This window comes from Achromobacter sp. CSND-B12 (assembly GCF_052906545.1).
Map to the genome: position 1 here is coordinate 505,813 of NZ_JBREGJ010000001.1, position 56,692 is coordinate 562,504.

The following is a 56,692-nucleotide window of genomic DNA, read 5'->3' on the forward strand; positions in this document are numbered from 1 at the left end:
CAGTTGCGGAAACCCCGCCGCCAGCACCGCCGCGCCGCAGCCGCCCAGCACCAGCCAGAAGGTGCCGAAGAATTCCGCGCCGCAGCGCTTGGATAGTGGGTACATGTTTCGCCCTCCGCGATTGAAAACGCGAAGGTAGCGCGGCGCGGGCGTTACGATTTCAAAGCAGTGCAAATTCCACGCGATTCTTGACATTGCTTGACGATGTCGGCCGGTATCGGGCCGGCCGGCATCGCGCGAGCCCCGCTCATCGCGGCGTCCTGGGGTCCACGCTCCACAACGCGACGTCGCTGGTCGACACCGCCACCGCGCCGTGGCGCAATGCGGCCGCCACGTCGGCCTGGTTGCAGACGAAGCCCGACGCCACGATCGGCGGCAGTGCCTTCAGGTCCTGCGGCGCCATGTGGGCCAGCATCGGCGCCGGCATGATCTGCACCAGGTTGGGGTCGCTCTGCTCCAGCGCCTTGACGCTGCGCGGCCAAGTGGAGCGGTCGGTCACGAACACCTTCTGCATCGTCACCATGCCGGCGCGGTTGGCGCGCTGGATGGTGGCCACACGGGTCGACACCAGGCTCGCCACGCCGATGTCCGCCAGGTATTCGACGCCGCCCTTGTCCTGCGACAGGCCTTCGCAGCTGTCGATGTTGACGATGACGTACTTGCCCGCCCGGTTCAGGGCGGAGATCACCGGCGCAAGCCGGCGCAGCTCGACGTTGGCGACGATGCCGATCTCGGCCACGCTGCCGACGAAGGCGTTGACCTGCTCCGGTCCGTAGAGCGTGGCAATGACCGGATGCCGCGCCAGGCATGCGCCGAGTGACCTGTCCATGTTATCGCCTGCCTTGATCGTAGGGGCCTTCGTCCGTCAGGCCGAGCTTGCCGGGGTTGAGGATATTGTGCGGATCCAGCGCCTGCTTGACGGCATGCAGCACGGCGAAGGCCGGCCCGAGCGATTCGCGCATGTAGGGCGAGCGCAGCAGGCCCACGCCATGGTGGTGGCTGAGCGCGGCATTGTATTTGATCAACACCGCGTTGGCCGCGTCCCAGGCGCGCCGATACCACTGTGCCCGCTCGTCGACCGCGACCTCGCCGCGCAGCGAAAAATACAGGCAGGCGCCATCGACGTAGGCATGCGACTGGTGCGCCGAACCGGCCAGCGTGCCGGGCACGGCATTGACCGCGGCAACCACCTCGTCGTAGATGGCGGACAGGTCGCTCCAGCGCCCCGCCATCTCCAGCGTGTCCGCCACGAAGCCGGGGCTGCGCTTGAAGCCTTCGGCGCTCTTGCCGGTCAGGTAGCGCGTATCCAGCCAGCGCTCGAACACCTCATTGCCATCCAGCGCCACGCCGGATTCGCGGCAGACCTCTTCGCTGATGCCCATGACCGCGTCGACGATCGGGCGCGGCCCCTCGTCGGCCACCAGCAGCACGTTCAGGTCGGGCCGGTTGAACTGCACCCCGCTTTCCAGCGCGTCGTACAGTCGCAAGGCGGCGGGGTTGGCGCCGCGCTGCATGATCTGGCGGCAGGCTTCCAGGCCGGCCGCGAAGGTCTCGAAGCCGTAGGCGATGGCGCGGCCGTAGTCGGGCAGGCGATGCAGCTTCAGGCGGACCCGCACCACCACCCCCAGCGTGCCCTCGGAGCCGATGAACAGCTGCAGCAGGTCGGGGCCCAGCGCCGCGCGCGAATAACCGCCCACCGTGATCAGGCTGCCATCGGCCAGCACCACGTCCATGCCGAACACCATGTCCTCGATCTTGCCGTAGCGCGTGGACAGTTGTCCCGCGCCGCGGCATGCGACCCAGCCGCCGACGGTGCTGATGCCGAACGAGGACGGCCAATGGCCCATGGTCAAGCCATGCTCGCGCTGGATGGCCTGCTCGAACACGTCGCCGAACATGCCCGCCTCGACCTCGACGATCTGGCTTTCGCGGTCAATCCCGATGAAGCGGTTCAACTGGCAGACGTCCAGCACGATGCCGCCGCGCAGCGGCAGCGCCGCCCCGGTGACGTTGCTGCGCCCCGCCGACACGGTGACGGGAATGGCGGCCGCGTGCGCGATGCGCATCACGGCCTGCACCTGCTCCACCGTCGACACCTTGACGATCACCGCGTGCGGCGTGGCCGGGCGGCCGGCGGTCTCGGTCATCATCGAGCCGGCCCACCAATCGCGCGTCCAGGCCACGGCGTCGGCGGTGGTGGTCAACACCTCGTCGGCGGCCGCTCGCAGCGCCTCGACCTGCGCGGCCGATACGGACACGGGATCGCGTTGCAGGCCCGGCTCGGTGCCAGCCTGCGTCAGGCCCGCCGCGTAGGCCGGCGGCGTGTGCGCGCCCACTACGTAGTTGCCGCGGTTGTAGCCGCGCTTGATAGCTTCTTTACTGATCACGAGTCGTCTCCCATTAGTACGGACTTTTCATGCTCGATGGCGGCGCGGTAGCTGCGCACCTGTTGCGCCACCGCGGCGTCGGACAGGCCCAGTTCGGCCTGCAGTATCTTGCCCACGCGTTCGGCGGCCTTGGCGGAGGCGTCGCGCGCCATCAGCCTTGCCCGCATGCGGCGCGAGAGCACGTCTTCGACCGTGGCCGCCAGCTCGTGGCGCACGGCGTACAGCGCCTCGGCCTCGGTGTACGGCAACCCCGGCACCAGCGGCGCCGCCAGCGCCGGCGTCTGCTGCATCAGGTCGCTGACGAAGCGCGCCTCGGTGCCATAGCGTTCGCCCAGGTGCGCGGACAGGCCGCCCGAGGCCACGATGGCCTGCGGGTCGTAGCCGGCCGCGCCCAGCAGGAAGGCGCTGGCCGTGACACAGCGCGCCTTGCGCCCCAGCACCTTCTGCGCGGCGTCGATGGTCTGCTCGGCCATGTGGCGCGAGGTCGTCAGCTTGCCGCCGACGATGGTGACCAGGCCATCGGCCGCGATCCGGATTTCGTGGTTGCGCTTGATCTCCAGCGTCTTGCCGCCCGGCGGCGCGACCAGCGGCCGGCAGCCGGCGATGCTGCCCACCACATCCTCGGCGCGCAGGTCGGTCTTGAGCGCCGAACGCGCCCCTTCCAGCAGGAAATCGAGTTCGCGGCGGGTGCAATGGACATCGTCCAGGTCACCCGCGTAGTCTTCGTCGGTGGTGCCCAGGTACGAGACATTGCCCCAGCGCGTGATGGTGGCGCGGCGGCTGCGGCCCGGCACCGGGATCGTCACCGTGCAGTCGTTGCGCACCTTCAACCAGGGCACGGCCACGTGCACGCCCTTGGCGGGGCGGATGTGCAAGGCCTGGGGATCGCCCTTGCGGCTGCCGTTCCAGTCGCGCAGCCAGACGCCGGTGGCCATGATCACCACGTTGGCGCGCACCCGGATCTCGGCCTGCCCGGCCTGCACGATGGCGCCGTCGACCTTGCCATGCGTGTCGCGCGTGACTTCAATGGCCCGGGCGTGGTTCAGCACCGCCGCGCCGTGGAACGCCGCGGTGCGCGCCACCGCCAGCGTCAGGCGCGCGTCATCGACCCGCGCGTCGAAGTACAGGAAGCCGCCAAGCAGGCCGTCCTGCTTGAAGGTGGGGCAATGCGACAACACTTCCTCGGGGGTCAGCTTCTGGTGCAGGATGCCTTCGCGCCAGCCGCCAGCCAGGTCGTAGGTCCAGAGCAGGCTCTCGAACGCCTTGGCCAGCCGCTTGTCGAAGACGCCGTCGCGTTCCAGCAACGGAAACAGGAACGGCAGGCGCTGCACCAGGTGGCGGGCGTTGCGCCGCAGCCGCTGGCGTTCGTGCAGGGAATGGCGCACCAGGCCCAGGTTGCCCTGCTCGATGTAGCGCAGTCCGCCATGCACCATCTTGGACGACTTGGACGAGGTCCCCGAGGCGAAGTCGTCCTTTTCGACCAGCGCCACGCGGTAGCCGCGCAGGCTGGCGTCCAGCGCCGCGTAGGCGCCCGTGATGCCGCCGCCGACGATGAGCATGTCGAAGTGTTCGCCGCCCAGCCGGTCCGCCTGTTCCTGCCGCGCCAGCCGCAACGGTTCGCCGCGGGTCATGCCGGCCCGATCCTTCCTGGGCTTTCTCGATGGCAACCCGATCATGTCCGCAATGCCTCCTGCTTGTCCTGGGAATACAGGCCCGCGTGGGCCAGTTCGGATTCGACGCGCGAATGCCACAGCGCGCGGCGGCGGGCGCGGGCCTCGGCCGCCAGGGTGGGTTGGAATACCGCATCGGTGGCGGCGGTCTGGCGCGCGGCCTGCAACGATGGCCACAGCAGGCCCGACGCCCCCGCCAGGAACGCCGCGCCGCGCAGGCTGGCGCGATCGGCCTCCTGCATGCGGCGGATCGGTATCCCCAGCAGGTCCGCCTGGATGCGCAGCAACGGATCGCTGCTGGACAGGCCTCCGCCCACCACCAGTTCCGACACCTGCACGCCCGATACTTCCTCGTCCGCCTCGATGCAACTGGCCACCGAATGGGCGATGCCTTCCAGGATCGCGTAGGCCACTTCGGCCTGCGTGGTAGCCATGGAGATGCCGGTGAGCGAGGCGCGCGCGCCGGCCGCCATGCGCGGCACGCGCAACCCGGTCAAGGCCGGGATGAATGTCACGCCGCCCGCCGATTGCGCGGTGGCGGCCAGTTCGCTGATCTCCTGCGCGTTCCTGAACCACTTCAGCTTGTCGCAGACCCAGTTCAAGGCCGAACCGGTGGTGGCGACGAAGGTCTCGACCGCGAAGTGCGACACCTGGTCCTGGCGCCGCGCCGTCATCGTCAGCGAGCCTTCGTAGCGGCCGCTGTTGACGGGCGCCTCGGGGCCGATGATCAGGTCGACGAAACTGCCCGTGCCATGCACGCACATCGCCTGCCCGCGATCCAGGCAGCCCAGGCCCACCGCGCCCGCGTGCTGGTCGCCGGCCGACGCCCGTATCGGCACGGCAAGGCCCAGGAGGTCCGCGCGCGTCTGGCCGAAATCGTCGGCTTCCTGGCGCAAGGCCGGCAGCAGCTCGCGCGGAAACTCCAGCGCGTCGATCCAGTCCAGGTAGTAGCGGTGCCCGGACAAAACATAGGCGCCGGCCGAGGTGGCATTGGTGGGCGTCGTCACGCATTCGCGGCGGTCCGACATATGCCATAGCAGCCAGGTGTCGACGGTGCCGAACGCCAGCCGGCGCTCGCGCCAGGCCTGCGCCACGGCCGGTGAATCGCGCAGGTGGCGCGCCGCCCACAGATACGGCGAACGCACACCGGCCGGGCGGCCCACCTGCTCCAGCAGGCGCGGGTTCCAGGCGGGCGCCAGGCGATCGAGTTCATCGACATAGCGCGTGTCCTGCCACACCATGGCCGGCACCAGCGCGCGGCCCGTGGCGGTATCCCACAGCACCGCGGTGGCGCGCTGCGTGGCCAATGCCAACGCCACGATGGCCTGGCCGTCGCGACGCGCCTGCGCGATCACCTTGCGGCACACCTGCAGCGTTCTTTCGAGAATCGCATCGGCATCCTGCTCGACCACGCCGGGGCGCGGCGTATCGACCTGCAGGGCCAGGTATTCCTGGCCCGACACGTGGCCGTCGCCCGACACCAGGGCGGCGCGTGTCCCCGAGGTGCCGGCGTCGATGGCCAGGATCACGTTGTTCGACATGTTGTCTCCGTGCGTCATCTTGCGGTTTTCCCCAGCGCCGGGTCGAGCGCGGGCAGGTTCTCGTCCCCCTTGAACTGCGGCGCGCCGGCTTCGTTGTCCGGATTGATGCCGCTGCGGGTGGGATCCCATTTGATGGCAAAGCAGATGATGCTGGCCGCCAGCGGGACGGCAGACAGGATCAGGAAGGTCTTCTCCAGGCCATAGCTTTCGCGGAACAGCGGGAACACCAGCAGGCCGACCGCCGCGCCGATCGAGCCGAGCGCGCCGATGACCCCGTTGGCGCCGGCCCGCAATTCACCGCGGAACGACAGCGACGACAGGCTCTTGCCGTTGGCGCCCGGACCGCCTGAATGGAACAGGATGAACAGCGACGGCACCGCCACCGCCAGCCACAACGGCATCTTGCCGTGGAAGGTGCCCAGGATCAGCAGCATCAGGAAGACGGCCGCAAAGCCGAACGCCGAGGCGCGCCGCAAGCCCAGCTTGCGACCGATGTAGGGCGACATGAAGCCGCCGAAGATGCCGAAGATGTTGAACACCAGCGCGCCCACCGTGGCGTAGACGAAGTCCTTGCCGAACAGTGCCGCGCTGATGAGCGGCAGGTACCAGCCCACCGCGAAATACTGGATGGACTGGCCGATCTGTACAGTGGCCGCCAGTATCGTGCGCGGCAGGTACACGCCGCGGAAGATCAGCAGCACATTGGCCAGGCCGCGCCGCGCCTGGTTGACCACCGGCACGCGCTCATGCGGCGGCGCCGCCGTGAACGGCTGGCCGTAGATGCGGGTCATCGCCACGGCCGCCTCGTCGACGCGCTCCTTGCGCGCCAGCCAGATCGGGCTTTCGACCATGTAGCGCAGTTGCAGCACCAGGATGGCCAGCGCGAACACCGCGGTGGCCGCGACCGAATAGCGCCAGATCGCGTCGCCCACTTCCCATGAATGGAACAGCAGCGCCAGCAGCAGATTGGAGCAGACCGCCGTGTACCACATGCCCTGCCAGGTGTTCAGGCGGCTCTTGAGCCTGACGGGCGTGAATTCCGCCAGCACCGCCATCGCGATGGCGAAGTCGATGCCGTAGGCCGCGCCCACGAAGAAACGGCCCGCCAGGATGACGTCGAACGACGGCGCGAACACCACCAGCAGCGCGCCGATCAGCGCCAGCAGCTTGGCCGTGATGAGAGGCCGCATGCGGCCCCAGCGATCCGCCATCCAGCCGCCGATGGGATTGAAGGCGATGGCCACCCAGGACGCGAAGGACGTCATCAACGCGACCTGGCCCGCGCTCAGGCCAAGGTCGCGCGTCATGGGGCCCAGGCCCGCGCTGAGCGCGGAATTGGCGAATGCGTCCAGGAACAATCCGCCCAGGGCGAGCCACCATATCAGACCGGCCCGGCCGACGATGCCCGGACATGAATCGATATACGCGATGACATCGTCGATGCCACGCAGCTTGACGGGTAATGATTGCACGGCGGTCTCCTCTTGGAATTATTTCTGTAAGAGGTCGACGCAGCGAGCGCGCGATAAAAGACCATCTTACAGATGGTCTTTTATCTAGATCTGTGCGAGTGACTTTATGGACTATCCAGCATAGTGTCAACCGGGAAAACACCAAGCCGGGACTGGCGGTATGCTTGCGCTGCGCGCCGCTTCCAGCGCACCCGATCCGTTCACTTTCACCTTCGCGCCACCATGATCCGACACGCCCTCGCGCTTTCCCTGATGCTGTCTCCCGCCCTGGTCCTGGGCGCCTCCACGCCGGACTACATGGGCCAGTACGACCGCTGCCTGCGCGATGCCGGCGTCACCAACAACGGCACCGTCGGCGCCTGCGCGGAAGGCGTCTCGGCGGCGGCCAAACGTGAAATCAACACGCTCTACGCCAGGGTCCAGGCACGCCTGGCCACCGACTACCCGGACGACGCCGCCAAGCTGGAACAGACCCAGAAGGCCTGGCTGGCGTACCGCAACGGCCATTGCGCGCTGGCCGGGGCGCATGTCGGTTCACCCATGTACGAGTATTGCCCGATGCTGCTGAACATCAACCGCGCCGACGAACTACGGGAATTGGCGGGCGACTGAGCGCGCGGCGCAACGCGCCGGCGCTTGCCGTGCCACGGCCACGTTAGTAACTTTGCCGTGCTCGGCCTCGCGTTCCCAACTTTTCGCATAGGACAGCGCCCACCATGACCATCGTCGTATACGCCGCCAACGCCCGCGCCCTTTGGGAAACCATCCAGGCGGACATCGCCCCCATCGGCGCCCGCGCCACGACCAGCGGCAACAGTTGGCGCAAGGACGACAGCGGCCGAGCCACCAAGATCTATCGCGCCACGCCCACGGGCCAGCATGACGAACGCGCCTATTTCGTCGGCACCGTGCGCACCGGCCAGCTGATGCTGCTGGACCTGCTGCCCGGCAGCGAGGCGCTGAGCTGGCCGCTGTTCGGCGCCTTGCACGGCCACCTGTCGGGGATGCTGCTGGCGACCTATCCCGATGCCATCCTGTCATTGAACCTGTTCCCCAACCGACCCACCGACACTTGAAAGGCACGCCGTGCTGTTGTTATCCGTATGTGTGCTGGCCGCCGCGTCGCTGGGCGTGCTGACGTGGCGCATCGTGCGCCGGCCCGAAGGCAAGACGCGCGGTGACATTGCCCGCGCAGGCGCCGCTGGCGCCGCCCTGTTCGCCGCGCTGGGTCCCCCCGTAGGCACCCTGGTGTTCGCGCTGTTTCTGGCCGCCGCCGCGATGAGCCTGGAATCGCTGTTCACGTCGGTCTTCCTGGTGCCCTGGTCGTACCTGTACGGCGGCGTGCCCGCGCTGCTGTGCGGCCTGGTGACGGGCGCCTGCCGGCCCGCCGTCGTGACATGGCGCTCGTATTGCTGGCCGGGGTTGCTGGGCGGTCTCTATGCCTTCGTTTTCCTCGCGGGCTTCGCCGTGCGCGAGAACACCCCGCCCGAGCTGGGCTTTCCGCTGTTCCTGGGCGGCGTGCCCGGACTGATAAGCGGCGTGGTCTGCGCTCGGGTGCTCTATGGAAAACCGCAAGCCACCACCCCAGCGGCCGCGTGAGCGCTGGCCCCGCCTTCGACCCCTCCGAAGGCGCCGCATTCGGCGCGCCGCCGATGGTGGCGTCAACGCCCGCCAGCCGGCGGGCATTTCCCCCCCGGCTCAACCGCCGAAAGCGCGGCGCAACCGTTCCATTTCGGCCCGATTCAAGCGCTTGGCCTCGTCTTCGGCATAGTCACGCTCGCCCGCCTCGTATTTGCCTTCATAGATGCAGCTGCTGCGGCTGACCCGGCATTCCAGGCTGACCCGTGACGAGTCGGAGCCGGAACCGGGGGCGGCGGGCGAAGACCAGGGATTGATGGACGAGGAGGAACAGCCGGACATGAGCGCGACAAGCAACAACAGGCCGCCGCGGCTAAGCATTTGAATCGACAACATTTACCCTCGCTCGACAAGAAAAGCTTCAGGGCTCTTTATAACAAGCAGGGAATCGGCGGTACAGGCGTGGGGTCCGGCGGGGGGGGCCGGTGTGGGGCCGGTATGGGGCTCCGGCCCTCAATCCGGGGATTCAAGAGCGGCAGATGGCCCGCCAAATGAAAAACCCCGGGACACAGGGATGTCTCGGGGTTTGGAGGACACTGCCGCCGACGTATCGCCAGATCAGTGCCTGAATGGGGTTGGTGCGAAGGAGGGGACTCGAACCCCTACACCTGTTACGGCGTCAGGACCTAAACCTGGTGCGTCTACCAATTTCGCCACCTTCGCGTTAAGCCAAGCCCGCTATTGTAGCTTGCTTGTTAAAATCTTGCGTCATGAATCCGCGCCTCGATGCCCTGCACCCCTACCCGTTCGAAAAATTGCGCGCCCTGCTGGCCTCGGCCAGCGCGCAGCCGGACGGCCTGACGCCCATCAACCTGTCGATCGGCGAGCCCAAGCACGCCGCGCCCGAGCGCGTGGGACAGGCCATTCGCGATCATCTTGGCGGCTTGTCGGTGTATCCGTCAACCAAGGGCGATCCCGCACTGCGCCGGGCCATCGCCGACTGGCTGGCGCGGCGCTACAGCATCCCGGCGCCCGATGCCGAGACCCAGGTGCTGCCGGCGCTGGGCTCGCGCGAGGCCCTGTTCGCCTTCACCCAGACGGTGATCGATCCGTCGGCCGGATCGGTGGTGATCTGCCCCAACCCGTTCTACCAGATCTACGAAGGCGCCACCCTGCTGGCCGGCGCCACGCCCTACTACGTCAACGCCGACGCGCTGCGCAATTTCGCCTGCGACTGGAACCAGGTGCCGCAAGACATCTGGAAAAAGACCCGCCTGGTATTCGTCTGCTCGCCGGGCAACCCGGCCGGCAACGTCATGTCGCTGGACGAATGGAAGGACCTGTTCGCCCTGTCCGACCGCTACGGCTTCGTGATCGCCTCCGACGAGTGCTATTCCGAGATCTACCTGGACGAAGGCAATCCGCCGCTGGGCGGCCTGCAGGCGGCGCGCCGCCTGGGCCGCGACGACTACCGCAACCTGGTGGCGTTCTCCAGCCTGTCCAAGCGTTCCAACGTGCCGGGGCTGCGCTCGGGCTTCGTGGCGGGGGATGCCGCGCTGATCGGCCGCTTCCTGCTGTACCGCACGTATCATGGCAGCGCCATGAGCCCGCTGGTGTCGGCCGCCAGCATCGCCGCCTGGACCGACGAGGCCCACGTCAAGGACAACCGCCGCCTGTACCGCGAGAAGTTCGAGGCCGTGCTGCCGATCCTGCAGAACGTGCTGGACGTCTCGCGGCCGCAAGCCTCGTTCTACCTGTGGGCGGCCACGCCGGGCTCGGATACCGCCTTCGTGCGCGACCTGTACGGCCGTACAGGTGTTACCGTGCTGCCGGGCAGCTTCCTGGCGCGCGAAGCGCATGGCGTGAATCCGGGACAGGGGCGCATCCGCCTGGCCCTGGTGGCGCCGTTGGCCGACTGCGTGCAGGCGGCCGAACGCATCGCCCATTTCGTACATACTTCTGTTTGATCAACCTTTTTGAAAAGCTGAGCCGCTATGACTCTCGACCTGCAGACCACCATCGAAAAAGCCTGGGACGACCGGGCCAACCTGTCGCCCGTCGACGCCAGCGCCGAAGTGCGCGAAGCCGTCGAACACACCATCGACGGGCTGGACCTGGGCCGCCTGCGCGTGGCCGAGAAAATCAACGACGACTGGGTCGTGCACCAGTGGATCAAGAAGGCCGTGCTGCTGTCGTTCCGCCTGTACGACAACGCCATCATGGGCCAGGCCCCGCTGCAGTTCTACGACAAGGTGCCGCTCAAGTTCTCGGAATACGGCGACAACGCCTTCAAGCAAGGCGGCTACCGCGTGGTGCCGCCCGCCGTCGCCCGCCGCGGCGCCTTCATCGGCCGCAACGTGGTGCTGATGCCCTCCTACGTCAACATCGGCGCCTACGTCGATGAAGGCACCATGGTCGACACCTGGGCCACCGTCGGTTCGTGCGCCCAGATCGGCAAGAACGTCCACCTGTCCGGCGGCGTCGGCATCGGCGGCGTGCTCGAGCCGCTGCAGGCCAACCCCACCATCATCGAAGACAACTGCTTCATCGGCGCCCGCTCGGAAGTCGTGGAAGGCGTGATCGTCGAAGAGAACTCGGTGCTGGCCATGGGCGTGTACCTGTCGCAAAGCACCAAGATCTATGACCGCGCCACGGGCAAGGTCACCTACGGCCGCGTGCCGTCGGGCTCGGTGGTGGTGCCGGGCTCGCTGCCCTCGGCCGACGGCTCGCACAGCCTGGCCTGCGCCGTCATCGTCAAGCGTGTCGACGCGCAGACCCGCGCCAAGACCAGCATCAACGATCTGCTGAGGGCGTAATGCGCACGACCGCACGGCCGCCCGAAGGGCGTGCACCCTCCCTTGGGGAGGCAGCCGCGCAGCGGCAGGAGGGCCAACCTCCCTCGGTTGTTCTGGATCTGGTCAAGGACCTGATCGCCCGTCCGTCGGTCACCCCGGCGGACGCCGATTGCCAGGCGACGCTGGCCGCGCGCCTGACGCGCATCGGCTTCACCTGCGAGACCATCGCCCAGGGCGGTGTCACCAACCTGTGGGCGCGCCGTGGCGACACTGCGCCGCTGGCGGTCTTCGCCGGCCACACCGACGTGGTGCCGCCGGGCCCGCGCGAGAAGTGGGAAAGCGATCCGTTCGTGCCCACCGAGCGCGATGGCTACCTTTATGGCCGCGGCGCCGCTGACATGAAAAGCTCGATCGCCGCCTTCGTGGTGGCGGCCGAGGAATTCGTGGCGGCCAACCCGCGGCACGGCGGCTCGATCGCCCTGTTGATCACGTCCGACGAGGAAGGCCCGTCGATCGACGGCACTGCCATCGTCTGTGACGCGCTCAAGGCGCGCGGCGAGCAGATGGACTATTGCATCGTCGGCGAACCCACCTCGGGCGACGTGCTCGGCGACACCTGCAAGAACGGCCGCCGCGGCTCGCTGTCGGGCAAGCTCACGGTCAAGGGCATCCAAGGCCACGTGGCCTACCCGCACCTGGCGCGCAACCCGGTGCACCAGCTGGCGCCGGCGCTGGCCGAGATCGTCGCGATCGAATGGGACCAGGGCAACGAATACTTCCCGCCGACCACGTTCCAGGTCTCGAACCTGAACTCGGGCACGGGCGCCACCAACGTGGTGCCGGGCGAGGCGGTGGCGCTGTTCAACTTCCGCTTCTCCACCGCCAGCACGCCGGAAAGCCTGAAGGCGCGGGTGCATGAAGTGCTGGACCGCCATGGCCTGGAATACACGCTGGACTGGGAACTGGGCGGCGAGCCCTTCCTGACCCCGCGCGGTTCGCTGACCGATGCGCTGGTCAAGGCCATCCGCGACGAGACCGGCGTGACGGCCGAGTTGTCGACCACCGGCGGCACGTCCGACGGCCGCTTCATCGCCAAGATCTGCCCGCAGGTCATCGAGTTCGGCCCGTGCAACGCCACGATCCACAAGGTCAACGAGCGTATCGAGCTGGCCTCGCTGGACCCGCTCAAGAACATCTATCGGCGCACGCTGGAAAACCTCCTCCTGCCCGCCAAGTAAAAAGCCTCTCATGCCTCAAAACGCCCGCCAAGAACTGCTGACCCTGCGCGACCTGATCCGCTACGGCGTATCGCGCCTGAACGCCGCCCAGGTGGCGCTGGGACACGGCAGCGACAACGCCTGGGACGAGACGGTCTACCTGGTCCTGCACGCGCTGCACCTGCCGCTGGACACGCTGGAACCCTTCCTGGATGCCCGCGTGCTCGACGAAGAACGCAACCGCGTGCTGGACCTGATCAACCGCCGCGTCACCGAGCGCGTGCCGGCCGCCTATCTCACCAACGAGGCCTGGCTGCGCGGGCATCGCTTCTACGTGGACGCGCGCGTCATCGTGCCGCGCTCGCCCATCGCGGAACTGCTGGATGAAGGCCTGTCGCCCTGGGTGCAGGACGCGCAGGCCGTCGACAGCGTGCTGGACATGTGCACCGGCTCGGGCTGCCTGGCGATCCTGTCGGCGCTGGCCTTCCCGTACGCGCAGGTGGACGCCGTCGACGTGTCGCCCGACGCGCTCGAAGTCGCCCGCCGCAACGTCGATGACTACGGCCTGGGCGACCGGCTGGCGCTGCACCAGAGCGATCTCTTCGACAGCCTGCCAGAACGCCAGTACGACGTGATCGTCTGCAACCCGCCCTACGTCAACAGCGGCTCGATGGACGTGCTGCCGCAGGAGTACCGCCACGAGCCGCAGCTGGCCCTGGCCGGCGGCGCCGACGGCATGGACCTGGTGCGCCGCATCCTGCAGGCGGCCCCGCGCTACCTGTCGGAGAACGGCGTGCTGGTGCTGGAGATCGGCCACGAGCGCGATTTCTTCGAAGCCGCCTTCCCTGAACTGTCGCCGGTGTGGCTGGATACGGAGCAAGCCTCCGACCAGTTGCTGTTGCTGACCCGCGAGCAGTTGACGACGTGATCCGCGCCTCTGGATTGACCCTGCGTCGCGGCACCAAGGTGCTGCTGGACGACGCCGAATTCGTGGTGCACCCCGGCGAACGCGTCGGCATCGTCGGCAAGAACGGCGCCGGCAAGTCGTCGCTGTTCGCGCTGCTGACCGGCGCGCTGGACCTGGACGCCGGCAACCTGGCGCTGCCGGCCGGCTGGCGCATCGCCAGCGTCGAACAGGAACTGCATGCCGACGACCGCCCCGCGCGGGAATTCGTCATCGACGGCGACACGCCGCTGCGCGCCCTGCAGGCACGCCGCGCCGAGCTGACCGACGACCAGGGCACGCAGATCGCCGAGGTCGAGGCGGCGCTGGTGGAGGCCGGCGCCTGGAGCGCGGCCTCGCGCGCCGAGCAACTGCTGGCCGGCCTGGGCTTCAAGCCGGCCGAATGGACCCAGCCGGTGGCGAGTTTCTCCGGCGGCTGGCGCATGCGCCTGGCGCTGGCGCGCGCGCTGATGGCGCCGTCCGAACTGCTGCTGCTGGACGAACCCACCAACCACCTGGACCTGGACGCCATGCTGTGGCTGGAGAAATGGCTGGCCGCCTATCCCGGCACCGTCATGCTGATCTCCCACGACACCGAGTTCCTGGACGCGGTGGCCAAGTCCATCCTGCATTTCGACCACGCCAAGCTGGTGCGTTACCGCGGCGGCTACGGCGATTTCCTGACGCAACGCGCCGAGCGCCTGCGCCAGACCAACATCGCCTACGAACGCCAGACCCGCGAAGCGGCGCGCCTGCAAGGCTTCATCGACCGCTTCAAGGCCAAGGCCTCCAAGGCCAAGCAGGCCCAGAGCCGGGTCAAGGCCCTGGCGCGCATGCAGGTGCTGGCGCCGCTGCACGCCGAGGCCGGCATCGACATCCGCATCCCCTCGCCCGAGCAGGTGCCGGATCCGCTGCTGACGCTGGAGCACCTGTCGGCCGGCTACACCGACGCGGCCGGCAACGAGGTGCCGATCCTGCGCGACGTGACGCTGATGGTGCGCGCCGGCAGCCGCGTCGGCGTGCTGGGCGCCAACGGCGCCGGCAAGAGCACGCTGATCAAGACCCTGGCCGAGGAACTGCCGGTGCAGGCCGGCGAACGCCGCGCCTCGCGCGGGCTGGCGATCGGCTACTTCCACCAGCACCAGCTCGACATGCTGGACGTGGACAGCACGCCGCTGGCCCACCTGGCGCGGCTGTCGCCGGAAACGCGCGAGCAGGAATTGCGCAATTACCTGGGCGGCTTCGGCTTCTCGGGCGACACGGTCAACAGCAAGGTCGGCCCCATGTCGGGCGGCGAGAAAGCCCGCCTGGCCCTGTCGCTGATCGTCTGGCAGAAGCCCAACCTGCTGCTGCTGGACGAGCCCAGCAACCACCTGGACGTCGAAACGCGCGAGGCCCTGGCCGCGGCGCTGGCCGAGTTCGGCGGCAGCATGCTGCTGGTGTCGCACGATCGCCACCTGCTGCGCACCACCGTGGACAGCTTCTGGATCGTGGCCGACGGCGCCGTGCGCGAATTCGACGGCGACCTGGAGGACTACCGCGACTGGCTGGCGGCCCGCAACGCCGGCGAACGCGCCGAGGCCGCCCGCGAAAACGCCGAGAACGGCGAGGCCGTGGTCGACCGCAAGGCGCAACGCCGCGCCGAGGCCGAGCAGCGCCAGCGCCTGTCGGCGCTGCGCAAGCCGCTGGAAGCCAAGCTGGCCAAGGTCGAGGCCGAGATGGAGAAACTGCGGGCCAAGCTACAGGCGCTGGACGCCGTCATCGCCGACCCGGACCTGTATTCCGACGCGCGCCGCGCCGAGCGCCAGAAGGTCATGGCCGAACATGGCGAACACGGCAAGCGCATGGAAACGCTGGAAGAACAGTGGCTGGAGCTGCAGGGCTCGCTCGAAGAGATCGAGCAGGGCGAAGCCTGAGCCGCGGGCGGACGGCATGCGCCGTCCGCCCTTGCCATCGGCAGGCAATACTCAATAACAATAATAATTATCATTTATAATTTGACGCGAATCTGACTCTATCTGGCGCGAGGCGTCAGCGACATGTCTTCGCTTACCGACGTATTTCTCCGGCACTACCGCGAAGTGCTGGGCTTTCTGGCCATGCGCACGGGCTCGCGCGACGTGGCCCAGGACTGCGCCCAGGACACCTGGATCAAGCTGGCAGAGTTCCAGGACAAGACCCTGCCGGACAACGACCGCGCCTATGTGTTTCGCGTGGCGGCCAATATCGCCACCGACTGGCATCGGCGCCGCGGCCGCGAACTGAGCACGGTCGCCGACTACGCCGCGGCGCAGCCGCCGGCCTTCGAGGCCGACACGCTGGAAGTGGCCTCGGCCAACCAGCTGCTGCGCCGGCTCGAAGCGGCGCTGCTGCGCCAGCCGCGCCGCAGCCTCGACGTGTTCGTCCTGCATCGCCACGAAGGGCTGACCTACCGCGCCATCGCCGAGCGCCTCGCGATCTCGGTCAGCGCGGTCGAGAAACACATGATGCGCATCCTGCTGGCCTGCGACCTGGCGCTGTCGGCGTGAGCAGGACTGACGCCCTTGGCCCCGCCGCGAGCGCCGACGAGCAGGCCTCGCGCTGGGTCATCCGCCGCAGCAGCCAGCCGCTGGACCCGCAGGCGCAGGCCGAATTCGACGCCTGGTATCACGCCGATCCGCGCCATGCCGCCGCCTACGAGCGGCTGGCGCGGGTGTGGCGCCGCATGGGCGAGATCGATCGTGGCAAGCTGGCCGCGCGCCCGCCCCGCAAGCACCGCACGGCGCTGGCGCTTGCGCTCGTCGCCGCCGCCGGCATCACCGCCTATACGCTGCGCGACTTCCAGGCCGGCGCCGACTACGCGAGCGACACGCAGCCGCTACGCGTCGCCCTGCCCGACGGTTCACGCGCCATCCTGGACGCGCATTCGGCGATCGCCCTGGACTTCGGCCCCGCCAGGCGCGAGGTGCGCCTGCTGGCCGGCCGGGCGCTGTTCGAGGCCGCGCCGCGCAGCGCCGACGGCCCCGCCTTCACCGTCGTCACGGCGGACGCCACCGCCACGGCCCTGGGCACCCGCTACACGGTCGCTCGCGACAGCGACACAACCCGCATCACCGTCTACACGCACCAGGTGGCGGTGCAATGCCTGGCCTGCGCGGACCGGCAACCGCAGACACTGGACGCCGGGCAACGCATGAGGGTTTCGGCCAACGGCATCGATCGCGACCCGGCAACGCCCGAAACCGCGCCCGCCTGGAGCCAAGGGCTGCTGGCCTTCAACGACACCGCGCTGCCCGACGCTGCCGCGCAGCTGGCGCGATACACCGGCAAGCGCATCCTGGTATGGGGCGAGCGGGCGCGCGCCACGCGCGTGTCCGGCACGGCCGGCATCGCCGATCCCAGGCGCGCGCTCGACCTGCTGCTGGCGCAGACCAAGGTCGAGATCACCGACCTGCCCGGCCTTCTGATCCTGCGCTGACCACGGCCCCGCCGCGGGCATGGCGGGCATTTTCCAATCGGTAAATAAGAATCAATATAAATTATTCATCAATTCCGCGATGAGGGGTTTCGTCCTACGTCGCGTCCTACGGCTGACATCACCACAGCGTAGGACGTTTTCATGCCTTTTCCTCTTGACGGCAGGCGCCGGTCCGGCGTCCCGGCCGCCCTTCTTTGCCTCATGCTGGCCATTGCCGCGCCCGTTGGCGCCCAGCCGCCGGTGCGCACGCAAACCTACGACATGCCGGCCCAGCCCCTGGGCAATGCGCTGCTCGCGCTGGGGCGCCAGTCCGGCCTGGAAATCTCCTTCCCGCCGGCCGCGGTGGCCGGCAAGATGGCCCCCGCCCTGCACGGCGAATATTCGGCGCTGCTGGCGCTGGATCGCCTGCTGGCCGGCTCCGGCCTGGCCCTGCGCGCCGACGGTCCTGGCCGCTACATCGTGTTCGTCGACAAGGCCAACCCATTCTCGACCTCGCGGCTGGAGCCCGTGCGCGTCTATGGCGAGCAGACCGGCGAACGCGTCTTCGACAAGGAAGAGATCGCCACCACGCCCTCCTCCAACCACGACCTGAGCACGCTGGTGGCGAACCATCCGGCGGTGCGCACCAACCCGGGCGCCGCCGGTTCGCAGAATCGCGGCTCGCTCAACGTCGAGGACATTTCCTTCCACGGCGCCAGCCCCTACCAGAACTTGTTCCAGATCGACGGCATCGACGCCACCAACCGCGTCGACCCGGCCAGCAAGAACCTGAACCTGCAGGTCGGCAACGTGCCCAGCAATCCGCAGTCGTACTTCATCGACACCAGCCTGCTGGAATCGGTGCGCGTCTACGACAGCTTCGTGCCGGTCGAGTACGGCCGCTTCACCGGCGGCGTGGTGGATGCGCGGCTGCGCCGCTTTTCCGGCGAGAACCACCTGAAGTTCGACTACCGCTGGAACACGTCGAAGATGACGCGACAGCACGTGTCCGAGGGCGAGGAGAACAGCTGGGCGCAGGGGCAGCCGGGCTATTCCCCCGAATGGAAGAAGCGCTTCTATTCGGCCGTGGGCGACTTCGCCTTCAACGACAAAGCCGGCGTGGTGCTGGCCATGTCGCGCCGCGAATCCGACATCACGCGCTGGAACATGGGGGTGGACGACGACGGCCAGCCGCAGCAGGGCCAGGACACCTATCGCGACCGCGTCGACAACTTCCTGGGCAAGTTCAGCGTGCGCGCCAGCGCCGACACCACCGCCGACCTGACGCTGAAATACAGCGACCGCAGCGAGACCCTGTCCAGCTACCTGTTCCGCGACACCCGTTGGGACAACAACCACGGCGCCTACGGCCTGAGCGGCAACCTCGAGCACCTGTTCCAGGGCGGGCGCTTCGCGCTGCAGGCCGGCTGGGACCACGCCACCAGCGACCGGCAGTCCGTCGGCGACGAGCTGGTGACTTACCAACCCTACAGGCTGCCGCGATACACCGCGGGCGGCTTCGGCAAGGAGCAGACGCGGCAGGACACCTGGACCCTCAAGGGCCGCGTCGACCTGGATCCGGTGCGCACCGGCATCTTCACCCACAGCCTGTACGCGGGCGCCGACCTGCAGCAGGTCGAGGCGGGCTTCAAGCGCTTCCAGGACTCGTATTCGTTCCGCCGCGTCTACGACAACAAGGGCGCCTACCAGGACTTCAGCAAGGTCCACTATCTGCCCGGCACGGTCAACGTGAAATACAGCATGGCAAGCGTGTACCTGTCCGACCGCATCGAGTGGCAACGGCTGGCGCTGGACGCCGGGCTGCGCTACGACCGCGAGACCTTCCTTGGCAACACCAACGTGTCGCCGCGTACCCGCCTGGAGTGGGACGTGCTGGGCTCCGGCGACACGCTGCTGAGCGCGGGCTGGTCGCGCTACTACGGCAGCGAGGTGCTGGAGACGGCGCTGGAGGCCGAACGCAGCCGCCTGCGCCGCCAGGTGCTCGACAGCAAGGGCAGGCCCGTGGCCGATGGCGGCAAGGAGTACTTCGTCGATTACCGCGGCCTGCGCATGCCGTATGACGACGAATGGGCGGTGTCGCTGCGCCAGCGCATGGCGGGCATCGAAGGCCTGCTGAGCTACGTGCATCGCAACGGCCGCGACCAATGGACCAAGAGCGGCACCGACGCGGCCGGCTACACCTATGCCAACGACGGCTTTTCCACCACCGACGGCGTCAGCCTGACGCTGCGCACGCTGGAGCCCTGGCGCCTGGGGCCGACGCGCTGGAACATGCAGGCATCGTGGAGCTGGCAGAAGCGCAAGACCAACGGCGACCTGGTCACGGGCTACACCGCCGATGCGCGCGACCCGGACGACCGGGTGATCTACAACGGCTCGGAGATCCGCGCCATCGACCTGCCGCCCAGCACCTTCTACCAGCCCCAGGTCGCCTCGCTCACACTGATCGGCGCCTACCCGCGCATGGGACTGACGTGGAGCAACAAGCTGAACTGGCGCAGCAAGCGCGACGCCACCATCTACGTCGGCGTCGGCCCGCGGCCGCAATCCCTCGACCGCTACGAATCGGGCGAATTGCCGTCGTACTGGACCTGGGACACCAAGCTGGCCTGGCAGCCGACGTTCGCGCGCAACCTGGAATTCACGGTGGAAGTGCTGAACCTGCTGAATCGCATGCCGGCGGTCACCGCCAGCAACCCGAACCTGAAGACCAACCGCAGCACCTTCCAGTCGGGACGCGAACTGTGGCTGCAGGTGGGATATCGGTTCTGAAACGGGACTGACCAGCGGGACTGACCAGCGGGACTGACAAACGGGCCTGAAAAACGGACCTGACAAACGGGCCTTACATTCGGCGCGAGCATTCATCTGGTCTGACTTCGACACGCCGCCGCGCACATTCGCCGTTTTGGCGCTGAGGTACTGCGCCGACCGCGGCGTCCTATGGCTGGTTTTCATTCAGCCAAGGACGCTTGCATGCCCCGCTCTTTCAACGGCCGTTTCCGCCCCTCCGCGTCGATCGCGATCTTCTGCGCCATGCTGGCCACGACCGCGCCCGCCCTGGCCCAGTCGCCCGACCGCACCTTCGCCTACGACATTCCAGCGCAACCGCTGGGCGACGCCTTGCTGGCGCTGGGCCGCCAGTCGGGCCTGCAGATTTCGTTTCCGCCGGCCGCCGTGGCCGGCAAGGTCTCGTCCGCCCTGCGGGGCGAAACCTCGGCGCTGGCGGCGCTGAACCAGTTGCTGGCAGGTTCCGGCCTGGCGCTGCGCGCCGACGGACCGGGCCGCTATATCGTGTTCGTGGACAAGACCAATCCGTTCTCCGTATCGCGGCTGGAGCCGGTGCGGATCTATGGCGAGCAGATCGGCGAACGCGTCTACAGCCGCGAGGAAATCGCGCAAACGCCATCGTCGAACCGGGATCTGAGCACCTTGGTGGCCACGCATCCGGCGGTGCGCACGAATCCGGGCGCGGCGGGGTCGCAGAATCGCGGCTCTCTGGATGTCGAGGAAATTTCGTTCTACGGCTCCAGCCCATATCAGAATCTTTATCGGATCGACGGCATGGACGCGACCAACCGGGTGGATCCGGCCAGCAAGAACCTCAACCTGAAGATTGGCAACGTACCGAGCAACTCGCAGTCCTATTTCATCGATACCAGCTTGCTCGAAGACGTCCGCGTCTACGACAGTTTCGTGCCGGTGGAGTACGGCCGTTTCACCGGTGGCGTGGTCGACGCGCAGCTACGCCGGTTCTCTGGCAAGAACGAACTGAAGCTGGATTACCGCTGGAACACCTCCAACATGACCCGGCAGCGGATTGCCCCAGGCGAAGAGAATAACTGGGCGCGGGGCAAGCCGGGTTTTTCACCCAAATGGAAGAAGCAGTTTTACTCCGCCGTCGGTGACATCGCGGTCAGCGACAAGGCCGGCATGGTCCTGGCCATATCGCAGCGGCAATCCCGGATAGCCCGCGCGGTCCTGGGCGTGGATGACACCGGCGGACAAGTCTATGACCGCAACAATTATCGCGACCGCGCCGACAACTTCCTGGGCAAGTTCAGCGTGCGCGCCAGCGCCAACACCACCGCCGACCTGACGCTGAAATACAGCGACCGGCGCGAAACGCTGGCCAGCGACACTTTCCGCGACACCCATTGGGACCACAATCATCGCGCCTATGGGCTGGGCGGCAACCTGGAGCATGTCTTCCAGGGTGGACGTGTGACGCTGCAGGCCGGCTGGGATCATGCCCTGAGCAACCGCAAATCGCCCGACAACGAGTTAATAACCCACGTTGTCTTGCCACTGCCCCAATACACCAGCGGTGGCTTTGGCCGGGAACAAACCCAACAGGACACTTGGGCGATCAAGAGCCGCGTCGACCTCGACCCGCTACGCACCGGCACGTTCACCCACAACGCCTATGCGGGCGTCGAACTCCAACAGCTCAATGCCGGATTCAAGCGTTTCCAGGATTCGTATTCCCTGTACCGCACTCACCACGCCAACGGCACGTACACCGATCGAAGCAAGAGCCACTATCTCCCCGGCACCATCGACGTGAAATACCGCATGGAAGGCCTGTATCTTTCCGATCGCATTGAATGGCGCAGAGTGGCCCTGGACGCGGGACTGCGCTATGACCACGAGGGCTTCCTGCACACCAGCAACGTTGCGCCGCGCACCCGCCTGGATTGGGACATGTTCGGATCGGGCAATACGCTGCTGAGCGCGGGCTGGTCCCGCTATTACGGCGCCGAAGTGCTGGAGACCGCCCTCGGGGCCGAACGCCAACGCCTGTCCCGCCTGGAAATCGACGGCAAAGGCAACCCCGTCGCCGGCAGCGCCAAGCCCTACATGACAGAGTATGCGGGACTGCGCATGCCCCATGACGACGAGTGGGCCATCTCGTTGCGCCAGCGTATCGCCACCGTGGAAGGCAGGATCAATTATGTGCGCCGCAACGGCCGGGACCAATGGTCCCGGCGGCTCATCTCCAAAGACGACCCTTACAGCTATCGCTACACCAACGACGGCGGGTCCACCACGGACAGCATCTACCTCATGCTCAAGACGCTGGAACCCTGGCGCGTCGGCAAGACCCGCTGGAACCTGGTGGCCACATGGAGCTGGCAAAAGCGCAAGACCAACAACGATCTGGTCGAGGGCTACGACGGCGACGCGCGCGATCCTGACGAGCGCATCATCTACAACAACGCCGAGATTCGCGCCATCGACCTCCCGCCCGCCTCTTTCTACCAGCCCCAGGCCGCCACGCTGACGCTGATTGGCGCTTATCCGCGACTGGGCATCACCTGGAGCAACATGCTGAACTGGCGCGGCCGGCGCGCGGCAACCGTTTATGACGGCCGTGGCCCAGCCCCCGCGCACCTGGACCGCTACAAGTCGGCGGATATGCCGTCGTATTGGACCTGGGACACCAAGCTGACATGGCAGCCAACCGTCGGCCCCAACCTGGAATTGACGGTCGAAGTCCTGAACCTGTTGAACCGGATGCCTGCGGTCGCGCCGAGCAATCCCAGGAGACGCGCCGGTCCCAATACCTATCAATCGGGACGCGAGCTGTGGCTGCAAGTCGGCTACCGCTTCTGACCGACAAATCAGACCATGCGCCATGGAGCGTCACAGCCTTCATCCCTAACATGCGCCGTGGCCATACCGGCCACGGCGCGGGTTCTCCATCGGGACGCCAGCCGCGCCGTCACGCAGGAGCATTTGCATGGCATTGAGCCGATCCCAGACCGAAGTCAAAGCCGCCATCGTGGACCACGGCCGGCAGCGCGGCTTCAGCCCCCCGACCATCCAGATCGCGGCGGACATAGCCTATATCGAATCGGCGTTCGGCGCCTCGCCGCGCTCCGCCGACGCCAGCTCGAGCGCATCGGGCCTGTTCCAGTACACGGACGAGGCCTGGTACGCGCACCATCAAGCCGCCGGCGAAAAGGACGCCCCCGGCAGCCAGATCGCCGCCTTCTACACCGACCTGGCGACCTACGTGGCCTGGTACCACAGTCCCGCCACCAATCGCCATATCCCCGACGACATGCCGCTGGGGGAATTCGTTTTCGTCATGCACCACGGCGGGCGGGGCGGGCCGGTCCTGTTCAAGGACACCGCGCGCGATCTCTACCGCAAGCATGTCACCGACGACACCCGGTTGCTGACCGCCGCCCATCCCTCCCCCTGCCCCGGCGCGCTCGTGCTCGACGCCGAGGCCTACACCGGCTATCCGGTGGCGGGTGACAGCGCGGGATGCATCAAGATGGGCCCGGATGGCATGGCGTATATCGACTACATCCTGGAACCCCTGCTGTCGCGAGCGGAACGGCGCGGCATCGTCGAACGGGATCCCGACGGGGCATTCCGCCTTCTTGGCGAATGAGGGACCGGCAAGGCAGGACCGGCCACGACGCGGCGCCAATCAAAAGGCGCCTGGCACGGGTCATCGATCGAATCTCACGCATCAATCAAAAAATCGAAATCCATATAGATTATTCATCGATTGCGTGCTGAGGTATTGCAGATGTCGCAGCGTCCTACGCCTGACACCAACGCGACACGGAACGTATCGATGCCTCTGCGTGGCAAATCCCGGCTCCGGCCGAACGCCCTGGCCACCGTCCTGCATGCCATCCCGCTGGCCCTCCTGCTGGCCACCGCGTCCAGCGCTTCTGGCCAGCAGCCCGCCTCCACGCCATCCGGCATGGCGTCCAACGCCGCTTGCCACGACCCGACGGGCTGGAACATCGCCTGCCTGCGCGCGCGCTATTCCGGACCCGCGGCCGCCTGGCCCGCGCCCACCATCGACGCCGGCGTGCAATGGCATGAATGGGCGCCGGTCCCTCCCGTCGCCAGCCCCCCGCTGCAATGGACCGCCGCCAATCCCGGCCAGGCCGAACTGGCCGCCGACGTGGCGCGGCCGGCAATCGTGGCGCTGGGCCAGATGCTGTTCTTCGATACCCGCCTGTCGCGCAAGGGCGAGGTGTCCTGTGCCTCCTGCCACCAGCCGCAGCGCGCCTTCACCGACGGCCTGCCGCTCGCGGTGGGCGAGGACAAGCTGATGGGCCGACGCCGCTCCACGCCGCTGTATGCCGCGCCGTTCGCGCCACGGCTGTTCTGGGATGGCCGCGCGGCCAGCCTCAGGGAACAGGTGATGGGGCCGCTGCACGACCCTCGGGAAATGAACCACGACGCCGCCGGAGCGGTGGCGCGACTGCGGCAGACCGACATGTATCCCAAGCGCTTCCTGGAGGCGTTCGGCGGCGCGCCGGTGGCGGCGTCTCCAGCGGCTGCATCGGCTTTACCAACAGTTGCATGGGCTTCATCGGCGGCTACCTCAACGGCATCCACGACGGCATCGACGCCGGCATCCGCGATCGACGCCGACCGCCTGGCGCGCGCACTGGCCGCCTACGTGGCCTCGCTGCGCCCCGAGAAGACGCGCTTCGATGACTTCCTGGCCGGCCGCGCCGATGCGCTGGACGACACCGAACTGCTGGGCCTGCACCTGTTCCGCACCCAGGGACGCTGCATGAACTGCCATAACGGCCCGCTATTGACCGACCACAAGTTCCACAACATCGGCCTGTCGTTCTACGGCCGCCGCAACCAGGACCTGGGGCGCTACGAGGCCACGCGCGATCCCGCCGACCTGGGCAGGTTCCGCACGCCGAGCCTGCGCAACGTGGCGCAAGCCGGCCCATGGATGCACAACGGCCTGTTCCCGGACCTGCGGGGGCTGCTGCGGATGTACAACGCCGGCATGGGCCGCGAAGCGCCGCCGGCCGATCCCCCGGACCCGCATGCGCCGCGCAAGTCGGCGCACATCAAGCCGCTCGACCTGAGCCCGGCCGAGATCGACGCGCTGCTGGCGTTCCTGAAGACCTTGTAGTGCGCTCCGCCGACAACGCGGCGCTGGAAAAAAGAATGGCCGCGGCGAAAGCCGCGGCCATTGGACCTTTCGCTGCGCGAACGGCCGCGCCCTGGCGGACAGCGGCCGTCAGGCGCGCATCACGAATAGGGACGTTCGCGCAGGCGCGTGTGGTGATCGACCACGGTGTCGATCACTTCGCGCAGAATGGTCTCGGCCAGGGCCGGCGGCACGCCGGCTTCTTCGGCCAGGCGCCGGATGCGCTGGACCTGCTGGTCCTCGCGCACCGGATCCACCAGGTCCATGTCGTTGGCCTGCTTTAGCTCACCGATCATGTCCGTGCAGCGAAAGCGCACCCCCAGCAGCAGGATGATCTGCTGGTCGATCTCGTCGACTTCGGCGCGCAGCGATGCCAGTTCGGCTTTCGGGGAATCTTGATTGGCCATGTCTTTCAACCTTGAACGATATCCAGCTTGGCGATGCCCAGCGCCAGCGTCTTGGACCCGACATCGCGGAAATGGATCTCCGCCTGGGCGTCCTGCCCCGCGCCGCTCAGGCTGACGATGGTGCCGTCACCGAAACGGGCGTGGTGCACGCCCTGCCCTACACGATACTGCTTGTCGCCGACGGTGACGCCGGACGCCGTGCCGCGCGGTTGACGCGGCGCAATGGTGTTGGTGGGCTTGCGGCCGAAGGCGTCGCCGCGGTTGCCGTTCCAGCCGCCACCGGCGCTGAGCGCCGGCGCCAGGCCGGCCTTGGGCGACAGCCACTTGAGGTGCTGCTCGGGAATTTCGTCGAGAAAGCGCGAACGCATGGCGTAGCGCGTCTGGCCATGCAGCATGCGGCTTTGCGCCAGGCTGATGTACAGGCGCTGGCGCGCGCGGGTGATCGCCACGTACATGAGGCGGCGTTCTTCTTCCAGGCCGGATTGCTCCAGGATGCTGTTCTCGTGCGGGAACAGGCCTTCCTCGAGGCCGGTGATGAAGACGGCGTCGAACTCCAGGCCCTTGGCCGCGTGCACGGTCATGAGCTGCACGGCGTCCTGGCCCTGCTGGGCCTGGTTGTCGCCGGCCTCGAGCGCGGCGTGCGACAGGAAAGCCGCCAGCGGCGTCAGGCCGTCGGACGCCACCGGCGCCGCATCGACCACCCCGGGCATCAGCGTGCTGGAGGTGGCCTGCTCGGGCACCACGCCGGCGGGCATGCCGTCGTAGTTTTCCTCGGACGCGAACACCGCCGCGGCGGTGATCAGTTCGTTCAGGTTTTCGAGGCGCTCGGCGCCTTCGCGCTCGGCCTTGTAGTGCGCGTTCAGGCCGCTGGCCTCGAGCATGTGCTCGACCATTTCGGGCAGCGGCAGGTCGCGCGTTTCCTCGGTCATGCGATGGATCAGCTGGGCGAACTGGGCCAGGTTGGAGCCGCCCTTGCCGGCCACCAGCGCCACGGCCGAGTACAGGCTGGAATCATGCGCGCGGGCCGCGTCGGCCAGCTGTTCCAGCGTGCGCGCGCCGATGCCGCGCGTGGGGAAATTCACCACCCGCATCCACGAGGTGTCATCGTGCGGATTGGCCATCAGGCGCAGGTAGGCGAGCGCGTGCTTGATTTCCTGGCGCTCGAAGAAGCGCAGGCCGCCGTAGACCTTGTAGGGTATGCCGGCCGAGAAGATGGCGTGTTCGATCACGCGCGACTGCGCGTTGCTGCGGTAGAGCACGGCGATCTCGCGCCGCAGGCTGCCTTCGTGGATCAGCGAGCGGATCTCGTCGACGATCCATTGCGCTTCCATGCCGTCCGAGGGCTGCTCGATGACGCGCACCGGTTCGCCTTCGCCCTGGTCGGTCCAGAGGTTCTTGCCCAGGCGGCCGCTGTTGTGGCCGATGAGCGCGTTGGCCGAATCCAGGATGTGGCCGTACGAGCGGTAGTTCTGCTCCAGGCGGATGACGGTGCCGTGCGCGTAGTCGCGCTCGAAGTCGGACATGTTGCCGACGTTGGCGCCGCGGAACGCGTAGATCGACTGGTCGTCGTCGCCCACGGCGAAGATCGCCGCGCCGCCGCCGGCCAGCAGCCGCAGCCACTTGTACTGCAGCGTGTTGGTGTCCTGGAACTCGTCGACCAGGATGTGGCGGAAACGGCGTTGGTAGTGCTCGCGCACCGGCGCGTTGCGCGACAGCAGTTCGTAGGCGCGCAGCAGCAGCTCGGCGAAGTCGACCACGCCTTCGCGCTGGCACTGGGCTTCGTAGAGCTGGTAGATCTCGATCAGGCGGCGGCGATGCGCGTCATAGGCTTCGACGTCGGCGGGGCGCAGGCCCTCTTCCTTGGCGCCGTTGATGAAGCGCTGCACGTCGCGCGGCGGGTATTTTTCGTCGTCGACGCCGTTGGCCTTCATCAGCCGCTTGATGGCGGCGAGCTGGTCGGTGACGTCGAGGATCTGGAAGGTCTGCGGCAGGCCGGCGTCGCGATGATGCGCGCGCAGCATGCGGTTGCACAGGCCGTGGAAGGTGCCGATCCAGAGGCCGCGCGTATCGATCGGCAGGATGGCCGACATGCGCGCCAGCATTTCGCGGGCGGCCTTGTTGGTGAACGTGACCGCCAGCAGCCCAAAAGGCGAGGCCTGGCCGGTTTGAATCAGCCAGGCCATGCGGGTGGTGAGCACCCGGGTCTTGCCGCTGCCCGCCCCGGCCAGGACCAGGGCGTGCTGCGGTTCTAACGTTACTGCGGCGCGTTGTTCAGGATTGAGTTTCTCTAGCATCATGCCGCGTAGCGGCGCAGACGTTGAGCGAATTGCTCGAGCCCGGCGATGCCGCTTTGCTGGGCGCGCTGGCACCAGGCCTGCAGGTCATGGAGGAGCTGTTCGCTGCTGGCGCTGGAGCTTTCCCAGATGCGGCCGAGTTCGCGGCGCATCTGCACCAGCGTCGACAGCGACTTGTTCTGGGCGATGGCCTTGTCCACGGCTTCGAGTTGCTCCGGTTGCAGGATGTCCTCGTTGCGGTGGATGGCGCGGCGCACCTTGTGCAGCTTGTTCCAGCCGCATTCGGCGTTGCCGTCCTGGCGCGAGGCCTTCAGCTTGGCCAGTTCCTCGCGGGCGGCGCTCTTGATCACGTCCGCGTAGCGGGCCATGACTTCGTAGCGGTGCGTGATCACGCCTTGCAGCGTGCGCAGGTCGATGCCGGTCTTGGAGTCATCCAGCTTGAGCTTGGGCGCGACCTTCTTGATCTTGGCCAGGCCCAGGAACTTCAGGATGTTGATGTAGCACCAGCCGATGTCGAACTCGTACCACTTGGCCGAGAACTTGGCCGACGTGCCGTGGGCGTGGTGGTTGTTGTGCAGCTCTTCGCCGCCGATCACGATGCCCCACGGGAACACGTTGGTGCTGGTGTCCGGGCTGTTGTAGTTGCGATAGCCCCAGTAGTGGCCGATGCCGTTGACGACGCCGGCCGCCCAGAAGGGGATCCAGGCCATCTGCACCGCCCACACCGTGACGCCGATCGCGCCGAACAGGGCGATGTCGATGGCGAGCATGGTCAGCACGCCCCACAGGCTGTGCTTGCTGTAGACGTTGCGTTCGAGCCAGTCGTCAGGCGTGCCGTGGCCGAACTTGGCCATGGTTTCCTTGTTGTTGGATTCTTCGCGGTAGAGCTCGGCGCCGCGGAACAGCACCTTCCAGATGCCGAACAGGATGGGCGAATGGGGATCGCCTTCCTTTTCGCACTTGGCGTGATGCTTGCGGTGGATGGCAACCCATTCCTTGGTGACCATGCCGGTCGTCATCCAGAGCCAGAAGCGGAAGAAGTGCATGACGGCCGGATGCAGATCCAGGCCCCGGTGCGCCTGGCTGCGGTGCAGGAAGACGGTGACGGACACAATGGTGATGTGCGTCATGACCAGGGTGAAAACGACGATCTGCCACCAAGTGGCTTGGGTCAAACCGCCGGCAATGAAGGAGAGGATGTAATCCATAAAGCTGTAGTGAGCCTCGCTTGAAGAGTGCCTGAAGTTTAGCTTACCTTTGCCGCGTTATGACAACGGAGTTTCAAAATAGTTGTTGAGCGAAATCAAGGACTAAGCCCTGCTTTTGACATTTTGACGGCAAGCTCGCGGCCGGGTTGGCGGCCCGTTCGCGACGCGACTGGCGCTTTCCTGGCGGGGAATCGTCTTCGCGCAATCACTGGGTTTTGGCCTGCTTTCGCGATTAAAGTTCCTGTCAGGCTGGGCCGCTGTCTTGCAGGCGCCACGCGCCTGGCGCACACTTCGGTCCGCCGTCACCGCTCCCACCGTCATACGATGCTCCGCAAAATAATCCATCCCCATTTCGTTGCCGCCTTGAGCGCCGCAATCGCGTCCGTGGCTGCACCGGCCGCCGCGCAGTCGCTGAAAACCGGGGACATAGCCGTATTGGCGTCCTATTACGAGATCCGCGGGTCGGACTGCCTGGCGCTGCGCGCGCCGCGCGTGACCATCACCCTGCAGCCGCGGCTGGGCACCGCCAGCATCGTGCAGACCCGTGGCCAGTCCAGCGACTCGGGACGTTGCGCATATAAGACAGTGCCGATCGCGCAACTGGTCTACCAGGCCAGGCAGCCTGGGTCCGATTCGCTGGCGTGGGAAGTCAAATACCAGAATAAGACGGTGGGAACACGCCGCTACAGCGCCACGCTCGGCATCGCGCCGGCTCCCTGAGCGCTCCCCCACCCCGAACGCCCCCCGAGCGGCGCCTGAGCGGCACCCTGAGCTGCTCTTTCAGCGCCTCCCCGCACGGCCGCCGTGCGCGGCTACCGCGCCGCTTCCGCAAGTCATCCGCCGGGAAGGCGGCCGTGCCGCCGCCGGCGGGCCCATCGATGGACCCGCCGTTGGCCTGACCGGCAGCGGATTCAAGCCGAAGGCTTGTCCTGGTCGGCGGCAGCGCTTGCGGGGACAGTCTCATCCGCATCCGCAACCGCCGCTTCGGCCCCTTCTTCCGGCAGCGCCTCGGCATCGGCCTCGATGGCGGCCTGCGTCGCGTCCTCGCCCGCGGCGGCGTTCTTCTTGCGGCGCTCGAAAACGGCGGCGAAGAAGCCGTCGGTGCCGTGGACGTCCGGACGCAGCTGGACGTACGGCCCTTCGAGCTTCAGGTTGTCGCAACGGCCCGCCAGGATCTCGGCGGCGTCCAGGCGCTCGAAGTCCGGATGGCTGGCCAGGAAGCGTTCGGCCTGCACTTCGTTTTCCTCGGCCAGCAGGCTGCAGGTGGCATAGACCAGCCGCCCGCCGGGCGCGACGCAGCGCGCGGCGCTGTTGAGGATGCGTTCCTGCAGTTGGCCAAGCTCGGCCAGCGCTTCGGGGTGCTGGCGCCATTTCAGGTCGGGATTGCGGCGCAGCGTGCCGATGCCGCTGCACGGCGCGTCGACCAGCACGCGCTGGGCCTTGCCGGCCAGGCGCTTGACGCGGGCATCGTTTTCGCTGTCGATCGCCACCGGCACCACGTTGGACAGGCCGCTGCGGGCAAAGCGCGGCTTGGCGCGCGCCAGGCGGGCGGCCGAGACGTCGAAGGCGTAGAGCCTGCCGGTGGACCGCATCAGCGCGCCCAGCAGCAAGGTCTTGCCGCCCGCGCCGGCGCAGAAGTCGATGATCATTTCGCCGCGGCGCGGGGCCACCAGCAGGGCCAGCAACTGGCTGCCCTCGTCCTGTACTTCGATGCTGCCGTTCTCGAACTGCGGCCAGCGGTTGATGGCCGGGCGGCCTTCCATGCGGATGCCCCAGGGCGAGTACGGCATGGCCACGGGTTCGTAGCGGCCGGCGCTCTGTTGCAGTTCGGCGAGCATGGTGTCGCGCTCGACCTTGAGCGGATTGACGCGCAGGTCCAGGCTGGCCTGGCGGTTGAGCGCCTCGATCAGGGTTTCGGGGCTGTCCATGGCGCCCAGGCGCTCGTCGAGCCAGTCGGGGATGCTGCCACGGACGGCGCGCGGCAGCGTCGCCAGGTCGATCTGCAGGACGCGCTGGAGCCATTCGGCTTCGGCCGGGTCCAGGCCTTCCTGCAGCGTTTCCTTGCCCAGGGTGGCGGCCAGGCCCAGGATGGCCAGGCGGCGCGAAGCCGGCCCGACGCCGCTTTCGCCGAACTGGCGATAGCGGCGCAGGTGGCGCAGCACGTCGTAGACGGCTTCGGCCACTTCCGAGCGGTCACGCGCGCCCAGGCCGGGATGGCCACGCAGCCAGTGCGACAGGGCCGCGTCGGCCGGGTAGGTCCATTGCAGGATCTCGCCCAGCACGCGCTGCACCTGGTCGATGCGGCTGGCGGCATACGACAGGCGCGGGCGGTTGAATTGCGGCTTCTGCGGGGCGGCGTCACGCTGGCCCTGGCCTTCGCGGCGGTCCGAACCGAAGGAACCGCGCTCGCCGCCACGGCCTTCGCCACGCGGAGCGCCGTAGGACGGGCGCGAATCCGGACGGCCCTGGCCTTCACGGCGGTCCGAACCGAAGGAACCATACTCACCGCCACGGCCTTCGCCACGCGGGGAGCCATAGGAGGGACGCGAATCCGGACGGCCGAAGCCTTCACGGCGGTCCGAACCGAAGGAACCACGCTCGCCGCCACGGCCTTCGCCACGCGGAGCGCCGTAGGACGGGCGCGAATCCGGGCGACCCTGGCCTTCGCGACGGTCCGAACCGAAGGAACCGCGCTCGCCGCCACGGCCTTCGCCACGCGGGGAGCCATAGGAGGGACGTGAATCCGGGCGGCCCTGGCCTTCGCGACGGTCCGAACCGAAGGAACCGCGCTCGCCGCCACGGCCTTCGCCACGCGGGGAGCCATAGGAGGGACGTGAATCCGGGCGGCCCTGGCCTTCACGGCGGTCCGAGCCAAAGGAACCCCGTTCACCGCCACGGCCTTGGCCTTCGCGGCGGTCCGAGCCGTACGCGCCACGCTCGCCACGCGGCGCGTCATAGGAAGGGCGCGGCGTCGGGCGGCCCGCGCCTTCGCGCCGGTCGCCGCCGAAGGAACCGCGTTCGCCGCGGCCTTCGCCACGCGGCGCGTCATAGGACGGACGCGGGGTCGGACGGCTGTCGCGGCGCTCGTCCGAACGGCCTTCGCGGCCTTCCCGGCCACCGGCGGCGCGCTCGGGGCGCGGCGCCCGCTCCTGGGCGGCGCGGGCCTCGCCCTTGGGGCGCGAGAAGAAGGACCGGCCGTCACGCTCTCCGGCGGCTGCCGGGCGGGAACGCGGAGATTGGGGTTTGCTCATGGTGTATTCCAGTGGGGCGGACACATGCCGCCCGATAAATGCGATTCAGGGCCGTCGGCGGCCCGGCTGCGCGGCGGGCGTCGGCTCAGGCCGCCGCGGACCAGGTGAACAGGCGGTCGGGATCGCCCTGCACGTCCACCCGGTGGTCATTCGTCAGGGTAACCCGGCCTTCGGCCAGCCAGCGCACGGCGGCCGGAAAAGCCTGGTGTTCGACTTCCAGCACGCGCTCGGCCAGCCTTTCCGGCGTATCGCCGGCCAGGATCGGCACGCAGCCCTGGGCGATGATGGGGCCGTGGTCCAGCACCGGCGTCACGAAATGCACGGTGCAGCCATGCACGCGCACGCCGGTGGCCAGCGCCTGCGCGTGGGTGTGCAGCCCCGGAAACGCCGGCAGCAGCGACGGATGGATGTTGACGAGCCGGCCGCTGTAGCGGTTGACGAAGCCCGGGGTCAGCACCCGCATGAAGCCGGCCAGAATGACGTAATCCGGCGCGTGCAGGTCGATTTCAGCGGCCAGCGCGGCGTCGAAGGCCTCGCGGCTGGCGTAGTCCTTGTGGTAGAGGGCCGCGGTGGCGATGCCCTGCGCAGCGGCCCATTCCAGGCCTGCGGCGTCCGGGCGGCTGGCGATCACGGCGGCGATCGTGGCGGGCCAGCCCTGTTGGCGACAGGCCTGGACCAGCGCCTGCATGTTGCTGCCTCGTCCCGAGATCAGGATGACGATGCGACGCGGTGGTGTAGAGGTTTCCGGCAAGATGAGCGATCCAAATTGGGGATGACGAACAATCCCGTAATCCAAAATTGTAAACTCTCGCTCGTGAAACCACCGCTGCGCATCCACCGATCCCTTCCGCCGCCCGCCCAGCGCGCTCCCAGCGCGCTGACCATCGGCAATTTCGACGGCGTCCACCGAGGACACCAGGCCATGCTGGCGCGCGTCTGCCAGGTCGCGCGCGACCGGGGCCTGACGCCCGCCGTGATGACCTTCGAGCCGCACCCGCGCGAGTACTTCGCCACGCTCAACCAGCGCCCCGAACTGGCGCCGACCCGCATTTCCGGCTTGCGCGACAAGCTGGCGGCGCTGGCGCGCTACGGCATTTCCCAGGTCGTGGTCGAGCGCTTCAACGCCCGCCTGGCCGAAATGTCGGCCAACGCCTTCATCGAGAACCTGCTGGTGCGGGGGATGGATACCAAGTGGCTGCTGGTGGGCGAGGACTTCCGCTTCGGCCACAAGCGCAGCGGCGACATCGACCTGCTGCGCGAAGCCGGCCTGCGCCATGGCTTCGAGGTGCAGACCCTGGCCGACGTCACCGACCGCCACGGCCACCGCATTTCCAGTTCCGAGGTGCGCACCGCCCTGGCCGTGGGCGACCTGGACCGCGCCCGCCACCTGCTGGGCCACCCCTTCCATATCAGCGGCCACGTGATCCACGGCCAGAAACTGGGCCGCACCCTGGGCTTTCCAACCATGAACCTGCGGGTGGCCGAACGCTGCGCGGCCCGTTCCGGCATCTACGTGGTGCAGGTCTACGGCCTGGCCGAACGCGCCCTGCCCGCGGTGGCCAGCCTGGGCGTGCGCCCGACGGTCGAGGACCGCGGCCGCGTGCTGCTGGAAGCGCACCTGCTCGACGAGACCGTCAACGCATACGGTAAACTCGTGCGTGTCGAATTCCTGCAAAAGCTGCGGGACGAAGAAAAATTTCCTGATCTCCCTTCCCTGACTGCCGCCATCGCCGAAGACGCGCGAAACGCGCGCGCCTATTTTGCCGTTCATGGACTATAAAAAGACCCTCAACCTGCCCGATACCCCCTTCCCCATGCGGGGCGACCTCGCCAAGCGCGAGCCCGCCTGGATTGCGCAGTGGGAGGAAAACCACGTCTACCAGGCCATCCGCGCCGCCAGCCGCGGCCGTCCGCGCTTCGTGCTGCACGACGGCCCGCCCTACGCCAACGGTGACATCCACATCGGCCACGCGGTCAACAAGATCCTGAAGGACATCATCGTCAAGAGCCGCAACATGGCCGGCTACGACGCGCACTACGTGCCGGGCTGGGATTGCCACGGCATGCCGATCGAGATCCAGATCGAAAAGAAGTACGGCAAGCACCTGCCCGTGGCCGAGGTGCAGTCCAAGGCGCGCGCCTACGCGCTCGAGCAGATCGACCGCCAGCGCAAGGACTTCAAGCGCCTGGGCGTGCTGGGCGAGTGGGATCGTCCCTACATGACGATGAACTTCAGCAATGAAGCCGACGAGATCCGCGCCCTGGGCCGCATCCTGGACAAGGGCTACGTGTTCCGCGGCCTCAAGCCCGTGAACTGGTGTTTCGACTGTGGTTCCGCGCTGGCCGAGGCCGAGGTCGAATACGCCGACCGCGTCGATCCGGCGGTGGACGTGGCCTTCCCGTTCGCCGAGCACGGCAAGCTGGCCAAGGCCTTCGGCCTGGACAAGGTCGACGATGGCGCCATCGTCATCTGGACCACCACGCCCTGGACCATCCCGTCCAACCAGGCGCTGAACCTGCACCCCGAAATCGAATACGCGCTGGTGCGCGTGTCGCCCGCGCCCAAGTTCGGCCCGCTGCTGCTGGTCGCGCGCGAACGCGTCGAAGCCTGCCTGAAGGCCTGGAACCTGGAAGGCGAAGTCATCGCCACCGCCCCCGGCGCGGCGCTGTCGGGCATCGAATTCCGGCATCCGCTGGCGCAGTTCGAAGCCGCCTACGACCGCAAGGCCCCGGTCTACCTGGGCGACTACGTCACGGCCGACTCCGGCACCGGCGTGGTGCACTCGGCCCCCGCCTACGGTATCGAGGACTTCATCTCGTGCAAGGAGCACGGCATGAAGGACACCGACTTCATCAGCCCCGTCATGGGCGACGGCAAGTACGTCGACAGCCTGGCGCTGTTCGGCGGCCTGTCGATCTGGGACGCCAACCCCAAGATCGTCGAGGCCCTGCAGGAAGCCGGCGCGCTGATGCACGTGGAAAAGCACAAGCACAGCTACATGCACTGCTGGCGCCACAAGACGCCCATCATCTACCGCGCCACCAGCCAATGGTTCGCCGGCATGGACATCAAGCCCAAGGACGGCGGCCCGACCCTGCGCGAATCGGCGCTGGCCGGCATCGACGCCACCGCCTTCTACCCGGCCTGGGGCCGCGCCCGCCTGCACGCCATGATCGCCAACCGTCCGGACTGGACCCTGTCGCGCCAGCGCCAGTGGGGCACGCCGATGGCTTTCTTCGTGCACAGGGAAACCGGCGCGCTGCACCCGCGCACTTCCGAGCTGCTGGAACAGGTCGCGCAACGCGTCGAGCAAGGCGGCATCGAGGCCTGGCAGACGCTGGACCCGCGCGAGCTGCTGGGCGACGAAGCCGATCAATACGAAAAGAACCGCGACACGCTGGACGTGTGGTTCGACTCGGGCAGCACCCACGCCACCGTGCTGGGCGGCAAGGACGGCGATTTCGCCGGCTCGCACGGCGCCGAACTGGGCTGGCCCGCCGACCTCTACCTGGAAGGCTCCGACCAGCACCGCGGCTGGTTCCATTCGTCGCTGCTGACCGGCTGCATGCTGTATGGCCAGCCGCCCTACAAGGCGCTGCTCACGCACGGCTTCGTGGTGGACGGCCAGGGCCGCAAGATGAGCAAGTCGGTCGGCAACGTGATCGCGCCGCAGAAGGTGTCCGATTCGCTGGGCGCCGAGATCCTGCGCCTGTGGGTCGCCTCCACCGACTATTCGGGCGAATTGTCGATCTCCGACGAGATCCTCAAGCGCGTGGTCGAGGGCTACCGCCGCATCCGCAACACGCTGCGCTTCCTGCTGGCCAACCTGGCCGACTTCGACGCCGTGTCGCAGTCCGTGCCCTACGGCGAGCTGTTCGAGATCGACCGCTATGCGCTGGCCATGACCGCGCAGATGCAGGCCGAGGTGCAGGGCCACTACGAGCGCTATGACTTCCACCCGGCGGTCTCGCGCCTGCAGACGTTCTGCTCGGAAGACCTGGGCGCGTTCTACCTGGATATCCTGAAAGACCGCCTGTACACCTCGAAGGTGGACAGCGCGGCCCGCCGCTCGGCCCAGACCGCGCTGCTGGACATCACCCAGACGCTGCTCAAGCTGATGGCGCCGATCCTGTCGTTCACGGCCGAAGAGGCCTGGAAGGAACTGGTCGGCTCGGCCATGAAGCACCAGGCCGACGCGGCCCGCGTCACCATCTTCACCGAGGTCTACCACGCGCTGCCGCCGTTCGCGGACGCCGAGGCCCTGTCGGCCAAGTGGGCGCGCCTGCGCGCCATCCGCGCCGAGGTCCAGCGCAAGCTGGAAGAAGTGCGCACGGCCGGCGACATCGGTTCGTCGCTGCAGGCCGAGGTCGACCTGTACGCCAGCGGCGAAGACCAGCAACTGCTGGCCAGCCTGGGCGACGACCTGCGCTTCGTGCTGATCGTCTCGCGCGCCACCGTGCACGCCGGCGAAGGCGAGACGCGCATCGAGGTGACGCCCTCCAAGCACAAGAAGTGCGAGCGCTGCTGGCACTGGCGCCTGGACGTCGGCCAGGACCCGGACCACCCCGAGATCTGCGGCCGCTGCGTGTCCAACCTGTTCGGCTCGGGCGAAGCCCGCGACAAGGCCTGAGCATGGCCGGCCCTCAAGGCACGGCCACCGCGGCGTCCGCCGGCGCGCCCCCCGCAAGGGTGGGCCGCTGGCTGGGCATCGCGCTGGCCATCATCGTGCTGGACCAGCTGACCAAGGTGTACTTCAACACCTCGTACCAGTATGGCGAGCGCCTGAACCTGCTGCCGTTCTTCGACTTCACGCTGCTGTACAACCGCGGCGCGGCGTTCAGCTTCCTGGCGTCCGAGGAAGGCTGGCAGCGCTGGCTGTTCACCGGCCTGGGCATCGTTGCCGCCGTGGTCATCACCGTGATCCTGCGCCGCACCCGCGGCCAGCCGCGCTTCTGCCTGGCGCTGGCGATGATCCTGGGCGGCGCCATCGGCAACGTGATCGACCGCGTGGTGTATGGCCACGTGGTGGACTTCCTGCTGTTCTACTGGCGCGACTGGTATTTTCCGGCCTTCAACCTGGCGGACGTGGGCATCAGCTGCGGCGCCGTGCTGCTGGTGCTGGACGAGCTGCTGCGGGCCCGCAAGCCGCGCGCCTGACGCGCCCTCCCCGCCCCTTCGAAACCCGGCCCTCGGCCGGGTTTTTGTCTATTTGAGCCCCCCTGCATGCATGGCGAACGGCGCGATGCGGCAATGCGGAATAAAATCACTGTCCGTTCCCTGATTCGACGGTATCCAAACGCCGTCCGACGCCCATGCTCGACCTCGCCCGCAAACGCATCGTCCTCGGCCTGACCGGCGGCATCGCCTGCTACAAAATCGCCGAGCTGGTGCGGCGCATGACCGAACAAGGCGCCATCGTCGACGTGGTGATGACCGAAGCCGCCACGCACTTCATCACGCCCGTGACCATGCAGGCCCTGTCCGGCCGCCCGGTGTTCGTGGATGCGTGGGACCCGCGGGTGCCCAACAACATGGCGCACATCGACCTGACGCGCGGCGCCGACGCCGTGCTGATCGCGCCGGCCAGCACCGACTTCATGGCCAAGCTGGCCCACGGCATGGCCGACGACCTGCTGTCGACGCTGTGCGTGGCGCGCGCCTGCCCGCTGCTGGTGGCGCCCGCCATGAACCGCGAGATGTGGGCCAACCCGGCCACCCAGCGCAACGTGGCGCAACTGCGCGCCGACGGCATCAGCATCCTGGGCCCGGCCGCCGGCGAACAGGCCTGTGGCGAGACCGGCGACGGCCGCATGCTCGAAGCCCACGAGATCCTGGCCGACCTGATCGCCTTCTTCCAGCCCAAGCTGCTGGCCGGCCGTCACGTGCTGCTGACCGCCGGCCCCACCTCCGAGCCGGTCGATCCGGTGCGCGTGCTGAGCAACCGCTCGTCGGGCAAGACCGGCTACGCCCTGGCCCGCGCCGCGCGCGAAGCCGGCGCCCGCGTCACGCTGATCACCGGCGCCACCGCCCTGCCGGTGCCGCGCGGCGTCACCGCCTTGTCGGTGATGACGGCGCGCCAGATGCACGACGCCGTGATGGCCAGCGCCGCCGACGCCGACATCTTCATCGCCGTGGCCGCCGTGGCCGACTGGCGCGTCAAGAACGTCAGCAACCAGAAGCTGAAGAAGACCAGCGAAGGCGGCGGCGCGCCGCAGATGGAGTTCGAGCCCAACCCGGACATCCTGGCCGAGGTGGCCAAACTGAAGGACGGGCCGTGGTGCGTGGGTTTTGCGGCAGAGACCGAAAAACTGGCCGAGCACGCCGAGGCCAAACGCCAGCGCAAGGGCATCCCGCTGCTGGTGGGCAACCTGGCGCACAAGGTGATGGACGCGGACACCACCGAACTGGTGCTGTTCGACGCGCAGGGCGCGCACCCGCTGCCGGCGGCTGACAAATTGGACGCCGCGCGCCGCCTGATCGCCGAGATCGCGGCGCGGCTGCCGGCCTGATCCCGCCCATCCGCGAACCGCCAAAAAAAAACGCCAGACGCGAGTCTGGCGTTTTTGTTTGCGGCGCGCGCCGCGCCTGCCGGCAACGGCGGACGCGACAGCCTGCTTATTGCTCCAGGCTGATGTTGGCGGCGCGCACGATGTCGGCCCACTGCTTGCGGTCGTTCTCCAGGAACTGGCCGAACTGCTCGGGCGTCATGCCGGTGACGGGTTCCGAACCCAGGCCGGCCATCTTTTCCTTCACGGCGGGCTGCTTGAGCACGTCCTGCAGCGCCGCGTAATAGGCAGCCAGCACGTCCGCCGGCAGGCCGGCCGGGGCGAACACGCCCTGCCAGGTGGGCATATCGAAGCCCTTCAGGCCCTGCTCGTCGAGCGTGGGCACGTTGGGCAACTGCGCCGAGCGCTTGAGCGAGGCCACGCCGATGGCCTTGACCTTGCCCTGCAGTGCCAGCGGCGCGGCGGTGGAGATGTTGTCCATCGTCATCGCGATGTGGCCGCCCAGCAGGTCGGTGATGACCGGCGCCGCGCCTCGGTAGGCCGCGTGCGGCACCTTCACGCCCAGCTTGTACAGCATGGTTTCGGCGATCAGGTGATTGGAGATGCCCACGCCGGCGGTGCCGTAGGTGGCGGTCGGCGTCTTCTGGAAGTAGTCCTTCAGTTCGGCCAGGTTGTTGGCCGGCACGTCCTTGTTGACGATGACCACGTTGGGCTGCACTGCCGCCAGCGTGATGGGCGTGAAGTCGGTCGGCTTGTAGCTGGTGCCCTTGGCGTTGAGCACATGGGTGATGGCCATGGAACCGGCCGCGGCGATGCCGATGGTGTAGCCGTCAGGCTGCGATTGCGACAGGCGGAAGGCCATGATGTTGCCGCCGGCGCCCGCCAGGTTTTCCACCACCACGGTCTGGCCCAGGCGCTGCGACAGCGGCTCGGCCAGCAGACGCGCCAGCGTGTCGGCCGAACCGCCGGGCGCAAAACCCACCAGCAGGCGCACCGGCTTGGTCGGTTTCCAGGCGTCGGCGGCCAGGGCCGGCGCCGCCGCCAGGGTGCTGGCGGCGAACAGTGCGCCCACGGCGCGTTGCAAAGTACGGCTGAACATGAAGTCGATTCCCTTATTCCAATATTTGCGCGAGCGCCTGCGCGACCAGGCGGTTGGACAACAGCACCGGGCGACCCGACGCCTGTGCCACCGCCTGCCGCATGCGCTCGGCGTAACCCATGCAATGCATGACGACAAAATCACAGTCGGCCAGGTCCTGGCCGGCCTGCTTGAAACTGGCCGCCGCGCGTCCCGCGTCGGCCTCGTAGGGCGAGGCATGCACCACCGTGGTCGCGCACTCCAGCGGCACGGCCATGTGGAAGGCGTCGACCTGGGCTTGCAGCGGCACCACCAGGCCGACCTTGCGGCAGTGCTGCGCCAAACCGGCGACCAGGTGGTCGACGACCTGCTGCGGCTCGACCACCAGCGTGCGCATCGGCGCGATCGCGGTGCCGGTGCACAGCGGCACCAGCGCGTCGTAGCCGGCGGCGTCGGCCTCGCGCATCACCTCTGCCAGCCGCGCCTCGGCGGCGGCGGCGTCCAGTTCGACCTGGGCGCCGTCGCGCATGCGCGTGGCGAAGCGATACTCGCCCGGGCGCGGCGCCAGCGCGGCCAGCGCCGCGGCATCCAGGCCGTCGAGCGCGCCGAACTCGTCGATGCGCACGTGTTCGCCCAGCAGCGGCGCCATTTCCGGCACCACGTCGCTGCGCGGCGACTGGCCGATGGTGAAGAACGCCACGCGGCGCGGGCGACGCGCGCTCATTGCGCGGCGCCCGGTTCGCGGCCGGTGGTCTGCAGGTGCGCCATCGAGCCATAGCGGCCTTGCAGCGCGTCCCATTCGGCGGCGTCGAAGAAGGTCATGGCGCCCTGCCCGAAGAGCTTGGCGATCTCGATGCAAAAGCGCATCGCCACGTCGGCGTCGACCGCGTTGGTCACGCCGGTGGCGCAACCCGGCACGGTGGTCTGCGCGGTCAGCGCCACGCCGACCACCGGCGCGCCGGTGACGATGGCCGGCTGCATCAGCGAATTGACATGCCACAGGCCGTTTTCGTAGGGCGTGATGTCCTGCGTGGTCAGCGGCAGCGTCAGGGGCAGCTCGCCGCTGACCCAGCCCATCACGTCCAGCATGGTCTCGGGAATGCGCAGCAGATAGCCCTGTTTGGCCACCGGCGTCAGCGCCACGCCGCGCCGGTTCACCAGGCGGTTGCCGCGGGTGGTGTCGACGGACAGGATCGCGTCCATGCGCGGGTCGACTTCGTGCGACATCATTTCGCGCATCGGGAACGGCGAACGCATCATCGGCACGGGATGGTGCGGACGGGTGCCGGCGCGCGGGCAGATGTGGGTGCGGATGCGCACGGTGCCGGGCAGCACGTCGCCCTGGCGCGCCATGGCCATGATCTTGAGTGCGGCAGCGATGGCGACCACGGCGCCGTCGCTGTCGGACACCAGGCCGGTGACGGCCGGACGCGCGCCGATGCCGCCCAGGCGGCCGACGATGCCCAATTGCGGCGCGGCGGGGTCGGCGCCCGGGATGACGATGGAGAGGAACTCGGTGGCCGCGCCGTCGCGCTCCAGCGGCGTGACCTCGACCTCGCAGTCGCCGGCCGCGCGCAGCGCCTGTGCCACCGCCTCACCCGTGATGTGGGCCGAAGACAGCAGTTCGATGGTGTCGATGACCTGCTTCATGCCGGGATCTCCAGCGGGCCGGGCGTGAACACGCGCGGCTCGGCGGCGCCGATGAACAGCGGCGCATCGTGCGGGCCGACAAGCGTGACGGCGGCCCCGCGCACGCGCAGCCCGGCGCCTTCGGGCAGGCCCAGCACCGGCATGGTCGGGTTCAGCGTGCAGAACTCGGCCAGGCGCTGCGCGCGCGTTTCGCCGCGATGGCCGGGAGGATGGGCATTGGTGTAGTGCGGGTTGATCTGGAAGGACAGCAGGCCGAGCGCATCGAAGCCTTCGGGGTCGGTGATCGGCATGTCGTTGGTGGTGCAGATGCTCGGGCACGCCAGGTTGGAACCGGCGCTCCAGCCTAGGTAGGCGGCGCCTTCGCGCACGCGGCGCGCCACCACGCTCAGCAGGCCCTGGCGGCGCAATTGGCCGAGTAGGTTGAAGGTGTTGCCGCCGCCCACGATGATGACGGCGGCATTCTCCAGCGCGGCCACGGGATCGGCGGCGCGATGCAGCGGCTGGATGTCCAGGCCGGTGTCGGCCAGCGCCGTGGTGACCAAGGTGGTGTAGTCGTCCCAGTTGCGGGTGACGCCCGCGTACGGCACGAACACCGCCGGCGCGCCGGCCGGCAGCGCGGCGATCAGTTCGCGGATGTCGGGCAACGCGTGCACCAGGTAGCCAGCGTCACTGCTGGAATTGCTGAGAAGCAGAAGGTTCATGAGTGGAGTTCCGTGGAATCGGGAAAGTCGGGGTGTCGCGCACGCGCGGCTGGATAGGGCAATACGGTCAATCGGGTTCGCGCCGGCGCGTCAGGCCAGCCAATAGGGATCGTTCAATTCGCGGCCCAGCGCCGCGACCTGCCGCGTCAGCGACTCGCGCAGCGCCGCCACGCGGGCGGCGTCGACCTGGAACGACACGAAGGACAGGCACAGGCCGCGCAGTTCGCCGCTGGAGGGATCGCGCACCGCCGCCGCCACGGCGCCGATGCCAGGCATGGCCTGGTCGATGGCGACGCCGTAATGGTCGGCGCGGATCTGCGCCACGCGCTGCGCCAGTTCGCCCACGGTGGCCGGGCAATCCTTGCCCTCCATCGGCAGGGGGCGGGCTGGATCGGTGCCGTACAGCGCGTCGAACTCGTCCTGGGTCAGGCGCGACAGCAGCGCGCGTCCCATGGCCGTGTCCGAGGCGGCGCGGCGCGAACCCGGCGGCGACAGCACCTGCACCGGATGCGAGCCGTTCAGGCGTTGCAGCACCACGGTTTCGCGCTGGTTCAGGGTGGACAGGTAGGCGGTCAGGCCACTGTCGTCGGACAGGCGCGCCAGCACCTTGCGGCAGGCCTCGTCCAGCGGCGTCGCGGCCTGCCCGGCGCGCACCGCCTGCGACAGCAAGGCGCCGGCGCGATAGCGGCGCGTGGCCGCGTCCTGGTCCAGAAGGCCGTAGTGCTGCATCTGGTTCAACAGGCGCGAGGCCGTGCTCTTGGGCATGGCCAGGCGCTGCGCCACGTCGGTGAAGCTCAGTTCCGCCTCGCCCTGCGCGTAAAGCGCCAGTACCCGCTGGACTCCATCGAGAATACTCATTGTTGTTCCAAAAACCGGAACTATTGTTCCTTAATAGGGAACAAGAATAATGCAACGGCGGATTTCCGGTCAATACGGGCGGTCCCTCGGGTTGGCGGTAGCACCGTCCGCGAAGCGCGGCCTCTCATCAAGCCCCATGCCGACCAGACGAAAAAAAGCCCGCCACGTCGGGCGGGCCTTCCTGATGGCGCCGATCGGCGCGCTCTAGCGCGTCGCGGTCTCGGCCCATTGCGCCAGCGGCAGCGGTGGTTGCGCGTGCAGGATGCGTCCCAGCACCAGTTTGAACTCCGCCCAGCCGCCACGGTCGCCCGGCCAGCTGGACGGGGTCACCGGCCGCCAGCCGCCGCCGGCCTGCCGCTCGGCCATCTTGAAGCGGAAGTTGTAGTGCCCGGCCACGCCCATGCGCAGGTCGGTCACCACCAGCGCATCGCCCACGGCGTCATAGCGCAGCCAATCATCGGTGAACCAGCGCAGGCGCTGCAGCAGCGGCATATCGGCCAGCGCCTGTCCCAGTTCCGGGTTGAGCGGCAGGCGCAGCCATTCCGGCGGCTCGCGGTCGAACCAGCTGCTGACGGCCTCGTAGTAATGGCCGTCGGGCGTCTTGGCGACGACGCGCCACAGCAAGGTATTGAGCGGCATGGGAATGGCCCGCAGCTCGGTAATGGCGATGCCCTGCGCCTGCATCGCATCGCGCACCCGGTGTTCGGCGGCGATGCGGCCGGCGAGCCCGAACCCGAGGTAGGCGGTGCTGAAGATCAGCGCCCCGGCCAGGAAGCGGCGGGCGTTGCGGGTCATGCCGACGATCACCGCGTACACCGCCCCCAACAGCAATGGCACGGTATAGACGGGGTCGATGATGAAGATGGCCGACCAGCTTTCCGGGATCGATGGCAATGGCCAGAACAGCTGCGTGCCATAGACGGTGAAAGCATCCAGCAGCGGATGCGTCACCAATACCAGCCACAGGGTCAGGAACAGCCGCCCCGCGCTGTATTGGGCCTGCGGCCAGTACTTGCGTATCAACCATGTCAGCAGCGCCGCCAGGCCGGTCAACACGAAGATCGAATGCGAGAAGCCCCGGTGGTAGGTCATCAGCGAGACCGGATCCGGGTAGCGCATCAGTACGTCCAGGTCCGGCACGGTGGCCAGCGCCGCGCCGTAGATGAGCGCCCGCCGCCCCTGCACGCGCCCCAGCAGCGCCCCCTGTATGCCCGCGCCCAGCACGGCTTGTGTAACCGAATCCATAGAACTCCGACGATAGCCTTCTGTGGCACGCCGCTTTCACGCGGCGTCCACAATGCAGGCGTTAAGATACCCGATTGCGTTCAGCTAATTTTCAACTTCCGCCTCATGGACCAATACATCGACAAGATCGGCGTGCTGATCGAGACCAACCAGGCCTGGGCCGGCCCCATCACCTTCCTGCTGACGCTGGGAGAATCGATGGTGCTGCTGGGCCTGTTCATTCCCGCCACCGCGCTGATGCTGCTGACCGGCGGCCTGATCGGCGCCGGCACGCTGGATCCGTGGAGCATCATGGCATGGGGCATCGCCGGCGCCATCGTCGGCGATGCGCTGTCCTACGGGCTGGGGCGCTGGGCCGGCCCCAACGTGCTGCGGCGCTGGCCGCTCAAGCAGCAGCGTACCGCCGTGGCACGGGCGCGCCTGTTCTTCTACCGCTATGGCTTCGCCTCGGTGCTGGTCGGCCGCTTCCTGGGACCGATCCGCTCGACCATCCCCACGGTGGCCGGCGTCATGGGGATGGCCCACGGCCGCTTCCAGATGGCCAACGTGCTGTCGGCGATCCTGTGGATGCCGCTGATGCTGGCGCCCGGCTACATCACCGCGCGCAGCCTGGGCGCGGCCGAAAACGCGCAACAGATCGCCATGATGATCGGCGCGGGACTCTCGGTGCTGCTAGGATGCGGACTCCTGGTCGCGATGATGCGCAAACGCCGGCAGCCGGCGCGCATCCGTCGCGGCAATTAGCGGAGAACAGCATGGCCATCGACATGGAGCCGAAGAACGGCGACTTCGCGCGCTACATCGAAAACCTGTCGCGCGCGGGCGGCGCCACGCCCGGACGGGTGCCGAGCAAGGCCGAGACCAGGCGCCAAGCGACCGCGCCGGTCGCCACGCCCACGCCGGCGCCCGCCCCGAGCCCGGGATCCCTGAATGACCTGGCCTGGGGCAAGACGGCGCCGCCGCAATCGCACCGCGCCGACAGCGTGCCGCCCACCGTCGCCCCGGGCCAGACCGAAGCCGAAGCGGTCTCGCTGGCCAAGCGCGCGCGCCAGCGCAAGCAGGGCATCTTCCTGACCATCGCCGGCGCCGTGGCCGGCTGGGCCGCCGTCAACGTCGCCTTCAAGGCGCTGCACGCGCCGCGCTTCGACCTGGACGACTTCATGCCGGCGGTGTTCCTGGGCTTTTTCGCGCTGATGCTGTTCAAGGCGGCCAGCGGCGCGCGCGACCCGCGCAAGCGACCGCTGGAAAAGCTGCCGCCGCTCAAGACCTCGTCGTACCGCAAGGACGGCTGAAGCGGCCCGGCCTCGGCGGCAATGGTGCTAACATTTCCGCCGCCCTCGCATAGACCCCATGAATACCCGGAGTGAAAGTGAATAACGTTGTCGGATTGAACCAGGCCCAGGCGGCCACGATGCTGAAGCTGCAAGGCGACCTGAACAGCATGATCAATCCGGACTGGATCAACGGCGGCGCCAGCTTCCTGCGCGCCGCCTTCGTCGAATCGGCCGAGGCCCTGGAACACTACGGCTGGAAGTGGTGGAAGAAGCAGACCATCGACCTGCCCCAGGTGCAGATGGAACTGGTCGACATCCTGCATTTCTACCTGTCGCACACCATCGTGCAGGCCAAGGGCGATGTCAACGCCGCCGCCGCCGCGCTGGTGGCCGACCTGGCCGGCCCCGCCTCGATCACGCTGGACGGCAAGAGCTACGCGCTGGCCAGCCTGAACGTGCCCGAACTGCTCGAACTGATCGGCGGCCTGGCGGTGTGCGGCCGCGCCAGCTTCAAGCTGCTCGAGCAGAGCATGACCGCCTGCGAAATGAGCTGGAACGATGCCTATACCCAGTACGTTTCCAAGAACGTGCTGAACATCTTCCGCCAGCAACATGGCTACAAGGAAGGCACCTACATCAAGATCTGGAACGGCGAGGAAGACAACGTGGTGCTGGCGCGCCTGCTGGCGCAGCACGACGCCGCCCGCGCCGACTTCGCTGACGTCCTGCACCGCGAACTGGAAGCGGCCTATTCGCGCCTCTAGGCGCGCACGGTCCTCCCATGAAAAACGCCGCATCACGCGGCGTTTTTTGCTTGGACGACGGTCGCGCGCTAGCGCTGGCCGAAGCGCGTCTCGCCGAACAGTTCCTTCAGCTCGCGCGGCTGCGACCGCCAGTACTGGCGCGGCGCGGCGACCTGCCCGCCCAGTTGCGCGGCGGCATGCCAGGGCCAGCGCGGGTCGTACAGCATGCCGCGGGCCAGCGCCACCATGTCGGCCTGCCCTTGCGCCAGGATGTCCTCGGCCTGCTGCGCCTCGGTGATCAGGCCCACCGTGATGGTGGGCAGGCCGACCGCGCGCTTGATGGCGTCGGCGAACGGCACCTGGTAGTTCGGCGCCACCGGGATCTTCTGCAATGGCGAAACGCCGCCGCTGGAGACGTCGATGAACTCACAGCCCAATTCCTTGAGCCGCAGCGCGAACGCCTCGGTCTGCGCCGGATCCCAGCCGCCCTCGACCCAATCCGTGGCCGATACCCGCACGCCCAACGCCACCGACGAAGGCGTCACCTCGCGCACCGCGCGGAATACTTCCAGCGGGAAGCGCATGCGGTTTTCCAGCGAGCCGCCGTAGTTGTCGTCGCGCTGATTGGCTAGCGGCGACAGGAACTGGTGCAGCAGATAGCCATGGGCCGCATGCAGCTCGATGGCGTCGAAACCCAGGCGGATGGCGCGGCGAGCGCTGTCGACGAAGGCGTCGCGCACCCGCGCCAGGCCGGCCGCGTCGAGCGCGCGCGGCGCCGGCTCGGACGCCTTGTGCGGCAGCGCCGACGGCGCCCAGCCCTGCCAGCCGCCCTGCTCCGGCGGCACCAGTTGGCCGCCCTCCCAGGGCGCATGGCTCGACGCCTTGCGGCCGGCGTGACCAAGCTGGATGCCGAGCTTGATGGGCGAATAACGGCGCACCGCCTGCACCACGCGGCCCAGCGCGGCCTCGGTCTCGTCGGACCAGAGGCCCAGGTCACCCGGGGAGATGCGGCCGTCGGCCTCGACCGCGGTGGCTTCGGTGAACAGCAGCGCCGCGCCCGACAGCGCCAGGTGGCCCAGGTGGATCATGTGCCAATCGGTGGCGCGGCCCTCGTCGGCCGAGTACTCGCACATGGGCGCGATGACGATGCGGTTGGCCAGTTCGACATTGCCGACTGACGTGGGACTGAAAAGATGACTCATTCGTAAGGCTCCGGGCGATGGACGCGGATGCACAGCATAGCGCCGGCATCCGCCCGCGCGGCCAATCCCGACGCCCGCGTGTGGATTTAAGGCGGGACGAGGCCCGCCCTTTACCTTTATTACCGCGGCTTATTGCCCCTCGATCACGCTGTCCAGGAACTGGCGCGTGCGCGCTTCCTTGGGCGCACTGAACAGCGTCTGCGATTCGGCGTCCTCGACGATGTTGCCTTCGTCGAAGAACAGCGTGCGGTCCGAACTGCGTTCGGCGAACTTCATCTGGTGCGTGACGATGATCATGGTCATGCTCTTGCGCGCCGACAGGTCGCGCAGGATCTGCAGGATGCCGCCCACCAGCTCCGGGTCGAGCGCCGAGGTGACCTCGTCGAACAGCATGATCTCCGGGCACATCGCCAGCGCGCGGGCGATGCCGACGCGCTGCTTCTGGCCGCCCGACAACTGCGCCGGGTAGACGTCGAGCTTGTCGCCCAGCCCCACCATCTCCAGGTATTCCACCGCGCGCTCGCGGGCCTGGTCGCGCGACAGCCCCAGCACGTGCACCGGCGCCTCCATGGCGTTGCCCAGCGCCGTCATGTGCGGGAACAGGTTGAAGTGCTGGAACACCATGCCGATCTTGCCGCGCACCTTGCGCAGGTGCTCGGAATTGGGGCCGGCCGGGCGGCCCTGGGCGTCGGTCCACATCGGCTCGCCATCGATCTCGATCTCGCCGCTGCTGGGCTGGTCCAGCGTCATCAACACGCGCAGCAGGGTCGACTTGCCGGAGCCGGACGGCCCGATCACGGCCACCGTCTGGCCCGCCGGAATCTCCAGGTTGATGCCCTTGAGTACCTCCAGCTCGCCATAGCGCTTGTGCAGGTTCTTGATGGTGATGCTGGAACTCATCGCTTTCCTCCATATCGTTGCAGGCGGGCCTCCAGGCCGCGCACACCCCAGGCCGCGATCAGGCTCAACGCCAGGAACAGCACGCCGACCAGCGTCAGGGGCTCGGTGTAGCGGAAGGTGGTGGAGCCGATCATCTTGCTCTGCTGCAGCAGCTCGACCACCGTGATCGCCGACAGCAGCGGCGTGTCCTTGAACATGGCCACCAGGTAGTTGCCCAGCGCCGGCACCACCGGCGGGATCGCCTGCGGCAGCACCACGCCCACGGCCGTGCGCCACGGCGACATGTTCAGCGCCCGCGCCGCTTCCAGTTGGCCGCGCGGCACCGCCTCGATGCCGGCGCGGTAGACCTCGGCGCAATAGGTGGCGTAGTGCAGCCCGAGCGCCACGATGCCGGTCGCCAGGGGCGACATCTGCACCCCGGTCAGGGGCAGCACGTAGAACAGGAAATACATCTGCACCAGCAGCGGCGTGCTGCGCACGAACTCGATCACGAAGGCCGTGGGCAAGGACAGCAGCGCCAGGCGCGAACGCCGCAGCAGCGCCAGCGCCAGGCCGAGCGTCACGGCCACCAGCATGCCCAGCACCGTGGCCTGGATGGTGATGACCAGCGCCGAACCCAGCGTGGGCAGGATCTCCAGCGCGAAGGACCAGTCGAATATCGGTTTCATCGGACGCGGACCCTCCGTTCAAGCAGGCGCACGCCGGCGGTGATGAGCAGCGCCACCGCGAAATACAGCAGCAGCATGAGCGTGAAGATCTCGGTGGTGCGCAGGGTTTCGCTGCGCAGCAGTTGGCCGCGGAAGGTCAGGTCGGTGATGGTGATGAGCGACACCAGCGCGGTGTTCTTGAGCAGTTCGATCAGCAGGTTGCCGGCCGGCGGCAGCATGGCCGGAATGGCCTGCGGCACCACGATGCGGCGCATGATCTGGCCACGCGTCAGGTTCAGGGCCACGCCGGCCTCGCGCTGGCCCGGCGGCACCGCGCGGATCGCGCCGCGCACCACCTCGGCGCCATAGGCGCCGGCATTGAGCGCCAGCACCACGATGCCCACCAGCATGGCCGGCAGTTGCACGCCGAACAGCGGCAGCACGAAATAGAACCAGAACAGTTGCACCAGCGCCGACGTGCCGCGGAACACCTCGACGTAGATCGACGCCAGCCAGCGCACGGGGCGCACGGTCGACAGGCGCCCCACCCCGGCCACCAGCGCCAGCGGCACCGCCAGCACCACGGCGCCCGCCATGATCTCCAGCGTCACCGCCAGGCCTTCCAGCAGTGGCGGCACCAGCTCGGCGATATGTTCGGATATGAGCTGCATCGGCGCCCCCTAGTTCGCGGCGCAGAGCTTGGCGGCCGTGACGTCCTTGGGCAGTTCCTCGGGCGTGAAGCCGAACGGCGCCACCAGTTTCTTGTGTTCCTCGGTGCCGATGAACTTGGCCAGCTCGGCATTGAAGGCATCTGCAAAGGCCTTGTCGTCCGTGCGGAAGGCATAGGCGCCGTAGCCGCGCACGCCCTTGCCGTCGATCACCGGATCGGTGAACGGCTCGGCCTTCTCCAGGCCGCTGCCGGCGTCGGTCTTGCCCATCAGGTCGTTGACCGTCAATGCCGTGGCCGCGTAGGCGTCGGCGCGGCCGGCCTGCACGCCGGACAGCGCGCTGACCGCATCCGGGAACACCACGATCTGGCCGGCGGGCACCTTGACCTTGGCGGCGTATTCGGCCTCGATGGCGCCGACCACCACGCCCAGCTTGGCGTCGGGGTTCTTCACCACGTCCTCGTAGCTGTGCAGGTTCTTTGGGTTGCCCTGCTTGACCAGGAACGCCTGGCCCACGCCATAGGTCGGGTTCGAGAACGCCACCTGGCCGCAGCGCTCCGGCGTGACGTACATGCCGGCCGCGATGATGTCGAAGCGCTTGGCCTGCAGGCCGGGGATCAGCGAGCCGAATTCGGTCAGCACGCCTTCGACCTCGTTGATGCCCATGCGCTTGAGCACTACCCGGGCGATTTCCACCGATTCACCGGTGACCTTGGCCTCCTTGCTGTCCATGAAGGCGAACGGCGCTTCGTTGGCGTAACCGATACGGATCTTGCCGGCCGCCTTGGCGGCTTCCAGCGTGCTGGCGCCGGCGGCGGGCGCGCTGGCCCCCTGGACGGGCTTGTCCGAACCGGAGTCTGAGCAGGCTGCCAGCAGGCCCAGGCCCAGGGCCAGCAGGACGCGGCGGGTGCGTTGGACGATCATGGTTTTTTCTCCCTGATTTATTTCTAGGTACATCGCTTCGCTAAAAATGATACGACATTAAATCATTTCACCTCTAATGATATGGACGAAAAAAAGCAGGCCGAAGCCTGCTTTTCCCTATCTCCACCCTATGGCGGGTGAAAACTCGTTACGAAGGGTAGACGACTATGTCGTCCCCTATTTCTGTGCCGGGGCCGCCTCCGCATACGAGAATTTGCCGTTGCGCACCACGCCCATGACGCGGGCCCGTTCGTCGAAGCCCTGGTGGTTGTCCTTGGAAATATTGAGCACGCCGTTGGGCACGACCAGGTCGCGGGTGCTTTCCAGGGCGTCGCGCAGCGCGGCGCGGAACTCCGGGGTGCCGGGCTTGGCGCCGGTCTTGAGGGCGCGCGCCACGGCCGAATCCAGCAGCATCCAGGCGCCGTAGGCGTCGCCGGCGAACTGCGTCAGGGTGTTGGCGCCATACTGACGCTCGTACTTGTCGGCGAAGTCCACCGCCACCTTCTTGACCGGGTTCGAGTCGGGCAGCTCGCGCGCCACCACGCCCGGGCCCGTGGGGAACAGCGTGCCTTCGACATCGCGCCCGCCCACCTGCAGGAATTCCAGCGTGCCGATGCCGTGGGTCTGGTAGATGGCGCCGGTGTAGCCCCGTTCGAGCAGCGTCTTCTGCGGCAGCGCCGACGGCGTGCCGGCGCCGGCGATCAGCACGGCATCGGGCTTGGCGGCGATCACCTTGAGCACCTGGCCCACCACCGACGCGTCGGTGCGCTGGAAGCGTTCCTGCGCCACGACCTTGACGTCGTTGCCGGCGGCCGCGGAGAACTCCTTCCACCAGCTGTCGCCGTAGGAATCGGCGAAGCCGATGAAGGCCACATTCTTGAAGCCCTTTTTCTTCATGTCCTCGACCAGCACGGTCGCCATCAGCGAATCGTTCTGCGGCATCTTGAAGGCCCAGGCGCGCTTGGGGTCGGACAGCGGCTCGACGATCACGCTGGAGGCCGCCAGGGCGATCATCGGCGTGCGGGTCTCGGCCAGCACGTCCAGCGCGGCCAGCGCCGCGGCGGTGGTGTTGGGACCGACGATGGCGTCGACCTTGTCTTCCGAGGTCAGCTTGCGCAGGTTCTTGACCGCGCGGCTGACGTCCGTGCCGTCGTCCAGCACCACGTAGCGCGCCGGCTCGCCGCCCAGCGTGCTGGGCCACAGGCGGATGGCGTTGTTGGTCTGGATGCCGATCGCCGCGGCCGGGCCGGTGGTGGAGACATCCACGCCGATCACGATCTCGGCTTGGACGGACAGGGCGGGAACCGCCAGCGCGACAGCGCAGGCGTAGCGAAGGAAGAAACGGGACATGACGACAGCTCGCAGGATGGAAAAACAGCGGATGGCGTTATTTTGCCTGACCGCTGCAGGCCTCGTAGACCAGCGCGGCCAGCGTCAGGTCCTCCAGCGCGCTGCCGACGGCCTTGAACACCGTCACTTCGCTCGCCTGCGTGCGGCCGGGCGCGCGTCCCAGCACCAGGTCGGTGAGATTGCCGCGGATCTCGTCGCGGGCCAGCACGCCGGCCTCGAACGCGGCCAGCAGGTCGCCCGCCTTGGTGGGCGCCTCGTCCGTGTCCACGTAGACCGTGGTGCCGTCGAAGCAGGCGGTGTCGGTCTCGATCATGTCGGGCTTGAAGCTGCCGATCAGGTCCAGGTGCGTGCCCGGGCGCAGCCAGTCGCCGCGCACCAGCGGCACGGTCGACAACGTCGCGCAGCTGACGATGTCGGCCTGGCGCACGGCCTGTTCCAGGTCGACGGTGCTGCTGGCGTCGAAGCCCCGCTCGCGCAGCGCCGCCGCCAGCGCTTCGGCGCCGGCCGGACGCACGTTCCAGACCCACACCTTGTCGATCGGCCGCACCGTGCGCATGGCCTGCGCCACCAGCCCGGCAATGCGTCCCGAGCCGACGATGGTCAGCACCCGCGCATCCTCCCGCGCCAGGTAGGACGCGCCCAGCGCCGCCGCGCCGGCGGTGCGGAACACCGTCACCAGGTCGCCGTCCACCTGCGCCAGCGGCACGCCGGTGCGCGCGCTGTACAGGTTGTAGGTGGCATGCAAGCCGGGCAGCGACTGGCGCGTGTTCTCGGGAAAGATGTTGATGACCTTGACGCCGAAATACCCCTGCTCGTTCCAGGCCGGCATGATCAGCGTGGTGCCGTGCGCGCCGCCCGACTCGATGGCGTGGACGTGGCGCGGGGGCACGTGGGCGCCCTGGCGGAACGCCTCGCGCAAGGCCGGGATCGCCGCGTCGAACGACAATGCGCGGCGGGTTTGTTCGGTGTCGATCACTACCATCTGTATCCAATGCCTGTTCGGGTTGAGCCAGGGGCGAAGTGTGACGGCGCCACGCGGCGCTGGCAAGGCGGCGCAAGCGGCGGTTACATCGGCTTGCCGGATGCGGGCGCCAGGCAGGCGACGCCCCGGCGCGCGCGCCGTATCATGGTCCGTGCCCCTTCCGGCAACGCGCGCCGCCGCCAGGCGGACCGCGCTCTCCCCCAACCGGACGCGTCCGTCGCGGGCGCGTTCCCTCAACAGGAGTCACGCATGAAGAAAACCGCAACCGCCGCCTGGTCGGGCGATCTGAAAACGGGCAAGGGTACGATTTCCACGCAGAGCGGCGCGCTCAAGAACCAGCCCTACGGCTTCAATACGCGCTTCGGCGACACCCCGGGCACCAATCCCGAAGAACTGCTCGGCGCCGCGCACGCCGGCTGCTTCACCATGGCGCTGTCCAACATCCTGGGCGAAGCCGGCCTGACGGCGCAAAGCCTGGACACCAAGGCCGAGGTCACGCTCGACAAGGTCGAGGGGGGCTTTGCCATCACCGCCGTCCACCTGACCGTGGAAGCAGTGATTCCCGGCGCCAGCGCCCAGGCCTTCGAGGACGCCGCGCGCAAGGCCGAAAAGGGTTGCCCGGTCTCCAAGGTGCTCAACGCCAAGATCACCATGGACGCCAAGCTCAAGGCCTGAACGGCCGCGGCCGGCCCGCGGCACGGGCGGCGCCATTGGCCCGCCCTATCCCGCGCTTGCTGAAAATCAATTTGACGGTCATGCCCGAGAAATGGAAAATGAGAACCATTCTCAGGAAATCACCATGACCCGATTCATCTACGCGATTTCAGGCGGCAATGCGGCCTACGGCCAGGACGCCCAGGTCACCGCCAACCTGCGCCGCGTGGTCGGCTCCGGCATCCTGGTGGCGGTGGGCTACATCGATCCGGGCAACTGGGCCACCGACATCGCCGGCGGCAGCGGCTTCGGCTACGGCCTGCTGCTGGTGGTGATCGCATCGGCGATCCTGGCGCTGGGCTTCCAGGTGCTGGTCTCGCGCCTGGCGCTGGTCACCGGCGAAGACCTGGCCACCCTCACCGCCCGCCACCTGTCGCCGCGCACCGCCAAGGCGGCCTGGCTGGCCGGCGAGGCCGCCATCCTGGCCACCGCGCTGGCCGAACTCATCGGCGGCGCCATCGCGCTGCGCCTGCTGTTCAACCTGCCGCTGCTGGGCGGCGTGGCCGTCACCGGCGTCGGCACCTTCGCCGTGCTGGCCCTGACGCGCGGCAACGCCGACCGCCACGAGCGCGTCATCGCCGTGCTGCTGTCGATCGTGGCGGCCTCGTTCGTGTTCCTCCTGTTCAAGGCCAATCCCGCCTGGACCGACGTCGCCCACGGCATGGCGCGCACCGGGCAGGCACTGCGCGATCCGCAGGGCTTCCTGATCGCGCTGGGCATCCTGGGCGCGACCCTGATGCCGCACAACCTCTACCTGCACTCCGGTTCGCTGGCGCAACGCGCCCGCGTGCTGCCGGCCGACGCGCGCGACCTGGCCATGCGCGTGGCGCGCAACGACACCGTGCTGTCGCTGGGCGTGGCCATGCTGATCAACTCGGCCATCATGATCGTCGCCGCGGCCTCGCTGTCCGGCTCCGGCATCATCGTCTCCAGCCTGGACGACGCCCATGCCGTGATCGGCCAGACTTTCGGCATCGGCGCCGCCATCGTGTTCGCGATCGCGCTGTACGCGGCGGGCCAAAGCTCCACCATCACCGGCGTGCTGGCCGGCCGCATGCTGTCGCAAGGCTTCCAGATCAACAGCGGCTGGTCCGACCGCCGCCGCGCGCTGGCCACGCGGCTGATCGCCGGCGCCGTGGCCGCCGCCCTGCTGGCCTTCACCGGCGGCCAGGACCCGGACCAGTTGCTGGTGCTGAGCCAGGTCATCCTGAGCCTGGCCCTGCCTTTCGCGCTGGGTCCGCTGGTGGTGCTGGCCCGCCGCAGGCAGGTGATGGGCCGCCACGTATTGCGCGGCGCCTGGGCCTGGGCGGCCGTGGTCGCCACCGTTGGCATCATCCTGCTGGACGGCTACCTGCTGGTGGACATGGTGCTGTGATCCTCACCAGCGGCCGTCGCGCGGGGCCGGCCCCGGCAGCGACGGAAAATGCGGCAGCACTTCCTCGGCCAGCTCATGGATGATCTCGGCCGCCGGCCGTTCCGAGAACTGGATGCCCAGGGCCACGTGGTTCACCCCGGCGGCCTGCCACTCCCGCAACAACGCGATCAAGCCGTTCCTGCCCGTGCGCAACACGAAGCCGCCCTGCAGCGGCGTGCGCGGATGGTCGGGGTCGTCGACCAGATCCAGCCACTCGTTGGTCATGTGCGGCCGGAAACCGCCGTCCGGTATGCCCTGGCGCCAGATGCGGATCTTGTCGGCAAGCCGCGCCGGCCCGCTCTTGTCGTGCGACGGGCCGGGATAGCTCAACCAGCCGTCCGCATGTTCGCTGATCCACGCCGGCGACTGGCCGGAGCCGCCCGTCACCATCAGCGGGATCACGCCCGTTGCCGGCTTGGGCAGCAACAGCGTGCCGCTCAGGGTGCGGCCCAACGGCGATTCGATGGTGCCGCCCGCGCTGCCCAGCAGCCGCCGGAAGTACGCCACCGCATCGCGGAAGCGCTCGGCCCGCTGCTCGTGTTCGATGCCATAGGCCGGAAACTCCGAGGGCCGGTCGCCCGAGGCGATGCCCATCACCAGCCGGCCGCCCGACAACTGGTCGATGGTGGCGGCGGCCTTGGCCAGGTCGATCGGATGGCGCAACGAGAAAATGGCGCTGCCGGTGGCCAGCGCGATCGAACGGGTTCGGGCCGCCAGGAACGACAGGTAGGTGAAGGGATCGAACACCTGTCCGGCATCGCCGAAGCCCAGGTCCATCAAGGGCACGTCCCGTACCCAGACGGCGGCAAAGCCGAGCCGGTCGATCTCGGTCACGAGCTCCGACTGCCCCGCCAGCACCTGCATGTCGCCGTTGTAGAAGCGCAGCGGCAGGAACATGCCGAGGGTGAGCTGGCCGGGCGCGAACATGCGGCAATAACCCGGATGGGCGGCGAACGCTGGCGCGGAAGCGCCGGTGGGGATGGATACGGAGGACGTCGTGGTGGATTCAAGCATTTTGCGTTTCCATGATTGAGCAGGTTCAGGCGCCGACGGCCGGCGCGGGCAAGGTGACGCCACGCTGGACCGCCGGCCGGGCGGCGATGCGTTCATGCCACGCGCTCAAATGGGCGTGGGCGCTGAAATCGAAGCCGACGATGCGGGCGATATGGGTCCAGCCGAAGTGCGCGATATCGGCAATCGAATAGTCTTCGCCCGCGACATGGGAATGCCGCGCCAGCTGCCCGTCGAGCACGCCGAACGCGGCGTCGCACAGGCCGCGGTAGCGTTCGATCGCCTCGGGCTGCGGGGTGGCGGAGAAAATCTCGAAGTGCACGCGCTGGCCGATGATGGGACCGACGCTGGCCGCATGGAACATCAGCCACTGGATCGCTTGCCAGCGCGCCGGGGGATCGATCGGCAACAACTGGCGCGTCTTGTCGGCCAGGTACAGCAGGATCGCCGCCGACTCGAACAGGGTGATGCCGGTGGCATGGTCGACCAGCACCGGGATGCGGCCGTGCGGATTGAGCCGCAGGAATGCCGGCCGCCGGTTTTCCCCCGCGTCGATATGCACGTGCCTGAGGGTATAGGGCAGGCCCAGTTCCTCCAGCGCGATGGTGATCTTGAAACCATTGGGGGAGCTGTCGGTATACAGGTCGATCATGGCTGTGCCCCGACCTGGA

General features: G+C 68.0%; 51 protein-coding genes and 1 tRNA gene (1 of these 52 cut by a window edge). 24 read left to right on the top strand and 28 right to left on the bottom strand.

Annotation, left to right across the window (positions count from 1 at the left end; genetic code table 11):
* The 6 genes from aqpZ to ACUTAG_RS02305 form a co-directional block, all read right to left on the bottom strand.
* Positions 1 to 105, bottom strand: the 5' portion of a protein-coding gene (gene aqpZ / locus ACUTAG_RS02280; RefSeq protein ID WP_024069446.1) for an aquaporin Z. Its footprint begins 606 nt before the window's first position; 105 of the gene's 711 nt are visible here — the first part of the coding sequence; the start codon lies at positions 103 to 105; its stop codon lies off the left edge, out of view.
* Positions 106 to 247: 142 nt separating this feature from the next.
* On the bottom strand, positions 248 to 829 hold the full coding sequence (locus ACUTAG_RS02285) for a glycerol-3-phosphate responsive antiterminator (protein WP_026384507.1): 582 nt from the start codon (positions 827 to 829) through the stop codon (positions 248 to 250).
* A 1-nt stretch (position 830) separates the two neighbouring features.
* Entirely contained in the window at positions 831 to 2,387 is a 1,557-nt protein-coding gene (locus ACUTAG_RS02290; protein WP_049055158.1) for an FAD-binding oxidoreductase, read from the bottom strand.
* The gene (locus ACUTAG_RS02295) at positions 2,384 to 4,063 is read right to left on the bottom strand and encodes an FAD-dependent oxidoreductase (protein ID WP_446649961.1); all 1,680 of its coding nucleotides are present in this window, start codon (positions 4,061 to 4,063) and stop codon (positions 2,384 to 2,386) included. The genes ACUTAG_RS02290 and ACUTAG_RS02295 overlap by 4 nt, the downstream gene beginning before the upstream one ends.
* On the bottom strand, positions 4,060 to 5,598 hold the full coding sequence (locus tag ACUTAG_RS02300) for an FGGY family carbohydrate kinase (RefSeq protein ID WP_006386208.1): 1,539 nt from the start codon (positions 5,596 to 5,598) through the stop codon (positions 4,060 to 4,062). Before ACUTAG_RS02300 ends, ACUTAG_RS02295 begins: the two co-directional genes overlap by 4 nt.
* Positions 5,599 to 5,612: 14 nt before the next feature.
* Positions 5,613 to 7,070, bottom strand: coding sequence for an MFS transporter (locus tag ACUTAG_RS02305; protein ID WP_006386209.1), 1,458 nt, complete (start codon positions 7,068 to 7,070; stop codon positions 5,613 to 5,615).
* A 222-nt stretch (positions 7,071 to 7,292) separates the two neighbouring features.
* Between ACUTAG_RS02305 and ACUTAG_RS02310 the strand changes: the two genes are divergently transcribed.
* The 3 genes from ACUTAG_RS02310 (at position 7,293) to ACUTAG_RS02320 (ending at position 8,669) form a co-directional block, all read left to right on the top strand.
* The gene (locus ACUTAG_RS02310) at positions 7,293 to 7,682 is read left to right on the top strand and encodes a lysozyme inhibitor LprI family protein (protein WP_006386210.1); all 390 of its coding nucleotides are present in this window, start codon (positions 7,293 to 7,295) and stop codon (positions 7,680 to 7,682) included.
* 104 nt (positions 7,683 to 7,786) lie between these two features.
* A complete protein-coding gene (locus ACUTAG_RS02315; RefSeq protein WP_020928346.1) occupies positions 7,787 to 8,146 on the top strand; it encodes a hypothetical protein in 360 nt (119 codons plus the stop codon).
* A gap of 10 nt (positions 8,147 to 8,156) precedes the next feature.
* Positions 8,157 to 8,669, top strand: a complete 513-nt coding sequence (locus ACUTAG_RS02320; RefSeq protein WP_446649962.1) for a hypothetical protein — start codon at positions 8,157 to 8,159, stop codon at positions 8,667 to 8,669.
* 99 nt (positions 8,670 to 8,768) lie between these two features.
* On the opposite strand, the gene ACUTAG_RS02325 is transcribed toward ACUTAG_RS02320, so the two are convergent.
* Positions 8,769 to 9,044, bottom strand: coding sequence for a hypothetical protein (locus tag ACUTAG_RS02325; protein WP_020928348.1), 276 nt, complete (start codon positions 9,042 to 9,044; stop codon positions 8,769 to 8,771).
* A gap of 240 nt (positions 9,045 to 9,284) precedes the next feature.
* Positions 9,285 to 9,371: transfer RNA gene (locus ACUTAG_RS02330), tRNA-Leu, on the bottom strand.
* 47 nt (positions 9,372 to 9,418) lie between these two features.
* Here ACUTAG_RS02330 and dapC point away from each other — a divergent pair.
* The 11 genes from dapC to ACUTAG_RS02385 all read left to right on the top strand — a co-directional run bounded on the left by dapC (position 9,419) and on the right by ACUTAG_RS02385 (position 24,975).
* Positions 9,419 to 10,615, top strand: a complete 1,197-nt coding sequence (gene dapC, locus ACUTAG_RS02335; protein ID WP_026384502.1) for a succinyldiaminopimelate transaminase — start codon at positions 9,419 to 9,421, stop codon at positions 10,613 to 10,615.
* Between the two features lie 27 nt (positions 10,616 to 10,642).
* Positions 10,643 to 11,464 carry a 2,3,4,5-tetrahydropyridine-2,6-dicarboxylate N-succinyltransferase gene (gene dapD, locus ACUTAG_RS02340; RefSeq protein WP_006386215.1) on the top strand — a complete coding sequence of 274 codons (822 nt, stop codon included), beginning with the start codon at positions 10,643 to 10,645 and terminating at the stop codon, positions 11,462 to 11,464.
* Positions 11,464 to 12,681 carry a succinyl-diaminopimelate desuccinylase gene (dapE, locus tag ACUTAG_RS02345; protein ID WP_446649963.1) on the top strand — a complete coding sequence of 406 codons (1,218 nt, stop codon included), beginning with the start codon at positions 11,464 to 11,466 and terminating at the stop codon, positions 12,679 to 12,681. Before dapD ends, dapE begins: the two co-directional genes overlap by 1 nt.
* Positions 12,682 to 12,691: 10 nt before the next feature.
* Positions 12,692 to 13,588: a 50S ribosomal protein L3 N(5)-glutamine methyltransferase gene (gene prmB / locus ACUTAG_RS02350; protein ID WP_446649964.1), complete on the top strand. Its 897-nt coding sequence runs from the start codon at positions 12,692 to 12,694 to the stop codon at positions 13,586 to 13,588.
* The gene (locus ACUTAG_RS02355; protein WP_006386218.1) at positions 13,585 to 15,519 is read left to right on the top strand and encodes an ABC-F family ATP-binding cassette domain-containing protein; all 1,935 of its coding nucleotides are present in this window, start codon (positions 13,585 to 13,587) and stop codon (positions 15,517 to 15,519) included. The genes prmB and ACUTAG_RS02355 overlap by 4 nt, the downstream gene beginning before the upstream one ends.
* Positions 15,520 to 15,642: 123 nt before the next feature.
* Complete coding sequence (locus ACUTAG_RS02360; protein ID WP_006386219.1) at positions 15,643 to 16,131, top strand: RNA polymerase sigma factor; 489 nt, start codon at positions 15,643 to 15,645, stop codon at positions 16,129 to 16,131.
* Entirely contained in the window at positions 16,128 to 17,060 is a 933-nt protein-coding gene (locus tag ACUTAG_RS02365; protein ID WP_054443678.1) for a FecR family protein, read from the top strand. The genes ACUTAG_RS02360 and ACUTAG_RS02365 overlap by 4 nt, the downstream gene beginning before the upstream one ends.
* A 141-nt stretch (positions 17,061 to 17,201) precedes the next feature.
* On the top strand, positions 17,202 to 19,832 hold the full coding sequence (locus ACUTAG_RS02370; RefSeq protein ID WP_054443679.1) for a TonB-dependent receptor plug domain-containing protein: 2,631 nt from the start codon (positions 17,202 to 17,204) through the stop codon (positions 19,830 to 19,832).
* A gap of 204 nt (positions 19,833 to 20,036) precedes the next feature.
* On the top strand, positions 20,037 to 22,676 hold the full coding sequence (locus ACUTAG_RS02375; protein WP_446649965.1) for a TonB-dependent receptor plug domain-containing protein: 2,640 nt from the start codon (positions 20,037 to 20,039) through the stop codon (positions 22,674 to 22,676).
* A 127-nt stretch (positions 22,677 to 22,803) separates the two neighbouring features.
* Complete coding sequence (locus ACUTAG_RS02380) at positions 22,804 to 23,466, top strand: hypothetical protein (protein ID WP_107315702.1); 663 nt, start codon at positions 22,804 to 22,806, stop codon at positions 23,464 to 23,466.
* Positions 23,467 to 23,655: 189 nt separating this feature from the next.
* The gene (locus ACUTAG_RS02385) at positions 23,656 to 24,975 is read left to right on the top strand and encodes a cytochrome-c peroxidase (protein WP_446649966.1); all 1,320 of its coding nucleotides are present in this window, start codon (positions 23,656 to 23,658) and stop codon (positions 24,973 to 24,975) included.
* Positions 24,976 to 25,094: 119 nt separating this feature from the next.
* Here the strand turns inward: ACUTAG_RS02385 and ACUTAG_RS02390 are convergent, their stop codons facing one another.
* From ACUTAG_RS02390 to ACUTAG_RS02400, 3 genes are read right to left on the bottom strand one after another with little or no spacing between them, the layout of a single operon-like run.
* Positions 25,095 to 25,400 carry a chorismate mutase gene (locus ACUTAG_RS02390; RefSeq protein ID WP_006384334.1) on the bottom strand — a complete coding sequence of 102 codons (306 nt, stop codon included), beginning with the start codon at positions 25,398 to 25,400 and terminating at the stop codon, positions 25,095 to 25,097.
* Between the two features lie 5 nt (positions 25,401 to 25,405).
* A complete protein-coding gene (locus ACUTAG_RS02395) occupies positions 25,406 to 27,697 on the bottom strand; it encodes a UvrD-helicase domain-containing protein (protein WP_070539905.1) in 2,292 nt (763 codons plus the stop codon).
* Positions 27,694 to 28,902, bottom strand: a complete 1,209-nt coding sequence (locus tag ACUTAG_RS02400; RefSeq protein WP_006384332.1) for a DesA family fatty acid desaturase — start codon at positions 28,900 to 28,902, stop codon at positions 27,694 to 27,696. The genes ACUTAG_RS02395 and ACUTAG_RS02400 overlap by 4 nt, the downstream gene beginning before the upstream one ends.
* A gap of 384 nt (positions 28,903 to 29,286) precedes the next feature.
* Here ACUTAG_RS02400 and ACUTAG_RS02405 point away from each other — a divergent pair, with 384 nt between their 5' ends.
* Positions 29,287 to 29,622, top strand: a complete 336-nt coding sequence (locus tag ACUTAG_RS02405; RefSeq protein ID WP_223821439.1) for a hypothetical protein — start codon at positions 29,287 to 29,289, stop codon at positions 29,620 to 29,622.
* A gap of 191 nt (positions 29,623 to 29,813) precedes the next feature.
* On the opposite strand, the gene ACUTAG_RS02410 is transcribed toward ACUTAG_RS02405, so the two are convergent.
* Both ACUTAG_RS02410 and purN read right to left on the bottom strand, forming a co-directional pair.
* A complete protein-coding gene (locus tag ACUTAG_RS02410) occupies positions 29,814 to 31,184 on the bottom strand; it encodes an RsmB/NOP family class I SAM-dependent RNA methyltransferase (protein ID WP_446650453.1) in 1,371 nt (456 codons plus the stop codon).
* A gap of 1,054 nt (positions 31,185 to 32,238) precedes the next feature.
* On the bottom strand, positions 32,239 to 32,904 hold the full coding sequence (gene purN / locus ACUTAG_RS02415; RefSeq protein WP_006383945.1) for a phosphoribosylglycinamide formyltransferase: 666 nt from the start codon (positions 32,902 to 32,904) through the stop codon (positions 32,239 to 32,241).
* A gap of 63 nt (positions 32,905 to 32,967) precedes the next feature.
* Here purN and ACUTAG_RS02420 point away from each other — a divergent pair, with 63 nt between their 5' ends.
* From ACUTAG_RS02420 to coaBC, 4 genes are all read left to right on the top strand, one after another.
* Entirely contained in the window at positions 32,968 to 33,933 is a 966-nt protein-coding gene (locus ACUTAG_RS02420) for a bifunctional riboflavin kinase/FAD synthetase (protein WP_026384487.1), read from the top strand.
* The gene (gene ileS / locus ACUTAG_RS02425; RefSeq protein ID WP_446649967.1) at positions 33,923 to 36,784 is read left to right on the top strand and encodes an isoleucine--tRNA ligase; all 2,862 of its coding nucleotides are present in this window, start codon (positions 33,923 to 33,925) and stop codon (positions 36,782 to 36,784) included. Before ACUTAG_RS02420 ends, ileS begins: the two co-directional genes overlap by 11 nt.
* 2 nt (positions 36,785 to 36,786) lie before the next feature.
* The gene (gene lspA, locus ACUTAG_RS02430; protein WP_006383948.1) at positions 36,787 to 37,311 is read left to right on the top strand and encodes a signal peptidase II; all 525 of its coding nucleotides are present in this window, start codon (positions 36,787 to 36,789) and stop codon (positions 37,309 to 37,311) included.
* A 155-nt stretch (positions 37,312 to 37,466) separates the two neighbouring features.
* On the top strand, positions 37,467 to 38,663 hold the full coding sequence (coaBC, locus tag ACUTAG_RS02435; protein ID WP_006383949.1) for a bifunctional phosphopantothenoylcysteine decarboxylase/phosphopantothenate--cysteine ligase CoaBC: 1,197 nt from the start codon (positions 37,467 to 37,469) through the stop codon (positions 38,661 to 38,663).
* A 106-nt stretch (positions 38,664 to 38,769) separates the two neighbouring features.
* Here the strand turns inward: coaBC and ACUTAG_RS02440 are convergent, their stop codons facing one another.
* The 6 genes from ACUTAG_RS02440 to ACUTAG_RS02465 all read right to left on the bottom strand — a co-directional run bounded on the left by ACUTAG_RS02440 (position 38,770) and on the right by ACUTAG_RS02465 (position 44,192).
* Complete coding sequence (locus tag ACUTAG_RS02440) at positions 38,770 to 39,759, bottom strand: Bug family tripartite tricarboxylate transporter substrate binding protein (protein WP_006383950.1); 990 nt, start codon at positions 39,757 to 39,759, stop codon at positions 38,770 to 38,772.
* A 13-nt stretch (positions 39,760 to 39,772) separates the two neighbouring features.
* On the bottom strand, positions 39,773 to 40,462 hold the full coding sequence (locus ACUTAG_RS02445; protein ID WP_024069515.1) for an AroM family protein: 690 nt from the start codon (positions 40,460 to 40,462) through the stop codon (positions 39,773 to 39,775).
* Positions 40,459 to 41,388 (bottom strand): DUF1177 domain-containing protein, encoded by a 930-nt coding sequence (locus ACUTAG_RS02450; protein ID WP_047991187.1) that lies wholly within the window; start codon positions 41,386 to 41,388, stop codon positions 40,459 to 40,461. Before ACUTAG_RS02450 ends, ACUTAG_RS02445 begins: the two co-directional genes overlap by 4 nt.
* Positions 41,385 to 42,089: a dipeptidase PepE gene (pepE, locus tag ACUTAG_RS02455; protein ID WP_446649968.1), complete on the bottom strand. Its 705-nt coding sequence runs from the start codon at positions 42,087 to 42,089 to the stop codon at positions 41,385 to 41,387. Before pepE ends, ACUTAG_RS02450 begins: the two co-directional genes overlap by 4 nt.
* A 90-nt stretch (positions 42,090 to 42,179) precedes the next feature.
* Positions 42,180 to 42,947, bottom strand: coding sequence for an IclR family transcriptional regulator (locus ACUTAG_RS02460; RefSeq protein WP_006383954.1), 768 nt, complete (start codon positions 42,945 to 42,947; stop codon positions 42,180 to 42,182).
* 204 nt (positions 42,948 to 43,151) lie between these two features.
* Positions 43,152 to 44,192: a metal-dependent hydrolase gene (locus ACUTAG_RS02465; RefSeq protein WP_446649969.1), complete on the bottom strand. Its 1,041-nt coding sequence runs from the start codon at positions 44,190 to 44,192 to the stop codon at positions 43,152 to 43,154.
* Positions 44,193 to 44,297: 105 nt separating this feature from the next.
* Between ACUTAG_RS02465 and ACUTAG_RS02470 the strand changes: the two genes are divergently transcribed.
* The 3 genes from ACUTAG_RS02470 (at position 44,298) to ACUTAG_RS02480 (ending at position 46,230) form a co-directional block, all read left to right on the top strand.
* The gene (locus tag ACUTAG_RS02470; protein WP_006383956.1) at positions 44,298 to 44,936 is read left to right on the top strand and encodes a DedA family protein; all 639 of its coding nucleotides are present in this window, start codon (positions 44,298 to 44,300) and stop codon (positions 44,934 to 44,936) included.
* A gap of 11 nt (positions 44,937 to 44,947) precedes the next feature.
* On the top strand, positions 44,948 to 45,484 hold the full coding sequence (locus ACUTAG_RS02475; protein ID WP_054485228.1) for a hypothetical protein: 537 nt from the start codon (positions 44,948 to 44,950) through the stop codon (positions 45,482 to 45,484).
* A 95-nt stretch (positions 45,485 to 45,579) separates the two neighbouring features.
* A complete protein-coding gene (locus tag ACUTAG_RS02480) occupies positions 45,580 to 46,230 on the top strand; it encodes a dUTPase (protein WP_026384480.1) in 651 nt (216 codons plus the stop codon).
* A gap of 68 nt (positions 46,231 to 46,298) precedes the next feature.
* On the opposite strand, the gene ACUTAG_RS02485 is transcribed toward ACUTAG_RS02480, so the two are convergent.
* The 7 genes from ACUTAG_RS02485 to ACUTAG_RS02515 form a co-directional block, all read right to left on the bottom strand.
* Positions 46,299 to 47,411 (bottom strand): NADH:flavin oxidoreductase/NADH oxidase, encoded by a 1,113-nt coding sequence (locus ACUTAG_RS02485; protein WP_020928421.1) that lies wholly within the window; start codon positions 47,409 to 47,411, stop codon positions 46,299 to 46,301.
* Positions 47,412 to 47,540: 129 nt separating this feature from the next.
* Positions 47,541 to 48,311: an ectoine/hydroxyectoine ABC transporter ATP-binding protein EhuA gene (ehuA, locus tag ACUTAG_RS02490; RefSeq protein WP_020928422.1), complete on the bottom strand. Its 771-nt coding sequence runs from the start codon at positions 48,309 to 48,311 to the stop codon at positions 47,541 to 47,543.
* Complete coding sequence (ehuD, locus tag ACUTAG_RS02495) at positions 48,308 to 48,979, bottom strand: ectoine/hydroxyectoine ABC transporter permease subunit EhuD (RefSeq protein WP_006383962.1); 672 nt, start codon at positions 48,977 to 48,979, stop codon at positions 48,308 to 48,310. Before ehuD ends, ehuA begins: the two co-directional genes overlap by 4 nt.
* Positions 48,976 to 49,629 (bottom strand): ectoine/hydroxyectoine ABC transporter permease subunit EhuC, encoded by a 654-nt coding sequence (gene ehuC / locus ACUTAG_RS02500; protein WP_006383963.1) that lies wholly within the window; start codon positions 49,627 to 49,629, stop codon positions 48,976 to 48,978. The genes ehuD and ehuC overlap by 4 nt, the downstream gene beginning before the upstream one ends.
* A gap of 9 nt (positions 49,630 to 49,638) precedes the next feature.
* Positions 49,639 to 50,550, bottom strand: a complete 912-nt coding sequence (gene ehuB, locus ACUTAG_RS02505; protein WP_047991190.1) for an ectoine/hydroxyectoine ABC transporter substrate-binding protein EhuB — start codon at positions 50,548 to 50,550, stop codon at positions 49,639 to 49,641.
* A 177-nt stretch (positions 50,551 to 50,727) separates the two neighbouring features.
* Positions 50,728 to 51,900, bottom strand: a complete 1,173-nt coding sequence (locus tag ACUTAG_RS02510; protein WP_006383965.1) for an ABC transporter substrate-binding protein — start codon at positions 51,898 to 51,900, stop codon at positions 50,728 to 50,730.
* A gap of 37 nt (positions 51,901 to 51,937) precedes the next feature.
* On the bottom strand, positions 51,938 to 52,882 hold the full coding sequence (locus ACUTAG_RS02515; RefSeq protein WP_076469123.1) for an ornithine cyclodeaminase family protein: 945 nt from the start codon (positions 52,880 to 52,882) through the stop codon (positions 51,938 to 51,940).
* 249 nt (positions 52,883 to 53,131) lie between these two features.
* On the opposite strand from ACUTAG_RS02515, the gene ACUTAG_RS02520 reads away from it, so the two are divergent.
* Positions 53,132 to 53,557: an OsmC family protein gene (locus tag ACUTAG_RS02520; protein WP_006383967.1), complete on the top strand. Its 426-nt coding sequence runs from the start codon at positions 53,132 to 53,134 to the stop codon at positions 53,555 to 53,557.
* Positions 53,558 to 53,681: 124 nt separating this feature from the next.
* Positions 53,682 to 54,971: an Nramp family divalent metal transporter gene (locus ACUTAG_RS02525; RefSeq protein ID WP_446649970.1), complete on the top strand. Its 1,290-nt coding sequence runs from the start codon at positions 53,682 to 53,684 to the stop codon at positions 54,969 to 54,971.
* Positions 54,972 to 54,974: 3 nt separating this feature from the next.
* Here the strand turns inward: ACUTAG_RS02525 and ACUTAG_RS02530 are convergent, their stop codons facing one another.
* Both ACUTAG_RS02530 and ACUTAG_RS02535 read right to left on the bottom strand, forming a co-directional pair.
* Positions 54,975 to 56,024, bottom strand: a complete 1,050-nt coding sequence (locus tag ACUTAG_RS02530; protein ID WP_006383969.1) for an LLM class oxidoreductase — start codon at positions 56,022 to 56,024, stop codon at positions 54,975 to 54,977.
* A gap of 25 nt (positions 56,025 to 56,049) precedes the next feature.
* The gene (locus ACUTAG_RS02535) at positions 56,050 to 56,673 is read right to left on the bottom strand and encodes a glutathione S-transferase family protein (protein WP_024069524.1); all 624 of its coding nucleotides are present in this window, start codon (positions 56,671 to 56,673) and stop codon (positions 56,050 to 56,052) included.
* Positions 56,674 to 56,692: the final 19 nt, after the last annotated feature.

Bases quoted from the DNA above. Each gene is read 5' to 3' on its own strand.
- ACUTAG_RS02285 (WP_026384507.1), bottom strand. From the start codon at position 829: ATGGACAGGTCACTCGGCGCATGCCTGGCGCGGCATCCGGTCATTGCC.
- ACUTAG_RS02295 (WP_446649961.1), bottom strand. From the start codon at position 4,063: ATGATCGGGTTGCCATCGAGAAAGCCCAGGAAGGATCGGGCCGGCATG.
- ACUTAG_RS02300 (WP_006386208.1), bottom strand. From the start codon at position 5,598: ATGTCGAACAACGTGATCCTGGCCATCGACGCCGGCACCTCGGGGACA.
- ACUTAG_RS02310 (WP_006386210.1), top strand. From the start codon at position 7,293: ATGATCCGACACGCCCTCGCGCTTTCCCTGATGCTGTCTCCCGCCCTG.
- ACUTAG_RS02315 (WP_020928346.1), top strand. From the start codon at position 7,787: ATGACCATCGTCGTATACGCCGCCAACGCCCGCGCCCTTTGGGAAACC.
- ACUTAG_RS02325 (WP_020928348.1), bottom strand. From the start codon at position 9,044: ATGTTGTCGATTCAAATGCTTAGCCGCGGCGGCCTGTTGTTGCTTGTC.
- dapC (WP_026384502.1), top strand. From the start codon at position 9,419: ATGAATCCGCGCCTCGATGCCCTGCACCCCTACCCGTTCGAAAAATTG.
- dapD (WP_006386215.1), top strand. From the start codon at position 10,643: ATGACTCTCGACCTGCAGACCACCATCGAAAAAGCCTGGGACGACCGG.
- dapE (WP_446649963.1), top strand. From the start codon at position 11,464: ATGCGCACGACCGCACGGCCGCCCGAAGGGCGTGCACCCTCCCTTGGG.
- prmB (WP_446649964.1), top strand. From the start codon at position 12,692: ATGCCTCAAAACGCCCGCCAAGAACTGCTGACCCTGCGCGACCTGATC.
- ACUTAG_RS02360 (WP_006386219.1), top strand. From the start codon at position 15,643: ATGTCTTCGCTTACCGACGTATTTCTCCGGCACTACCGCGAAGTGCTG.
- ACUTAG_RS02370 (WP_054443679.1), top strand. From the start codon at position 17,202: ATGCCTTTTCCTCTTGACGGCAGGCGCCGGTCCGGCGTCCCGGCCGCC.
- ACUTAG_RS02375 (WP_446649965.1), top strand. From the start codon at position 20,037: ATGCCCCGCTCTTTCAACGGCCGTTTCCGCCCCTCCGCGTCGATCGCG.
- ACUTAG_RS02380 (WP_107315702.1), top strand. From the start codon at position 22,804: ATGGCATTGAGCCGATCCCAGACCGAAGTCAAAGCCGCCATCGTGGAC.
- ACUTAG_RS02385 (WP_446649966.1), top strand. From the start codon at position 23,656: ATGCCTCTGCGTGGCAAATCCCGGCTCCGGCCGAACGCCCTGGCCACC.
- ACUTAG_RS02390 (WP_006384334.1), bottom strand. From the start codon at position 25,400: ATGGCCAATCAAGATTCCCCGAAAGCCGAACTGGCATCGCTGCGCGCC.
- ACUTAG_RS02395 (WP_070539905.1), bottom strand. From the start codon at position 27,697: ATGATGCTAGAGAAACTCAATCCTGAACAACGCGCCGCAGTAACGTTA.
- ACUTAG_RS02400 (WP_006384332.1), bottom strand. From the start codon at position 28,902: ATGGATTACATCCTCTCCTTCATTGCCGGCGGTTTGACCCAAGCCACT.
- ileS (WP_446649967.1), top strand. From the start codon at position 33,923: ATGGACTATAAAAAGACCCTCAACCTGCCCGATACCCCCTTCCCCATG.
- lspA (WP_006383948.1), top strand. From the start codon at position 36,787: ATGGCCGGCCCTCAAGGCACGGCCACCGCGGCGTCCGCCGGCGCGCCC.
- coaBC (WP_006383949.1), top strand. From the start codon at position 37,467: ATGCTCGACCTCGCCCGCAAACGCATCGTCCTCGGCCTGACCGGCGGC.
- ACUTAG_RS02440 (WP_006383950.1), bottom strand. From the start codon at position 39,759: ATGTTCAGCCGTACTTTGCAACGCGCCGTGGGCGCACTGTTCGCCGCC.
- ACUTAG_RS02445 (WP_024069515.1), bottom strand. From the start codon at position 40,462: ATGAGCGCGCGTCGCCCGCGCCGCGTGGCGTTCTTCACCATCGGCCAG.
- ACUTAG_RS02450 (WP_047991187.1), bottom strand. From the start codon at position 41,388: ATGAAGCAGGTCATCGACACCATCGAACTGCTGTCTTCGGCCCACATC.
- pepE (WP_446649968.1), bottom strand. From the start codon at position 42,089: ATGAACCTTCTGCTTCTCAGCAATTCCAGCAGTGACGCTGGCTACCTG.
- ACUTAG_RS02460 (WP_006383954.1), bottom strand. From the start codon at position 42,947: ATGAGTATTCTCGATGGAGTCCAGCGGGTACTGGCGCTTTACGCGCAG.
- ACUTAG_RS02465 (WP_446649969.1), bottom strand. From the start codon at position 44,192: ATGGATTCGGTTACACAAGCCGTGCTGGGCGCGGGCATACAGGGGGCG.
- ACUTAG_RS02470 (WP_006383956.1), top strand. From the start codon at position 44,298: ATGGACCAATACATCGACAAGATCGGCGTGCTGATCGAGACCAACCAG.
- ACUTAG_RS02475 (WP_054485228.1), top strand. From the start codon at position 44,948: ATGGCCATCGACATGGAGCCGAAGAACGGCGACTTCGCGCGCTACATC.
- ACUTAG_RS02485 (WP_020928421.1), bottom strand. From the start codon at position 47,411: ATGAGTCATCTTTTCAGTCCCACGTCAGTCGGCAATGTCGAACTGGCC.
- ehuA (WP_020928422.1), bottom strand. From the start codon at position 48,311: ATGAGTTCCAGCATCACCATCAAGAACCTGCACAAGCGCTATGGCGAG.
- ehuD (WP_006383962.1), bottom strand. From the start codon at position 48,979: ATGAAACCGATATTCGACTGGTCCTTCGCGCTGGAGATCCTGCCCACG.
- ehuC (WP_006383963.1), bottom strand. From the start codon at position 49,629: ATGCAGCTCATATCCGAACATATCGCCGAGCTGGTGCCGCCACTGCTG.
- ehuB (WP_047991190.1), bottom strand. From the start codon at position 50,550: ATGATCGTCCAACGCACCCGCCGCGTCCTGCTGGCCCTGGGCCTGGGC.
- ACUTAG_RS02510 (WP_006383965.1), bottom strand. From the start codon at position 51,900: ATGTCCCGTTTCTTCCTTCGCTACGCCTGCGCTGTCGCGCTGGCGGTT.
- ACUTAG_RS02515 (WP_076469123.1), bottom strand. From the start codon at position 52,882: ATGGTAGTGATCGACACCGAACAAACCCGCCGCGCATTGTCGTTCGAC.
- ACUTAG_RS02520 (WP_006383967.1), top strand. From the start codon at position 53,132: ATGAAGAAAACCGCAACCGCCGCCTGGTCGGGCGATCTGAAAACGGGC.
- ACUTAG_RS02525 (WP_446649970.1), top strand. From the start codon at position 53,682: ATGACCCGATTCATCTACGCGATTTCAGGCGGCAATGCGGCCTACGGC.
- ACUTAG_RS02530 (WP_006383969.1), bottom strand. From the start codon at position 56,024: ATGCTTGAATCCACCACGACGTCCTCCGTATCCATCCCCACCGGCGCT.
- ACUTAG_RS02535 (WP_024069524.1), bottom strand. From the start codon at position 56,673: ATGATCGACCTGTATACCGACAGCTCCCCCAATGGTTTCAAGATCACC.